49 protein-coding genes and 9 pseudogenes are annotated in these 56177 nt (G+C 65.8%); 27 read left to right on the forward strand and 31 right to left on the reverse strand.

Annotated features, from left to right (window positions below; translation table 11 throughout):
• The first annotated feature begins 310 nt into the window (after positions 1–310).
• Positions 311–544, forward strand: coding sequence for a Rho termination factor N-terminal domain-containing protein (locus ACFTWF_RS24580; RefSeq protein ID WP_378463769.1), 234 nt, complete (start codon positions 311–313; stop codon positions 542–544).
• Positions 545–655: 111 nt separating this feature from the next.
• On the opposite strand, the gene ACFTWF_RS24585 is transcribed toward ACFTWF_RS24580, so the two are convergent.
• A complete protein-coding gene (locus tag ACFTWF_RS24585; protein WP_378463825.1) occupies positions 656–1057 on the reverse strand; it encodes a Rieske 2Fe-2S domain-containing protein in 402 nt (133 codons plus the stop codon).
• A gap of 48 nt (positions 1058–1105) precedes the next feature.
• Positions 1106–1374 (reverse strand): annotated as a pseudogene (locus tag ACFTWF_RS24590) (NRDE family protein); the annotation flags it as partial.
• Between the two features lie 485 nt (positions 1375–1859).
• Between ACFTWF_RS24590 and ACFTWF_RS24595 the strand changes: the two are divergent.
• Positions 1860–2690: a pyruvate, water dikinase regulatory protein gene (locus tag ACFTWF_RS24595; RefSeq protein WP_378463826.1), complete on the forward strand. Its 831-nt coding sequence runs from the start codon at positions 1860–1862 to the stop codon at positions 2688–2690.
• Between the two features lie 11 nt (positions 2691–2701).
• Positions 2702–5083 carry a phosphoenolpyruvate synthase gene (gene ppsA / locus ACFTWF_RS24600; RefSeq protein WP_378463770.1) on the forward strand — a complete coding sequence of 794 codons (2382 nt, stop codon included), beginning with the start codon at positions 2702–2704 and terminating at the stop codon, positions 5081–5083.
• A 72-nt stretch (positions 5084–5155) separates the two neighbouring features.
• Here the strand turns inward: ppsA and ACFTWF_RS24605 are convergent, their stop codons facing one another.
• From ACFTWF_RS24605 to ACFTWF_RS24620, 4 genes are all read right to left on the reverse strand, one after another.
• The gene (locus tag ACFTWF_RS24605; protein WP_378463771.1) at positions 5156–5578 is read right to left on the reverse strand and encodes a nitroreductase family deazaflavin-dependent oxidoreductase; all 423 of its coding nucleotides are present in this window, start codon (positions 5576–5578) and stop codon (positions 5156–5158) included.
• Positions 5579–5775: 197 nt separating this feature from the next.
• A complete protein-coding gene (locus ACFTWF_RS24610) occupies positions 5776–6462 on the reverse strand; it encodes an IS6 family transposase (protein WP_378463772.1) in 687 nt (228 codons plus the stop codon).
• Positions 6463–6537: 75 nt separating this feature from the next.
• On the reverse strand, positions 6538–6891 hold the full coding sequence (locus tag ACFTWF_RS24615; RefSeq protein ID WP_378463773.1) for a hypothetical protein: 354 nt from the start codon (positions 6889–6891) through the stop codon (positions 6538–6540).
• Entirely contained in the window at positions 6888–7355 is a 468-nt protein-coding gene (locus tag ACFTWF_RS24620) for a hypothetical protein (protein ID WP_378463774.1), read from the reverse strand. Before ACFTWF_RS24620 ends, ACFTWF_RS24615 begins: the two co-directional genes overlap by 4 nt.
• 220 nt (positions 7356–7575) lie before the next feature.
• Between ACFTWF_RS24620 and ACFTWF_RS24625 the strand changes: the two are divergent.
• Together ACFTWF_RS24625 and ACFTWF_RS24630 are read left to right on the forward strand one after the other, a co-directional pair.
• A pseudogene (locus ACFTWF_RS24625) lies at positions 7576–8292 on the forward strand (helix-hairpin-helix domain-containing protein); the annotation flags it as partial.
• A 359-nt stretch (positions 8293–8651) separates the two neighbouring features.
• Positions 8652–9053 (forward strand): annotated as a pseudogene (locus ACFTWF_RS24630) (AAA family ATPase); the annotation flags it as partial.
• Here ACFTWF_RS24630 and ACFTWF_RS24635 read toward each other — a convergent pair.
• Positions 9012–9254, reverse strand: coding sequence for a hypothetical protein (locus tag ACFTWF_RS24635; protein WP_378463775.1), 243 nt, complete (start codon positions 9252–9254; stop codon positions 9012–9014). The pseudogene ACFTWF_RS24630 and the gene ACFTWF_RS24635 sit on opposite strands and share 42 nt — an antisense overlap.
• 46 nt (positions 9255–9300) lie before the next feature.
• Between ACFTWF_RS24635 and ACFTWF_RS24640 the strand changes: the two genes are divergently transcribed.
• Positions 9301–9900, forward strand: coding sequence for an ATP-dependent RecD-like DNA helicase (locus ACFTWF_RS24640; protein WP_378463776.1), 600 nt, complete (start codon positions 9301–9303; stop codon positions 9898–9900).
• A complete protein-coding gene (locus ACFTWF_RS24645) occupies positions 9897–10037 on the forward strand; it encodes a hypothetical protein (protein WP_378463829.1) in 141 nt (46 codons plus the stop codon). Before ACFTWF_RS24640 ends, ACFTWF_RS24645 begins: the two co-directional genes overlap by 4 nt.
• Before the next feature lie 39 nt (positions 10038–10076).
• Here the strand turns inward: ACFTWF_RS24645 and ACFTWF_RS24650 are convergent, their stop codons facing one another.
• The 3 genes from ACFTWF_RS24650 to ACFTWF_RS24660 all read right to left on the reverse strand — a co-directional run bounded on the left by ACFTWF_RS24650 (position 10077) and on the right by ACFTWF_RS24660 (position 12324).
• Positions 10077–10433: a type II toxin-antitoxin system PemK/MazF family toxin gene (locus ACFTWF_RS24650; RefSeq protein ID WP_378463777.1), complete on the reverse strand. Its 357-nt coding sequence runs from the start codon at positions 10431–10433 to the stop codon at positions 10077–10079.
• Entirely contained in the window at positions 10430–10642 is a 213-nt protein-coding gene (locus ACFTWF_RS24655; RefSeq protein ID WP_378463778.1) for a ribbon-helix-helix domain-containing protein, read from the reverse strand. The genes ACFTWF_RS24650 and ACFTWF_RS24655 overlap by 4 nt, the downstream gene beginning before the upstream one ends.
• A 440-nt stretch (positions 10643–11082) precedes the next feature.
• Positions 11083–12324, reverse strand: a complete 1242-nt coding sequence (locus tag ACFTWF_RS24660) for a hypothetical protein (RefSeq protein ID WP_378463779.1) — start codon at positions 12322–12324, stop codon at positions 11083–11085.
• A gap of 2371 nt (positions 12325–14695) precedes the next feature.
• Between ACFTWF_RS24660 and ACFTWF_RS24665 the strand changes: the two genes are divergently transcribed.
• From ACFTWF_RS24665 to ACFTWF_RS24675, 3 genes and pseudogenes are all read left to right on the forward strand, one after another.
• A complete protein-coding gene (locus ACFTWF_RS24665; RefSeq protein ID WP_378463780.1) occupies positions 14696–15001 on the forward strand; it encodes a hypothetical protein in 306 nt (101 codons plus the stop codon).
• Between the two features lie 47 nt (positions 15002–15048).
• Positions 15049–15444: pseudogene (locus tag ACFTWF_RS24670) on the forward strand (hypothetical protein).
• Between the two features lie 332 nt (positions 15445–15776).
• Positions 15777–17492, forward strand: a pseudogene (locus ACFTWF_RS24675) (hypothetical protein); the annotation flags it as partial.
• 746 nt (positions 17493–18238) lie between these two features.
• Here the strand turns inward: ACFTWF_RS24675 and ACFTWF_RS24680 are convergent.
• Entirely contained in the window at positions 18239–18802 is a 564-nt protein-coding gene (locus tag ACFTWF_RS24680; protein ID WP_378463781.1) for a hypothetical protein, read from the reverse strand.
• Positions 18803–19221: 419 nt separating this feature from the next.
• Positions 19222–19764: a M23 family metallopeptidase gene (locus ACFTWF_RS24685; RefSeq protein WP_378463782.1), complete on the reverse strand. Its 543-nt coding sequence runs from the start codon at positions 19762–19764 to the stop codon at positions 19222–19224.
• A gap of 1186 nt (positions 19765–20950) precedes the next feature.
• Between ACFTWF_RS24685 and ACFTWF_RS24690 the strand changes: the two genes are divergently transcribed.
• Positions 20951–21223, forward strand: a complete 273-nt coding sequence (locus ACFTWF_RS24690; RefSeq protein ID WP_378463783.1) for a hypothetical protein — start codon at positions 20951–20953, stop codon at positions 21221–21223.
• A gap of 340 nt (positions 21224–21563) precedes the next feature.
• On the opposite strand, the gene ACFTWF_RS24695 is transcribed toward ACFTWF_RS24690, so the two are convergent.
• The 4 genes from ACFTWF_RS24695 to ACFTWF_RS24710 all read right to left on the reverse strand — a co-directional run bounded on the left by ACFTWF_RS24695 (position 21564) and on the right by ACFTWF_RS24710 (position 25660).
• Positions 21564–21764, reverse strand: coding sequence for a hypothetical protein (locus ACFTWF_RS24695; protein WP_378463784.1), 201 nt, complete (start codon positions 21762–21764; stop codon positions 21564–21566).
• A gap of 1707 nt (positions 21765–23471) precedes the next feature.
• Positions 23472–24086, reverse strand: a complete 615-nt coding sequence (locus tag ACFTWF_RS24700) for a hypothetical protein (RefSeq protein ID WP_378463785.1) — start codon at positions 24084–24086, stop codon at positions 23472–23474.
• Between the two features lie 435 nt (positions 24087–24521).
• A complete protein-coding gene (locus tag ACFTWF_RS24705) occupies positions 24522–25139 on the reverse strand; it encodes an RES family NAD+ phosphorylase (protein ID WP_378463786.1) in 618 nt (205 codons plus the stop codon).
• Entirely contained in the window at positions 25136–25660 is a 525-nt protein-coding gene (locus ACFTWF_RS24710; protein WP_378463787.1) for a hypothetical protein, read from the reverse strand. Before ACFTWF_RS24710 ends, ACFTWF_RS24705 begins: the two co-directional genes overlap by 4 nt.
• A gap of 255 nt (positions 25661–25915) precedes the next feature.
• Between ACFTWF_RS24710 and ACFTWF_RS24715 the strand changes: the two genes are divergently transcribed.
• Together ACFTWF_RS24715 and ACFTWF_RS24720 are read left to right on the forward strand one after the other, a co-directional pair.
• Complete coding sequence (locus ACFTWF_RS24715) at positions 25916–26377, forward strand: MerR family transcriptional regulator (protein WP_378463788.1); 462 nt, start codon at positions 25916–25918, stop codon at positions 26375–26377.
• Between the two features lie 111 nt (positions 26378–26488).
• Positions 26489–27529: an NAD(P)-dependent alcohol dehydrogenase gene (locus tag ACFTWF_RS24720; protein ID WP_378463789.1), complete on the forward strand. Its 1041-nt coding sequence runs from the start codon at positions 26489–26491 to the stop codon at positions 27527–27529.
• A 78-nt stretch (positions 27530–27607) separates the two neighbouring features.
• Here the strand turns inward: ACFTWF_RS24720 and ACFTWF_RS24725 are convergent.
• Positions 27608–28198 (reverse strand): annotated as a pseudogene (locus tag ACFTWF_RS24725) (MFS transporter); the annotation flags it as partial.
• On the opposite strand from ACFTWF_RS24725, the gene ACFTWF_RS24730 reads away from it, so the two are divergent.
• Positions 28192–28713, forward strand: coding sequence for a zinc-binding dehydrogenase (locus tag ACFTWF_RS24730; protein WP_378463790.1), 522 nt, complete (start codon positions 28192–28194; stop codon positions 28711–28713). The pseudogene ACFTWF_RS24725 and the gene ACFTWF_RS24730 overlap by 7 nt on opposite strands.
• Here ACFTWF_RS24730 and ACFTWF_RS24735 read toward each other — a convergent pair.
• On the reverse strand, positions 28710–28844 hold the full coding sequence (locus ACFTWF_RS24735; protein WP_378463791.1) for an NmrA family NAD(P)-binding protein: 135 nt from the start codon (positions 28842–28844) through the stop codon (positions 28710–28712). The two genes, ACFTWF_RS24730 and ACFTWF_RS24735, sit on opposite strands and share 4 nt — an antisense overlap.
• A gap of 998 nt (positions 28845–29842) precedes the next feature.
• On the opposite strand from ACFTWF_RS24735, the gene ACFTWF_RS24740 reads away from it, so the two are divergent.
• From ACFTWF_RS24740 to ACFTWF_RS24760, 5 genes are all read left to right on the forward strand, one after another.
• A complete protein-coding gene (locus ACFTWF_RS24740) occupies positions 29843–30406 on the forward strand; it encodes an STAS domain-containing protein (protein WP_378463792.1) in 564 nt (187 codons plus the stop codon).
• 513 nt (positions 30407–30919) lie between these two features.
• Entirely contained in the window at positions 30920–31315 is a 396-nt protein-coding gene (locus tag ACFTWF_RS24745) for a WhiB family transcriptional regulator (RefSeq protein ID WP_378463793.1), read from the forward strand.
• 505 nt (positions 31316–31820) lie between these two features.
• Positions 31821–32021, forward strand: coding sequence for a hypothetical protein (locus ACFTWF_RS24750; protein ID WP_378463794.1), 201 nt, complete (start codon positions 31821–31823; stop codon positions 32019–32021).
• A gap of 324 nt (positions 32022–32345) precedes the next feature.
• Positions 32346–32747: a hypothetical protein gene (locus ACFTWF_RS24755; RefSeq protein WP_378463795.1), complete on the forward strand. Its 402-nt coding sequence runs from the start codon at positions 32346–32348 to the stop codon at positions 32745–32747.
• A gap of 169 nt (positions 32748–32916) precedes the next feature.
• Positions 32917–33546 carry a hypothetical protein gene (locus ACFTWF_RS24760; protein WP_378463796.1) on the forward strand — a complete coding sequence of 210 codons (630 nt, stop codon included), beginning with the start codon at positions 32917–32919 and terminating at the stop codon, positions 33544–33546.
• A gap of 573 nt (positions 33547–34119) precedes the next feature.
• On the opposite strand, the gene ACFTWF_RS24765 is transcribed toward ACFTWF_RS24760, so the two are convergent.
• Entirely contained in the window at positions 34120–34767 is a 648-nt protein-coding gene (locus tag ACFTWF_RS24765) for a hypothetical protein (protein WP_378463797.1), read from the reverse strand.
• A gap of 258 nt (positions 34768–35025) precedes the next feature.
• Here ACFTWF_RS24765 and ACFTWF_RS24770 point away from each other — a divergent pair, with 258 nt between their 5' ends.
• The 6 genes and pseudogenes from ACFTWF_RS24770 (at position 35026) to ACFTWF_RS24795 (ending at position 40426) form a co-directional block, all read left to right on the forward strand.
• The gene (locus ACFTWF_RS24770) at positions 35026–36855 is read left to right on the forward strand and encodes an amino acid permease (RefSeq protein ID WP_378463798.1); all 1830 of its coding nucleotides are present in this window, start codon (positions 35026–35028) and stop codon (positions 36853–36855) included.
• 103 nt (positions 36856–36958) lie between these two features.
• Positions 36959–37294, forward strand: a complete 336-nt coding sequence (locus ACFTWF_RS24775) for an IS3 family transposase (protein ID WP_378463799.1) — start codon at positions 36959–36961, stop codon at positions 37292–37294.
• A gap of 452 nt (positions 37295–37746) precedes the next feature.
• Positions 37747–37875 (forward strand): annotated as a pseudogene (locus ACFTWF_RS24780) (IS110 family transposase); the annotation flags it as partial.
• A 73-nt stretch (positions 37876–37948) separates the two neighbouring features.
• Positions 37949–38710: a transposase gene (locus tag ACFTWF_RS24785; RefSeq protein WP_378463800.1), complete on the forward strand. Its 762-nt coding sequence runs from the start codon at positions 37949–37951 to the stop codon at positions 38708–38710.
• A 22-nt stretch (positions 38711–38732) separates the two neighbouring features.
• A pseudogene (locus ACFTWF_RS24790) lies at positions 38733–39247 on the forward strand (DDE-type integrase/transposase/recombinase); the annotation flags it as partial.
• A gap of 156 nt (positions 39248–39403) precedes the next feature.
• On the forward strand, positions 39404–40426 hold the full coding sequence (locus ACFTWF_RS24795) for a glutamate ABC transporter substrate-binding protein (RefSeq protein ID WP_378463801.1): 1023 nt from the start codon (positions 39404–39406) through the stop codon (positions 40424–40426).
• A 133-nt stretch (positions 40427–40559) separates the two neighbouring features.
• On the opposite strand, the gene ACFTWF_RS24800 is transcribed toward ACFTWF_RS24795, so the two are convergent.
• The 6 genes from ACFTWF_RS24800 to moaA form a co-directional block, all read right to left on the reverse strand.
• The gene (locus ACFTWF_RS24800) at positions 40560–41498 is read right to left on the reverse strand and encodes a universal stress protein (RefSeq protein ID WP_378463802.1); all 939 of its coding nucleotides are present in this window, start codon (positions 41496–41498) and stop codon (positions 40560–40562) included.
• The gene (locus ACFTWF_RS24805; protein ID WP_378463803.1) at positions 41498–43345 is read right to left on the reverse strand and encodes an amino acid permease; all 1848 of its coding nucleotides are present in this window, start codon (positions 43343–43345) and stop codon (positions 41498–41500) included. Before ACFTWF_RS24805 ends, ACFTWF_RS24800 begins: the two co-directional genes overlap by 1 nt.
• Positions 43346–44384: 1039 nt before the next feature.
• Positions 44385–46643 carry a catalase/peroxidase HPI gene (gene katG, locus ACFTWF_RS24810; protein ID WP_378463804.1) on the reverse strand — a complete coding sequence of 753 codons (2259 nt, stop codon included), beginning with the start codon at positions 46641–46643 and terminating at the stop codon, positions 44385–44387.
• A gap of 47 nt (positions 46644–46690) precedes the next feature.
• Positions 46691–47122 carry a Fur family transcriptional regulator gene (locus tag ACFTWF_RS24815; protein WP_378463827.1) on the reverse strand — a complete coding sequence of 144 codons (432 nt, stop codon included), beginning with the start codon at positions 47120–47122 and terminating at the stop codon, positions 46691–46693.
• 169 nt (positions 47123–47291) lie between these two features.
• Positions 47292–47564, reverse strand: a complete 273-nt coding sequence (locus tag ACFTWF_RS24820; protein WP_378463805.1) for a MoaD/ThiS family protein — start codon at positions 47562–47564, stop codon at positions 47292–47294.
• Positions 47557–48612: a GTP 3',8-cyclase MoaA gene (gene moaA / locus ACFTWF_RS24825; protein ID WP_378463806.1), complete on the reverse strand. Its 1056-nt coding sequence runs from the start codon at positions 48610–48612 to the stop codon at positions 47557–47559. The genes ACFTWF_RS24820 and moaA overlap by 8 nt, the downstream gene beginning before the upstream one ends.
• A gap of 327 nt (positions 48613–48939) precedes the next feature.
• Between moaA and ACFTWF_RS24830 the strand changes: the two genes are divergently transcribed.
• Complete coding sequence (locus ACFTWF_RS24830) at positions 48940–49353, forward strand: molybdenum cofactor biosynthesis protein MoaE (protein ID WP_378463807.1); 414 nt, start codon at positions 48940–48942, stop codon at positions 49351–49353.
• A gap of 298 nt (positions 49354–49651) precedes the next feature.
• Here ACFTWF_RS24830 and ACFTWF_RS24835 read toward each other — a convergent pair whose 3' ends face one another.
• The 3 genes from ACFTWF_RS24835 to ACFTWF_RS24845 all read right to left on the reverse strand — a co-directional run bounded on the left by ACFTWF_RS24835 (position 49652) and on the right by ACFTWF_RS24845 (position 52361).
• Positions 49652–50773 carry an aromatic ring-hydroxylating dioxygenase subunit alpha gene (locus ACFTWF_RS24835; RefSeq protein WP_378463808.1) on the reverse strand — a complete coding sequence of 374 codons (1122 nt, stop codon included), beginning with the start codon at positions 50771–50773 and terminating at the stop codon, positions 49652–49654.
• Between the two features lie 65 nt (positions 50774–50838).
• Complete coding sequence (locus ACFTWF_RS24840) at positions 50839–52002, reverse strand: NAD(P)/FAD-dependent oxidoreductase (RefSeq protein WP_378463809.1); 1164 nt, start codon at positions 52000–52002, stop codon at positions 50839–50841.
• Positions 51999–52361 (reverse strand): bifunctional 3-phenylpropionate/cinnamic acid dioxygenase ferredoxin subunit, encoded by a 363-nt coding sequence (locus ACFTWF_RS24845; RefSeq protein ID WP_378463828.1) that lies wholly within the window; start codon positions 52359–52361, stop codon positions 51999–52001. Before ACFTWF_RS24845 ends, ACFTWF_RS24840 begins: the two co-directional genes overlap by 4 nt.
• 638 nt (positions 52362–52999) lie before the next feature.
• Between ACFTWF_RS24845 and ACFTWF_RS24850 the strand changes: the two genes are divergently transcribed.
• On the forward strand, positions 53000–53857 hold the full coding sequence (locus tag ACFTWF_RS24850; RefSeq protein WP_378463810.1) for a bifunctional methylenetetrahydrofolate dehydrogenase/methenyltetrahydrofolate cyclohydrolase: 858 nt from the start codon (positions 53000–53002) through the stop codon (positions 53855–53857).
• Positions 53858–53975: 118 nt separating this feature from the next.
• Here ACFTWF_RS24850 and ACFTWF_RS24855 read toward each other — a convergent pair whose 3' ends face one another.
• The 3 genes and pseudogenes from ACFTWF_RS24855 to ACFTWF_RS24865 form a co-directional block, all read right to left on the reverse strand.
• The gene (locus tag ACFTWF_RS24855; RefSeq protein ID WP_378463811.1) at positions 53976–54776 is read right to left on the reverse strand and encodes an IclR family transcriptional regulator; all 801 of its coding nucleotides are present in this window, start codon (positions 54774–54776) and stop codon (positions 53976–53978) included.
• A gap of 100 nt (positions 54777–54876) precedes the next feature.
• Positions 54877–55698 carry a formate dehydrogenase accessory sulfurtransferase FdhD gene (gene fdhD / locus ACFTWF_RS24860; protein WP_378463812.1) on the reverse strand — a complete coding sequence of 274 codons (822 nt, stop codon included), beginning with the start codon at positions 55696–55698 and terminating at the stop codon, positions 54877–54879.
• Positions 55698–56177: pseudogene (locus ACFTWF_RS24865) on the reverse strand (hypothetical protein); the annotation flags it as partial. The gene fdhD and the pseudogene ACFTWF_RS24865, both read right to left, overlap by 1 nt.

Below are 56177 nucleotides of genomic sequence, written 5' to 3' on the forward strand. Positions count from 1 at the left end.
AACTGCACCTCGCCGACGCGACCTCGAGGTTCGGTCTGCGGATCTCTTCGCGAAACGGGCCGTCGCCCAGGCTTACTCTGCGTCGGTCAATCTCCTCGCTGACACCGGACCGTTCTAGCAAGGCCTCTCGCGTGGCGTGTGATGCCGTGCGCACCATGACAGTCCGGACGAGTCCGGGAAGCTCGAGTGCCATTCGCAGGAGACCACATCGTCGTCGTCGGAAAGATGTAGTCCCAGCTCGGACGCGAACGGGAGAGCGGAGTCGCACGGGTCGATATGAAACACCCGGGGAGCGGTGAACATACCCGTGATGAGGAGAGCAACCACGATTGCCCCACATGGCGCGTCGAAAGAGAAGGCGGCGCGGATCGCGAACTCCGCCGCCAACCGTGGCCGATCCGGCACCGGCCGTAAAGGCGGCAAGTCGTCGTCCTACGAGGACTGGACCGTGGACGAGCTGAAGAAGAAGGCGAAAGAGGTCGGTTTGTCGGGGTATTCGTCGAAACGGAAGAGTGAATTGATCGACGCGCTACGCAACCATTGATGCCCTCCACCCGTACGGACGCACCCGATCAAATTTGGTCCAGGGTCTACCGCAGCGCACGGTCACGACGCGTCGAATAGTGGCGCCTGGAGCGGCCTTCCGGTGGATCTGTCAGTCGGCGTAGCCGATTCGTCCGCGCTGCGGAGTCCAGACCGCCGACTTCGCACCGTCACTCGTTGCCACTGGCAACAGGGTTGGTGCGGAGCGTCCGCTGTTCGTCGGTTTGCCGGACTTGGATCCGTCCGTCACGCACTCGGGTGTCGTACACCTGTTGCGGCCGGGTCGCTGGCCCTCTCCAACCCGACCGTCCGCGACACCTAATCGGCTGCCGTGCCACGGGCATTCGAGGCACCCATCCTGAAGGGAACCCTCGCCCAACGGAGCACCCCGATGGGTGCATCGGTTGCTCAGCGCGACGACGCCGGCCGGGCGGTTCACCAAGAGCACCGATACGGTGCCGACCAGCACGGAAACCATACCCCTGCCGACGCAGGGCACTTTCCGGGGCCGCATCGGTCCAGTCCGACGGGAGGGTGGAGAACGCGGTGGTGTCGACCCCGACCGGCCGCGGAGGTAGTCGACGGCCAGGGCCCGGCGGGACCGGGCCCCGGTCGCGGGGGCACCGTCGCGGACGTTGGTGACGGCCGCGAACCGCAGCGTGTCGGCGATGCCCATCCACGTCCCCCTGCCAGCAGATCGCGGCCCGCGACGACGCCGTCGTCTCAACGGTGCAGCGGTTCGGTGGGGCGGGCGTAGAACTCGTCGCGGTTGGCCGCGACGACAAGGGGGAGGTCGGGGCGGGTATGCCAGGCGAACAGGACCAGGCACATGCGGACGTCTTTTCGTCACCCTCGGCTGAACGGTTGCAGGCCCGAGCGTAGCCGTGCGCCCCCTGTGCCGGCCGAGGACATACCGCTGGCAGGGGGCGGCGGAACGGACCTTCGCGCCGACTTCGACCGGGTAGCCCGCGGCGCCGGTCGACCCGACGTGATCGTCGCCCTGACCGACGGACAGACACCGTGGCCGGCGACGAGGCCGGGGTGTCGGACCGTGGTCGGGCTGTTCCCCCGGCCGAGCTCGTGGAACGAGTGCCGTCCTCACCACGTCTCCGACCGGCCGCCCGAGCGGGCGAAGGTCGTCGAGATCGCTGCGTCGCGGTGAAGGTGCAGCGTCCGCGACGTGGAGATGCTCCGCGACCTCCGTGAACACCTCATCAACGGCCCGTTACGCGACCTGCCTGACAGCTCGAAAAGCGTCTAGGAAAAGATGGAGCCCACCGTGTGACGGCGACGATAGGAATGGACCGGTGACTGAGATGTATGCCGGTGACACGATCCCGGTTTTCTTCCTCTCGGACAGCACCGGGATCAGCGCGGAGACCATGGGCAACGCCCTGCTCCTGCACTTTCCCGACCACCGGTTCGAGCGGACACTGATCCCGTTCATCACCACGCCCGACGACGCCCGCGAGGTCGTGCGCAGGATCGACGCCACGATGGACCGCGGCATGACACCCCTGGTGTTCGTCACGGCCGCGCTCGATGACGTTCGTCACGAGTTGCAGCGGACCCGCGCACCTGTGATCGACTTCTTCGACATGCACATGCAGCAGGTCGAGTCCATCCTCGGCACCCGGGGCGCCCGGACCCCCGCGCGCCTGCACGGCGTGGGCGATGTCAAGCGCTACAACGCGCGTATGCAGGCCGTCGAGTACGCGATCGAACACGACGACGGCCAAAGCGTCCGCACGCTGGACAAGGCCGAGGTGATCCTGGTTGCGCCGTCGCGCTGCGGCAAGACCCCGACGACCATGTACCTCGCACTGCAACACGGACTTCGTGTCGCGAACTACCCTCTGGTCGACGAGGATCTGGTGAGCACCGATCTGCCACGCCCCATCCTGCATCTGCAGGACCGCTGCTTCGGGATAATCACCACCGCGGCTCGTCTCAGCGCGGTCCGGACGGAACGTCGCCCAGACTCGACGTACGCGTCGCTGCGCCAGTGCGCTTACGAACTCAAGCGTGCGGAGGAGCTGTACCGTACGCACGACCTGCCCGTCATCGACTCGTCGGCCAAATCCGTCGAAGAAATGTCCACACTCATCCTGCAAGTGCTCGCACGCAGGGCCCACCGTCACGATTGAGGAGCCCGTCCATGAACAGCAACGTCCGATGGTTCGCCGACCTCGGCCTCGCCGATCTCGAGCAGGTCGGCGGCAAGAACGCGTCTCTGGGCGAGATGGTCCGCAACCTGACCAACGTCGGGGTCCGGGTCCCCAACGGCTTCGCGACGACCGCCGACGCGTTCCGCCGATTCGTGAATCAACCGAGCGCTGCGGGCACCGTCCTGGCCGAGAAGATCAGCGCGCGGCTCGCCGCCCTCGACACCGACGACGTGCAGGCGCTGGCCGAGGCGGGCCGTGAGATCCGTGCGGCGGTCATGGAGCAGCCGTTCCCGACCGATCTCGAGGCCGACATCCGGACGGCGTACGCGGAGCTGTCGGGCGGATCGGACGACGCGTCGTTCGCCGTGCGGTCCAGTGCGACCGCCGAGGACCTTCCGGACGCGTCCTTCGCCGGGCAGCAGGAGACCTTCCTCAATGTGCGTGGCATCGACGCGATCCTGCAGGCGATGCACGAGGTGTTCGCGTCGCTGTACAACGATCGCGCCATCGCGTACCGGGTGCACCACAAGTTCGACCACGACGCCGTCGCTCTGTCCGCGGGCGTGCAGAAGATGGTGCGCTCCGACATCGGCACGTCCGGGGTCATGTTCACCATCGACACAGAGTCGGGCTTCGCCGACGCTGTGTTCGTGACTTCCTCGTACGGCCTGGGTGAGGCCGTCGTCCAGGGTGCGGTGAACCCCGACGAGTTCTACGTGTACAAGCCTGCCCTGCGCGCGGGCCGTCCTGCGGTTCTCAAGCGCGGCGTCGGATCGAAAGCGACCAAGATGGTCTACACCGCCGACCGCTCGGTCGGCCGGACGACGGAGTTCGTCGACGTCGAGCCCGTGGATCGGCGACTGCTGAGCCTCACCGACGCGGAGGTCGAGGCGCTCGCCCGCCAGGCGCTGCTGATCGAGGAGCACTATGGGCGTCCGATGGACATCGAGTGGGGCAAGGACGGCGTCGACGGCGAGCTGTACATCCTGCAGGCGCGTCCGGAGACCGTGCAGTCGCGGGCCGCGGTGACCGGCCAGCAGCGGTTCCGGCTCAACGAGACCGGCACGGTCCTCGTCGAAGGCCGGGCGATCGGCGCCCGCATCGGAGCCGGCGCCGTCCGGGTGCTCGAATCGGTGGAACAGATGCACGAGTTCCAGGCCGGTGAGGTGCTCGTCGCGGACATGACCGACCCCGACTGGGAGCCGATCATGAAGCGTGCCAGCGCCATCGTCACCAACCGCGGTGGCCGCACCTGTCACGCCGCGATCATCGCGCGCGAACTGGGCATTCCCGCCGTCGTCGGTACCGGTGGGGCCACGCGGTCGCTCACCGCCGGTCGCGAGGTGACGGTCTCGTGCGCGGAGGGCGACACCGGTTACGTGTACGAAGGGCTGCTCGACTTCGACGTCACCGAGTCCTCGATCGAGGCGATGCCCGAGATCAGCACCAAGATCATGATGAACGTCGGTACCCCTGAACAGGCGTTCGCATTCTCCCGCCTGCCGAACAGTGGTGTCGGACTCGCGCGCCTCGAGTTCATCATCAACCGCCAAATCGGTATCCACCCGAAGGCCCTGCTCGACTTCGACACCCTCGACGGGCCGCTGAAGGAACAGATCGGTGAGGCGATCGCCGCCTATCCGGGCGCCCGCGAGTTCTTCGTGGACCGGGTCGCCGAGGGCGTCGCGACGATCGCGGCAGCCTTCGCGCCGCATCCGGTGATCGTCCGCATGTCGGACTTCAAGTCCAACGAGTACGCGAAGCTCGTCGGCGGCGAACTCTACGAGCCCGAGGAGGAGAACCCGATGATCGGCTACCGCGGCGCGTCGCGGTACCTGTCGAAGGACTTCGCCGACTGTTTCGCCATGGAATGCGCCGCACTGAACTACGTCCGCGACGAGATGGGCCTGACCAACGTCAAGATCATGATCCCGTTCGTCCGAACCCTCACCGAGGCCGAAGGTGTCATCTCGCTGCTGGCCTCGCACGGCCTTCGCCGCGGCGAGAACGGACTCGAGGTCATCATGATGTGCGAGGTGCCTTCGAACGCGGTCATCGCCGACGCGTTCCTGGACCACTTCGACGGGTTCTCCATCGGATCGAACGACATGACGCAGTTGACGCTCGGGCTCGACCGCGATTCCGCGCTCGTCGCAGACTCCTTCGACGAACGTGACCCCGCTGTGAAGCACATGCTCGCAGCGGCGATCTCGGCGTGCAAGGCGCGCGGCAAGTACGTGGGTATCTGCGGGCAGGGGCCCAGCGACCATGTCGATCTCGCCGAATGGTTGCTCGAACAGGGCATCGAGTCCATGTCGCTGAACCCGGACACCGTCGTCGACACCTGGACACGCTTGGCCGCACTCGGCTGAACCGACCGCTCCCAACGCACTTCGCGCCGCGGAGTGCGTTGGAAGTGACGGTCCTTCAGCCGCGACGGCAGGTCACTCGAGCACGAAGACCGGGATCCGTCGTTCGGTCTCGGTCTGGTACTCCGCATACGGCGGAAAAGCGGCTACCGCCAGCTCCCACCAGTGCTCGCGCTCGACGCCGTCGATCTCACGCGCGGTGAGGTCGCGAACCGTCGCCCCGTCCTGCACCGAGATCTGCGGGTGCGCCTTCACATTGAAGTACCACGACGGGTGGCCGGGTGCGCCGCCCTTGGACGCAACCATCGCGTACCTGCCGTTCTCCTCGACCCGCATCAACGGGACGTAGCGCTTCTTGCCGGACTTCGCCCCGGTGGTGGTAAACAGGACGATCGGACGGTCCAACACCTGGACGCCGTCGGTCGTACCCTGTTCCAGGATCTTCTCGGTCTGGTCACGTACCCACCCCTCGGGGCTGAGTTCTGGCTGATCGCTCATACTCATCGCCAACGCCTCCGAGGCGCTCGCCATTCCATGGCCAGGCCGGAACGGGCGTCGTCGCGCGGGTGCGCCAAAACCCTCGACGAACCCGTGCCGGCGTCAATCGGGTTGGTGGTGGGCACTGTCAAGTTGATTGAAAGGGACAGCGGCGCAGTTGGTTTCGGAGTTGCGGAAGTCTGTCGGATTGTTATCTTTCAGGCGGCGACCTCGGTCGCGGTGACCTCCCGCCAGACCGCGAAGCGGTCGGCCATCTCGGTACGCCATTCGGGTGCCGAGAGCCGGTGGAAATGCGGTGAGATGCCGCTGAACGCGGACAGGAACCGTTGCGCATGCCTGGGTGATGTGAACCGTTTCATCGCCCGCTCGCGTTGCCGGGTCGGTTGGTGCGAGTGCTCGGCCCGATTGTTCAGATACTTCGAGCGGCGATGCTCGACCGAGCCCAGCAGCTCGCAGTGCGCGACGGCGTAGCTGCCCAGTTTGTCGGTGACCAGTACCCGCGGCACATACTCCAGTCCTTTGAGCAGGCGGCGGAAGAACTTTCTGGCTGCCACCGCGTTTCGGCGCGACTGGATCAGCACGTCGAGCACGTTGCCGTCCTGGTCGACCGCCCGCCACAGATAGTGCTGGGTGCCGTTGATACGGAGGAAGACCTCGTCGAGGTGCCACTTGTCACCGGGCCGCACTCGCCGTCGGCGCAGTTGGTTGGCGTAGGTCTGCCCGAACTTGGCGCACCACCGCCGGATCGTCTCGTAGCTGACCACCACACCGCGTTCGAGCATCGTCTCCGCGACTTCACGGAAGCTGAGCGGGAACCGGAAGTACAACCACACGCAGTGGTTGATGATCTCGCCCGGGTAGCGGTGGCCTTTGTACGATGGCATTGGGGTGGTCCCGCCGCATTCTCCCAGTTTGCCGCGTTCACCAACGTGACAGTGCCATTCAGCACAATGGCAACACTATTCGGTCCGTTTGGGGTGCCCTGTGCCCGCATGCTTCAGCCACAACATACGGTGCTCGATGGCCATCACGTACCAGATGCGGCCGCCGGCGGTGACCTCGTACTGCCACTGTTCCATCTCGACGCCGTCGTGCACCCCGGTCGCGAGCTTGCCCTTCAACCGGAGATGGCGCGTCGTCGACTCCCCCGCGACCGTGCGGCGTCGCATCTCCTCGTACGCCACCAGTGTGTTCGCCGGCACCTGCCGGCACAGCTCGTCCCATCCCTTCGCCGCCTCACTGGTCGCGAACCTCAGCTCCCACAGCTCCCCCGCGGCCGGCGGCGCGACCCGCTCACCCCGCTTCGGGCTCACAGCTCCGGCACCGGCACGGCCCCGACATCACCCTCGGACGGCGTCGACAGGATCCGGGCGAGCTCCGGATCTGCGTACACCTCCGCCGTGTGGCGCCACGTCTCGATCGTGCGGGCCGGTGGAGCCGGATTATCGAGCGAGGAACCCGCCCGTAGCGACGCGATCAGTTCGTCGACGAAGTCAACGAGCTCCTCGGACGACAGGTAGCTCACCCACGGGAACGCCGCTGCGACCACTTTGCGGACCAGAACGCCGTCATCGGAGTGCAGCAGGGCGTCGACCATCGCCGTCGCCGCCGCGAACACCTCCCGCTCCTGATCCGCCCGTACCGCCGTCATCAACACCAGATCCTCGTCGTCGCGCCGCGTCACCCGCAACGGCCGCGCCCCCGACCGCTGCCACTCCGACAACGTCGCCTTCCCCTTGTTCTGGATATCCGAGAACGGCACCTCACCCACAGACATACTTTCAATCTACTTTCAAAGTACCCGGTCGGCAAGGCAGCAGCGCGACAGCGTGGGCTGCCCCACCGCGGCTGCAGCACACCCCCACACCCGTCCCCGCCGGCAATAGTCAAAGGACCACCCACTCCCCGGTTTCGGTTCCGGCACCGTCAGGACGGGACCCCTCGCGGGCCACGCACCACGGCTGACCACGTCGGTCACACCCGGCACAATGATGACCATGCCCGCTGCGCGATCTTCGCCCGATACCGCACACCAGGCGGTGGTGGAGGGGGTGCTAGAGCGGATCACCTACGCCAACGAAGACACCGGCTACGCCATCGCCCGCCTGGCCACCGAGCGGTCCGGCCCGGATCTGGTGACCGTGGTCGGACCGCTGCTCGGTGCCCAGATCGGTGAGAGCGTGCGGCTGACCGGTCAGTGGAGCCACCACGCCAAGTACGGCAAGCAGTTCCAGGTGCGCTCCTACACCACCGTGCTGCCCGCCACCATCGCGGGCATTCGCCGGTACCTCGGCTCCGGGCTGATCAAGGGGATCGGCCCGATGATGGCCGAACGCATGGTCACCCACTTCGGTCTCGACATCCTGACCATCATCGAACACCAACCGCAGCGGCTGATCGAGGTGCACGGGCTCGGCCCCAAACGCACCCAGAAAATCGCCGCTGCGTGGGAGGAGCAGAAGGCGATCAAAGAGGTGACGGTGTTCCTGCAGGGGGTGGAGGTGTCCACATCGCTGGCGGTACGGATCTACAAGAACTACGGCGACGCCTCCATCGGTGTCGTCCGCGCACAGCCGTACCGGCTCGCCTCCGACGTGTGGGGCATCGGGTTCAAGACCGCCGACACCATCGCCCACGCGGTCGGGATACCGCACGAGAGCCCCGACCGGATCAAGGCCGGGCTGCAGTACACCCTCTCGCAGGCCACCGACAACGGGTACTGCTACCTGCCCGAACCCAACCTGATCACCGAGGCCGCCAAGATCCTCGAGGTAGACCGGGACCTGATCGGCCCCTGCCTGGACCAGCTCGCCGCAGACCAAGGCGTGATCCGCGAACCGGTCCCTGCCGGTGACGGCAGCGTCCCCGCGGTCTATCTCGTGCCCTTCCACCGCGCCGAGAGCTCCCTCGCCGGCGGCCTGCTCGACCTGCTCAACTCCCCGCCGACAGGCTCGCCGCGTTCACTCGGGTCGACTGGGACACGGCGTTCACGTGGCTGCGGGGCCGGACCGGTCAGGACCTGGCCGACGAGCAGAAGGGCGCGGTCACACTCGCGCTCACCCGCAAGGTCGCGGTGCTCACCGGCGGGCCCGGCTGCGGCAAAAGCTTCACCGTCCGCTCCATCGTCGAGCTGGCCACCGCGAAGAAAGCCACAGTGGTGCTGGTTGCGCCGACCGGGCGGGCCGCCAAACGGCTGGCCGAGCTGACCGGCCACGAGGCCTCCACCGTCCACCGCCTGCTTCAGCTGCAACCCGGCGGCGACCCGAAACACGACCGCGACAACCCCCTCGACGCCGACCTTGTCGAGGTGGACGAGTCGTCGATGATGGACGTCATCCTGGCCAACAAACTCATCAAAGCCATCCCGGACGGGGCGCATCTGCTGCTGGTCGGTGACGTCGACCAGCTCCCCTCCGTCGGTGCCGGAGAAGTACTACGCGACCTGCTGGCCGCCGACACGATTCCACGGGTCAGGTTGACGACGATCTTCCGGCAGGCCCAACAGTCCGGGATCGTGATCAACGCCCACCGGATCAACGCCGCAACCGGCCCGCAGCTCACCGGGTTCGACGACTTCTTCTGGTTCGCCTGCGAACCAGAAGAACACTCGGATCGGCACCCGGCCGAGGAGACCGCCAAGCTGGTGGTCGACATCGTCGCCCGCCGCATCCCCCACAAGTTTCGGGCTGAACCCGCGCCAGGACGTGCAGGTCCTGACACCGATGCACCGCGGCCCCGCCGGTGCCGGCAACCTCAACACGTTGTTGCAGCAAGCGCTCACCCCGCCGAAGGACGGACAACCCGAACGCCGCTACGGCGGCCGGGTGTTCCGGATCGGCGACAAGGTCACCCAACTGCGCAACAACTACGACAAAGGCAAAGCCGGGGTGTTCAACGGCACCGTCGGCGTCGTCACCGCCATCACCACCGAGGACCAGACCCTGACCGTGCTCACCGACGAGGACGAATCCATCGACTACGACTTCTCCGAACTCGACGAACTCGCCCACGCCTACGCCGTCACCATCCACCGCTCCCAAGGCAGCGAATACCCGGCCGTCGTCATCCCCCTCACCACCTCGTCCTGGATGATGCTGCAACGCAACCTGCTCTACACCGGGATCACCCGCGCCAAACAACTCGTCGTCCTGGTCGGCTCCCGCAAAGCCCTCGCCGCGGCGGTCCGCACCCCGGGCGCGGGCCGCCGCCACACCGCCCTCACCCACCGGCTCTACACCAACCGACACCCCAACAACACCCCACCGGACCGCCCTGCACCCCGACCACCCGACCGGCGTCAGCCGATCCACTCGAACAGATGACAATGCCCCAGATCCTCGACGCCGGCGCGAGCGCCTCGTCCACCAGCACCACCGGGCTGGTGGGATACGCAACCCGCGCCACGAACCGTGGCGACCCCATCGGCGGTCAGGATCTCCCCGAGCGGCCGTTCACGTGACCATGCCCGACGAAATCGTCCGGCCACCTCCTAGCCCCGTCAGCGCAGATCGAGATGCAGTCGTAGTGCTTCCTCGAGCGCTGCGAGTGTTCTCGCCCCGAGCCTTCCGACAGGTTCGGCGTCCAGGCTGCGCACGGACACCGAACGTAGTTGTTCCGCTTGAGCTTTCGATGCTCTGGTCAGACCTGATTCGTCGGGTTCCACGAGTACCTGGAACGGAAAGATGTGCGCGGTATTGGTGGTCAGCGGAACAACGGTGACCACACCTCGGCCGAGGTTTTCGGCGGTCGCGTTGGCACGATCGTTGCTCACGACCACCGCCGGCCGGCGCTTGGCCGCTTCGCTCCCCTGCACCGGGTCCAGATCGACCCAATGAATCTGTGCGCGGCGGATCATTCGGCGTCGGCCGTGGTGACGTCCCACGCGTCATCGGTGTCGCCTTCGGTGAAGGCGGCGGCGTAGTCACGTTCGAGTCCAGCCGCCGCGAGCAGGCGGACAGCGGCTTGGATTCCCGCCGACCGACCCTGGAGACCGTGATCACGGACGTACTCGTCGAGGACGTGGGCATCCTCGTCCGGGAGGCTGATCGTGAACTTTACGGTCATACTCAAAGCATACCGGAGTATGACTCGCCGGGAGACAATCCGGGGTCATGGGGCACCACACGCCACGCCTGCTCGCGCTCGCGCTCGCTTCCCGATGGCGGAGTGCTCGACAGGTATTCCACACCCGGCTTCGGCCGCCGCCGGCAGTGTTGTCGTCGACGTGTCGTCGACTTGGCTGGGCGTCCAGCGGGACCGGAGGGCACCCTCGGATTCCACGGCACCGATGACCGGTCCGCCGCCGAACTCGCACGACGACACGATGATTGAGCGGGTCGGTCCGGTGCCTCGGCCTGGATCCGCTGCTCACCGTTCCTGCGACAGTCTCACGAGAGCACGCCTTCCGGGCTGGAACCTTGTGCTCCGCGGCGGGTTCATACCGGGGTCGAGCACCTTGGGCGACCATCGGGCACCGTCACAGGTGGCACGGGGCGAGCCGACCCTCAGCCCACGCGGATGCCCGCGTCGGCGAGGAACTCGCGGGCACGACCGAGCTGGCGGTCCGTGGAAAAGGCATACCACTGGTCAGCGAGGCTCTCCTGATGAACGAGGTCGCGGAACCGGCCAAACGCACCCCTGCCCTCGATCGCCCGCTCCAGCCGCTCCCGCAGCGCCGCATCGTGGCACCGCTCCGCGAAGGCCGCCATGTCGCGCCAGCCGTCCCGGGAGCCGGCGCGGTCGAACCGGAGCCACCGGTCCGGCTCGACCTCCACGTCGACGGCGGCGTCCTCCCCGACCATCCTCGGGTCGGTGCTGCACTCGTCGTACACCTGTCCGGTGCGCAGGTCGACGTAGCCGCCGGTCGACATGCACGGATCCCCCTCCAGTTCGGCACCGAGCATCTCGAGGTCGACCGGCACCACCCGCCCTGCCAGGGGCTCGCTGCGCAGACATGCGAGCAGGTCCTGCGCCAGCACCTCGTCACCCGCGCCGGCGCGCCAGGTCAGCCGGTTGATGACCGACACCGTCACCGGCTCGGCCTGTTTCCGCCGCTGCGCCAGCGCCATCGGTATCCCCGCCCCGACCTGTTGCAGCGCGTCGTCGACGTCCCGGCCGTGCACCGCGGCGAGGAAACGGACGGCATCGGCTGCTGCGATCGCTGCGCGCAGCTCCGACACGTCGAGCGCAGGCACCTGCCCCCGTCCGGGCCACACGTGCAACAGCATCGGATGAGGCTGGGTGGGTCGGCGCGGTGCTCGGCTGTCCCCGTCGTCGCCGGCCCATCGGCGCCCGTACTGGTCCGGGATGGCGCCCCAGCCCCAGTACGGCAACGGGGCGTCGGGACGGATTCCCAGCACCTGCACGGGGTCAACCTTCTCCTCCCCGACCACACACCGGTGGGTCCAGTCATCACCCAGGTCGAAGGTGAACTGGAACTCCGCACCGGGTCCCAACAGCCGGGCGACCTCGGCCGACTCGATATCCACCGATTCGGTGATCGGTCCACCGACCGACGACACCATCTCGGCCCCGGTCTCCGCGTCGGTGACCACTCGACCGTCGGCCAAGGTGAACATCGACAGGTGCGACCGGTCCCAGCGGGCGAAGGCGTCATTGACCGCATTCGCGAGGTCCATGAAGGTGTGCGACGGCCCGACCGCGAAAACCCGACCGGGCCACGGCCACAATTCCTCCCCGCGCCCACCCAACAGCTCCACCGTCACCGACAACCACGTTCGTGCCATACCCCGACAATGGCACGCGAGCCGCGGCACCGCCGCCCACAGCCCGCGAACAGCGCACAGCGACCGCTCAATCAATCGGCAGCCGTAGCCGTGACCGAGCTCGGCGAACACGTCCCCGGGGCCCGGCCGAGTCGTAACCCGCGGCCTGCGTGCGCACATGCGGCGGGAGCGGCCCGACCCTGTCCGACACACCAGCGCCAGCACGAGACCCGGTCGCGCCCTGCTCGGCACGTGTGGAACCCCCCGCCCTGCTCCGGATCGGGTGTTCTTCGTCTGTTGCCACGCCGAGACCGGACCGTGTGCACACGCGCCCTCCGGGGTGATCCGCAGCTCGTCGAGCTGGTCCCGCCACGCGGCCGGTGCGATCTTGTGCGCGCCGGTCCTGTGCGCGTGCGCACAGATCACCGCGACCGACAGTCGACCGGCGCGGGCCCCGACTTCCCGGCGCACGGAGTGCACCCGCTCCGCCGACGATTCCCGTCGCGAGACGGGTGACCAGTGCGTGGCGGTTCGCCGCGACCGAGGTGCCCGACCCCGACGATCGGCGTCACGGGCCCTGGACCCGTCCGCCATGGCGGATACGGGCAGAGCGGAAGCTCCCCGCCGCTGTCGCCACCGCCGAGTTGGCTGATCCCGGCCGCCGTTCCGGCTATGAGCAGTCCTGCGGCGCCGAGGGCGGCGACGGTCTTCTTCCCCGGTCCACGCCGACCGGAGGGCGATGGTGCCGGCGGCGTGAGCCGCGGTGGGGTGGGCGGGGGCTCGCCGGGCGCCCCATCGCCGGTGCCCGGCGGGATACCGGCGGTGGGTGCGCCGTCGAGGAGGTCGATCACGGCGGGGCGCCGTGCCGGTGTGAGGCTGAGGGTCGGTTTCTTCATTGGTGTTACCAGAGCGACCGCGGCGGCGGCGAGCAACACGGTAGCCGTGCAGCTTCGTCAGCACGTCAACGACCGTCTCGTTACCGGCGGCCGCCGAGGTGAGGCGCTGGGAGTACACAGCGACGGCTGCGGCGACGACGGCGATCGGCGAGCGCGGAGTAAAACGGCGGATGCGGGTCGGCTGGCCGTCCTCGCCGACCTGACTGCCGCGACCGTCGCCGGAATCGCCGAAGATGTCGCGCCACGTCGCGACCAACCAGTCCTCAAGTGGGTCGTGATTTCCGCTCACCGCCTGTGCCTTTCGCTCGTCTCGACCTCTCCTGAACATCGGCGGGGGAGGTGTCTTTCAGCACAGTGACAGAAGCCCGCGATTTTCCTCAACGGGGTGTCCCCCTCGGTCGACACACCCCAGGGGGTGACGAACACCGCTCTCACGCAGGACCCTCAGGCCGGATCGACGAACCCTCAACGTGCTCGACTCGCGCCCGTGAAGGGCGCCCTGTTCATGCTGTGTGAGCGTTGGTTGCGTCCGCCCGTCAACCCGCTGTGCCGGGTGCTGATCGGCACGCTCGTGCGAGCGCTCACGGGCGTTCACCGAGTGCTCTGTAGGGGCCGGTGCGCCGCACTGTTTTCGGCGCTCGTGCGAGTGCGTGTTCGAGTGCCGTTTCGAGCGCTTCGCCGCGCGCCTCTGCGGGCGGTTGTGCCCGCTCGACCGAGCGGTGCTGTGAGCACTACGGAAACCGTAGGCATGCGTCGGCGACGAGTGCGCGCCGCGGCACTGGTCCGAGCACTGCGCATAGCGTTCCACATGGGCGTTCCGAATAGCATTGGCGCTGAGCGCAATTCTGGATTACACTCCCCCCAAGGAACGCCGGGGGGAGTGACCCCCGGAGGGGGTGGGCCCGGGAGGCGCTTTTTCGGGCGCTCGAATCCACCGCCGAAATCCACCGCCGAAATCCATCGCCGAATCCGGCGCCCGTTCTCACCGCACATCTGAGCGCTCCTCCACGCACCGGCGCCACCGGTGCTCGATCCACTCGCTGCGGATCTGCCGCGGCAGCCCGTCTGGGCGCGGCCTCCGACGCCGCCGTTAGCACCGTATGCTCAACCCGCCGACCTCGCGCTTGCAGAGCAAGTGTGTGTACCCATCGCTCGACTTTCCATGGCACGCCTCTACGCCACGCTCTAACCCCTACGCCCCATAGCGTCCTGACGGCCGCAACGACACCCGGGCCGCCCCACCGTGCGAGTCAATCGCGGGGAACCCCCTCACGCGCAGCGTGATTACCGGATGTCCATCGAGGTCACGTGGGCCCCGCCGCGCCGCAACTGCGCACCCGTCGCTGGAAACGACACTCCCGATACCCCACCGCCCCGTTGGCCTGCGCCGATGACCGATCCCGGCGCGGACACCCATTGAGATGAAATGCGAGATCGACTTACGGTCGTGCCCATCCACATTCAGGTGCACCGAATCTCAGCGATGGAGAGTGCTCATGCCCCTGTCGTCCGCAGTCGTCGACCTCGCGATCGCCCCCACCCCGGGCATCGACGTGCACGCCCAGGACACCGAAGCCTCCACCGGCGGCCTGCGCGCGTGGATCGGCGACAACATCATCTTCACGATCCTCGCCCTGATCGCTTGCGTCGTCGGTGGCCTGCGCGGCAACCTGTCGAAGGTCTTCACCGTCGGTGGCCTGTCCCTCGTCGGTATCGCGTTCTTCTCCCTCGCGAGCAGTGAGAGCGCCGCGACCGGCATCGGCAACTGGCTACTCGGCCTGTTCGGCATCCGAGTGGTCTGACCTGCCGTGCCCGATCACCCACCGTCGACCGAAGGGAGCCGACCGAGATCGACAACGACGACCTGCGGCACCGGGTGGATCAGCACTACCTCGGCCCGACCGGGTTCACGCTGCCGTTCCGGATTCGCTACGCGGCGCTCGGGGTCGGGGCCGCGTTCATGGTCACCGTCTTCGTCATCGCCCGCGCCGTCGTGCACGTGCCGCTGGGTTTCAAGTCCCTCGTCGTGATGGTGATCATCACCATCACGCTCACCGCACGGGTGACGAACGTTCGTCAACGCCGACCCCCCGGTCCGGTCGGTGATCCGAGCCGCGTGGAACGACCTGAACGCACCGCGCCCGCCGAAGCCCGGCCAGACCGTCGTGCTCCGCATTCCCGCCATTCCCGCGCTGCCGGCAGCGCGCATGCCATCACACCGATCGAAGGCGAGTCCTCCCGATGACTGCGAGCCCGACAACGAGATCGCCGCACTGTTCGATCCGAACCTCGACGAGCCCGAGCCGGCCATCGTTCCGCCCAGTGCGTTGCTGCCGTCGTGGACAGCGGCGATGGCGGAGAACCGATCGGCCGCCGCACCGGCCCCGACCCCGGGATTGGCATGGTCACAGGCTCCGAACAGCAACATCACAGCTCCCGCACCGGTCGTACTGCCCTCCCCCGCACCTGATGCGGAGCCAGAAACCACAACGAAAGACAGACGGCGCGAAAAGAAACGCGACCGCGGTCGCGACCCGGAGGCGGAGTTCACCAGGCAGGCCGCGGCGGCGAAGAAGGGACCTCTCGGGTCTGTCGGTGCGCACCGAGGGCTGGTACCTCGTCGTCGGCGCGTCGCCGGAGGAAGCGAAGGAGAATGTCGCGCTGGTGCAGGAGATAAACGCGCCGCGGATTCGCCTGGAACAGGAACACGGCCAGTACCAGCTGCTGCGCGAGTTCATCCCGGGTGAGCCGCTGGCGAACATCGCGCACTGCCGGCGGATGAACGTCGAGGCGCTGTCGGCCGGGATGGCGGCGGTCGGTGACCGGATCGGTGACCGCACCGGCGTGGTGGTCGGACAGACCGCGTCGATCGCTCCGCGGCCCGCGGTGTGGGATCTGTTCGCCGCGCACGAGAAGAAGCACAAGTCCGGTTCGACACCGACCGTCGCGGTGCCCGGCTCGGGTAAGACGTTCCTCGGCTGGATGCTCGTTTACCAGGCGGTGCGCGCAGGTGCCTACGGTGTGGTGCTCGACCCGTCGGGGCCGCTGACGAAGCTTGCGCAGCCACCCGAGTTCCGGGGTGTCGCCGAGGTGCAGGCGCTGACCGGTCGCACCTCACGTCCAGGATCGCTCAACCCGTACCGCGTGATCGTCGACCCGCGCCGCGACGACCCGGAGTACGACCCGTCCAATCCCGACGACGCCGATCCGGTCGCTGCGGCGCAGTCGCAGTCGCAGTACAAGGCGGATCTGCGAGCCTCGGAGGCCGAACGGATCTCGGTGTCGGTGTCGGTGTCGGTGTCGGTGTCGGTGTCGGTGTCGGTGCTGAAGATGATGCTCACCCCGTCACGGCTCGAACACCAGTGGACCGAGACGGTCCTACAGACCGCGGCGCACATGGTCGGCGGTCGGCGCAACCACAACACGAGCGAAGTGCTTACTGCCATCGCCACGATCGGCGAAGGCAAGGACGAGAACAACGTCGACCTGATCTCCTGCGCACGGTCCATCCACCAGGACCTGGCGATGATGTCCCAGCTCGCCGAGGCCCGAGTTCTCTTCCCCGATGAGGGACCCCTCGGGGACGGCGAGGACATCGACCGCAACGTGCGCCTGACCGTGCTGACAATGCCGGGCCTGCAACAGCCCCCGGAGAGCACCGACCCGGCACAGTGGACCCCGCAGCAACGGATGGCCGGCCCGCTGAGGCACATGGCGGCGTGGATGGCGAACCGGCTCGTCTACGAGCTGCCGCGTTACGAACGCAAGGTGCTCTTCCTCGACGAGAACAAGTATCTCGAGCAGACCGGCGCCGAACGCACCTTGAATCTGCGGATCGCCTGCGACAGCCGCAAGTGCAAGGTTCGCGCGCTGGTGTGCTCGCAGCTGCCCGACGACTATCTCGGCGTCGACGGCACCGACAACAAGTCCGCGCTGACGTACGAGGTGATCATCGGTGATCTCGGCGCCAACGCCCGCGCGATCGAAGGTGCACTCAAACTGCTGAACCTTCCGCTCGGCGAGGGCTATGAGTCGCTACTGGCCAGCCTCGGCGGCGGCGAGGACACCCTCGACGAGGACACCGACACCGAGCACCTGGACCAGGCCCGCCGGTTCATCGCGCAGAGGGCCGACGACATCGAGCTGATCCGTTCGGACTGGACACACTCTGTGCACCCGGCCCACGTGTTCGACGCCCTCGACTCGCGGGCGACCCGCGCCGCGATCGGGGGGTGCGGCATGAGCCTGCTGCGGCCCGGAGCCGCACGGATCGGCCTTTCTCCCCTTTCCTGAGCCGTTTCGGGTGGCGTACGGGGCTCGTAGGGCGTGTTCCGGTGGTGCTGATGCCGGCCGCGGTGGCGCTGATCGGACTCGGTGGCGCTGTCGCGTCGGCCGGCGGATTCGACGCCAAGACGTCCCGTCGCCGCAATTCCCGAACGACGTTGTCGAGACCACCGTCGACTCGACCAGCGCCGACCGGCCGACCACCGGCGGCACCGGCTATCAGACCTATGGACGGGCCGGGCTCACGTGCAATCCGATCGCCAACCGTCGCGTTCGACAAGGCGGGCCACACATCCCGCTACCGTGTGCGCATTCTACCGGCCGAGCCCGGGGCCACACATCGCAGCCGCTCTCCGGGCGAAAGACGCCGGAATGCGGTGATCGCCGACCCCCTGCCACGGCGCGCCAGGCAACACGGTGTTCGCGACAATTCCGTTGCACGCAGCCGCATCGCCGGGAGGTGCAACAACGTGCGGGAGCCAGGAGCGACGCCGACGCACACGTCGTGGCCGACAGGTGCGCACCGATTCTCATCGACTGCAGACCGTTGCCTGCCGACAGCCCCGAAGCTGAGGCGCTCGACGTTGCTGCTCGGACACACGAGACTCCGATCCGGGGCTCAGCCCTCGACCGCCCACTCGGACGCCAGAAGGTGCGTCACCGAAAGGAGGTGGATACCTCGGGTCGCACCTCAGTCGACGAGGCACCCGACCCGATTCAGATGCTGTGTTGCCGATCATCTGTCGAGGACCGCGTTACCGAAAGATCAGCCCATGAGCATCGATGGGGTACGCGTTCACATCGAAGTCGTAGTCGCCGTGCACACCACGGATATATCCACCCCAACCGGCGCCGCTGTTGCAGATGTGGTCACCGCCGCCGAGCCACCCGTTGCATACCTGGAGCGCGGGCAACCCACCGTAGTCGTCGTTCGCACCGCCGAGTGCCGGCACCCACCCCAGATCGGTAGCCGCGAATCCCCGGCCGCCACCGGGGTCGGCAGGCCGCTTGGGATCACCGATCAACACGATGCTGGCCTTGCCACGGAATTCCCTGCCGTTCTCGGTTGCCCACAGATGCACCACCGCCGCACCACCCGAGAAGCCCACCGGGTGGATGAAGTCTCGAGGACATGCCCGCGCATGCGCACGGATGAGCCGGTCGAGTTCCCTCACGCCGGAGCGGGTATCGAACGAGTTGTACCGGACGCGCTGGTCCTCGTTGAGGAATCCCACAGACTCGTTGTTGGTCAACCCGCCGACGACGACGTCCCAGGTGCCACCACACGGGTCTGCAGCCGAGGCCACTGTCGGGGCCACGACAGCAACACCCGCAGCAATGCCTAACGCCGCGAGTGCTGTTCCTACTGCCATTGCGGACCTGCGAATCATCTGCCTGCCTTACTGTTGGGCCACATGGGTACGGGCGGGATCATTTGGATGAAAGGACGATTGGGTGCGGAGGGCGCACCGGCGAACGGTTCGCTCGCTCCACCGATCCCGGGCCAACCCGTATGCTTCAAGTCGACAGGACCGGGCCCGGATCGTGGAGACGAACGTGACCGCTCACGCGTGTCTCGGACCGTCGGTCGAGACCCCGCCGGATGGCCCGTCGTCGACCGGGCCGGGCACGGCACCTCACTGTGTCCATTCCTGAGTCCTGTAACGACATTCGCCGCCGAGCCCGGCACCGGACTCGGCTGGACAGGGAATCGTCCACGGGTGCCGGGGAAGCCGGATCAGGATCGGATGTCGCTCGAACCTGTGTCGCACGCACCGACCGCACGCAAGAAGGTCACGGGATCGACGGCACCACTGCTGTGGATGCGCAGGTGCAGATGTGGACCCGTCGAGCTACCTGTGTTGCCCGTGGCGCCGATCTCCTCACCGACACGGACATGATCCCCCACGCCGACCCACGTCTGGGACAGGTGACCCATCTGAATCCGCTCGCCGGTATCGGATTCCAGCTGGATGTAGGTTCCGTATCCGCCAGGATCATTCGGTCCGGCAACCGAGATCGTGCCCGACGTCGGCGCATGGAGTACGGTACCCACGGTGACGGCGAAGTCAGTGCCGTCGTGGCCGACGTGGAACCCCTGCGACACCGGACCATTGACCGGCCACTCCCAGTCGCACCCCCGGGGTGTCTCGGACGCGTCGTGCGCGCTGGCCGTACCCGAATGAAGTACTCCGCCCAGTGTTGCGAGAGCACTCGCTCCCGCAACAATGGCGATCACACGCCGTGCGGTAGAGACACTCTCCGCCCTCTGTTTGCCCATGATTCTTCCTACGTCGGTCGAGATGGTCAGGAACATCTCGACCGCGACCGCACCTCTGTGTGCGTCGCCGCGTACGGTATGCAGTGACAGCTTCCGTCAGACGAGACCTCTATAACATCTCGGTCACGAACCCGACGAGCAACGTCCGAATTACCCGTGCACATACCTATTTTCGGAATAGTCAGATGGTTCCGCCGTCGTACCGACCAGTTGGTGCCGACACCCGATGGAGGCACCCCGCGGGCGACTTCCCGAGAAGTGAGGCCGGTGGGCACGCACACCCGTCGGCACCGTTTGCCACCACTCGACCGATCTCAGCGACACCAGAAGAACCCATATGGCATGGATCACATCACCGCGATATGTGGGAGGCGGATGCCCTACCATTTCCCTCACGCCGGAACACACCCATCGCAGGGTGGATCGACTGGCCAAACCCACACGGGCTAGCGGAGATTGGCACACGCCGTCATACCTCAGCCTCCGACCGGGCAAGAATTTCACACGCAGTCAACGCCCGAGGAGACACCGTCGAGGTCAACCACCCCAGTACACCGACACGTAACCGTGCCACCCCACCGAGAGTGCCCTTCGCCCTACCACGCAGCTGACGGCAAGCGAAGTCAGGGCTCACGCTCGACGGCGTCCTGTTGCACATCCCGACGAGGCCCGGCCGGAACGGACTACCGCTCCGACCGGGCCGCATCGGCTCACCCAGCGGACACCACCTTCCCCGCACCATCCGACCATCTCGTAAATCACTGCCGCCGAGCTGGTTTCAACTTCCGGCAACCTTCACGACTCGGTCTGTCAGCCGGCCGCTGACCGTCTCGCCCGTGGCACTGTCAGCCCGGTATCGAGCGGACCGTGGCCTCACAGACTCTCCAGGACGGGATCGGAAGGATGAGCACGCTCGGAGGGACGTTCGGATGATTGCCTCGGACCGTCGGTCGATCGGAACGGGCGTTGAGTCGGGCAGCCCTCGTGATCTCATGTGTGCGCGAATTGGGTGGGGCGGGTGGACTCGGGGATCGTCGCGGAAGCGGCGCCATCGGGCCGGGCCGTCGTCGATGAAGACCGGGTGGGCATCGAGCCGGGAGGCGGCATCGGGGTCCGAGCAGGGGTGGCCGGTGGTCGATCCGCGACGCACCTGTGACCGTGCTCGTGCGGTGTGGAAGGAGCGGGAATGGCCGATGCGATCGTGGATTCGATGGTGGCCGTGGTCGTTGTTGCGCAACTCGTGATCCCCGTCGCGTTCGGCGTGGCGGTACGGGCAGACGCGAAGGCCCGTCGCTTCTCGAACGCTCGGGCGTCCGATACGAACGGTGGGCGATCGGTCGCCGACGCGGGTGGGAGGTGCCAGCGGTGGCGGCACTTCGCAACGTGGGCGTGGCTGACCTGCGGCGGCGCATCGCTGGTCACGGTGGTGGTCGTGAGCATCCTGATCTGTATCGGGTGAGGACGGCGTGGACCGGACCCGCACGACTGGTCGGGCAATTGTCGGTGCGGTCGGGCCGAGATGGCTGACGTGGACCCCAGTTAGTTAGGCCCGCCTCGACCGGATCGACATCCGCCCGGACATCGCCCCCGGCGACCGCCGAGCCACCAGCTCCGCATGGGTCGCATTGCATCGATCGCGGCCATCATCGCGCGAATGTCAGGTGGTGCCGGGCACCATGCCACCGTCCCCCGCGAACGCACATGGGAATCTTCCGAAAGCCTCGAGCATCGACGATGCCCGCTCGGGGTGATCGTCCCGACTCCCGGCATGGGATCACTCGAGATACCCCACTGAGCGATCACGCGGCATCAGCCACACGCACCGCCGAAACCTCACTGCCACCGCCACCGCCGACGCCATCGCTCACACAGACGCCGAACACCGGAAGCCTGTCCCCGCGGTCCTTTCGGCGCAGGGCCACCCGGCCGTGCCGCATCGGCGCTTCGCCGACGATCCAGGCATACAACCACGGCCCGACATCGAGGGCGACGATCGCCACGATCGCAGAAACCGTCCTCGTCGCTCGACCCACCCGGTTCGAGCTCCACGGCTCTCCACGAGACAACCGTCCCGAAGCCATCCGCAGCCGTGATGGCGCTTGCCGGGTGTAGCAAAGGCAGCGCGGACTCCGGGGCGAACTCGGCGCACTGAAGCAGCCGGCCGACACCCGGTCCGGCGCAATAGAGATGACATCGCACGCGCGGTCCTCGGTGCGAGGGCAGGCAAGCTGAACCCACCCACACCTGATCACCACCGGACTCCGAACAACGCTTGCGGGGAGGGACTTTCAGTAACCCCACAGCCACAATAGGACCCGGAGAGTGCGACGCTCGAGCATGCGCCGCCACCGCTTGCCGGCCCTCGCGCCGCCCACCGTCGGAGGAATCGACGTGGCGACTCCCTTGTTTTCCATTACTCGGCGACACGCATAATTTTGATCTCGCGTTTCGAGTTACCGAATCGAGATAGGTCGGCGTTCGAACCAGAAAATGATCTTGAAACGCATTGCCCATTCGCAGCGAATTACATCCATGGGATACCCGCGAGGGAATCGACGCGGCGGAGACAAGGATGAGCAGTTCCAGTGCAGCGGAAGGGGCCCGCACACTGAAACACGGACCCCTCCTGCCACGAAAGGGCCGGTTACGCTACTGGCCAGCTGCTACTAGCCGCTGAGCGACCCAGCAGAACCCGAGAAGAAGTCGAGGGCGCCGAGAAGGGTGGAGACGTGCGAGAAGAAGTCGGCGAGAGATGCGAGGTCCATTTGTAACTCCAGTTCGATTTGTTCAGAGAATCGTGACGCACAGCACACGATGTGAATCTTTATACCGGTCCGATAACAATTCCGCAATACGATTAGGTCAGGCAAACAAGCAACGACCGAGTTCCGGCCCAACCCGAGAAGGGGGCAGATCATCGGCGAACCCGACACCTCGGCGAGTCGTAGCGAACCGGGCGCTGAGGAACACGACAAGCTCCTCGGGGTCGATGGCGTCAGGGTCGAGCAACTCGATCGGCCGACCACGCTGCCCCGGTGCGCACTCGGTTCGATGCCGCCGAATATCGATGGAACATGCTGGATTGCAGGACTATTCGAGACACTACGGCGACAAAGCCTCGTGCCGGAACGCGAATCAATGATGGATTTCGCCCCGCCATTTCCGAAACCCCATCAGTTTCCGCCGGGGCTGAAGGAATGCCCTATTCCGCTGAACGCAGACCGCACTTGCCTCACCTGGCCGGGCGGCGAGGCGTGTCATCAATCGTTCCCGGACCCTGGTCGGCCGACGCGAGTTCTCGGCACGGTTGTACCGCAGGCCCGAAAAGATGGCGTGTGCTGCGTCACAGTATCCGAATTCCCCTGCCCCAGTTCCTACACTCGTCGTCGCATCGGCTCTCCCCCACATTCGAGCCGGTGCCGCGACCCCGCCAGCCGACCCCCAGTGGTTGGCGGGGTTCGCGCACCGTCAATCCCGACGCACGATCGCCGGCGTATGTTCGGTGTGACGCGCGCTCGGTCGGGTCTCGAAGGTTCGCCCGCATCGCGCACCGACAGTCGCCACGCTTGGCCTTCTGGTGATGTGACGGCACGACCCCCGGCGCATGAGCACGCGCCCGGGGTCGACCACACCCCTACCTTCGCGGGAGTCCGCGCCTCACCGGCTGTCGGTCAGGCGCGATTGTCAGCCGGTGAGGCGCCCAGCGATCAACGCCTCGATGCCGCGTGAACTGGGGAGGTCATCGTCGGGAAGTGCTCGAACAACGTCCCGTTCTTCCCACCCCACACTCGCTTGCGGAAGATCGCCCCGTCGGTGGCCCGGTCGAACAGTGCGGGTGAGAGCAGCAGGTAGTTGATCTTGTTGCCCGCGGTGCCGTTGGCGTAGGTGCCGGGCCGTCCGCCGTCATCGAACCCGGCAACCTCCGCAACATCGCGAAGGTCGGTGTCGGCGGGCAACGGGGCACGGGGTTCGCTGTCGGGGGTGTCGTTGAGGTCACCGGCGGCAGCGATGAACTCCACCCCGCCGGAGCGGAGGTGCTGATAGATCTCGGCGATCCGCCCGGCCTGCCGGCGGCGCAGCGCATTGTTGTCCGCCGGCCGACCGTAACCCTTGCTCTCGAGGTGATTGACCAGCACCGTCAACGACTCTCCCGCCAGGGCGCTGTCGTCGGGGAAGGCGAAGGTGCACTCGGGGCAGTCGCGGCTGAAGATCGGGCGTCCCGTCGGTGCCAGATCGTCGACATGTGAGCGGATCCCCCGCAACGGATACGCCGCCACATGCCGGGACAAGACCCGGGCAAGCGCCGCCATCACCGCGCTCACCGACGATCCGGGCCGCCCAGTCTGAACGACGACCTCATGCTGCCGCCGCCGGCCCCCGTCTCCTCCCCACCGCACTCGCCCGCACACTGATCCACCGAAACCGTTTGCGGCACTGGACACACGAATGGAAGCAACTCGACAACCCACCGCGATAACCACACGCAGTCAGGTACCCCACCTGGTGACGGCGGCGGGGCGGGGCGCACCGACCCCACACCTCATCGCCGTATGCAAGCGAGAGCCGCGCGATATCGCACTGAACGTCGCTCAACTTCCGCTTAGTTTGGGTGGGGCGGGTTCGATGCCACCATCGTCAGCGAAGACCACACGCCCGTCGTCGGCCGCGACCGCCCACGCCCGCACCGGAGCCCAACTCATGACCATCGGCATCCGCTTCCGTGGCGTCATCTCGTACTGAGGGCGGCTCCGTCTGTGTCAGGTCGGCGGACCGACAACCCGGACCGACCGCGGAAGCGGTTGTACCGCAATACCGCAACGTTTCGCTGCCGCCGCGAACGTCTCCGGACGAGGATCCGCAGGCCAGGACGCCTCCCCGGCAGGACCGAAGACGGCGGCCGCATTCGCCGCCGGACCTGTGGTGAACCGGGTCTGGTACCGGATGCCGTCGAACCCGGCATCGAACGCCGCCGCCCACGCCCGGGGCACGTCGTACGGGGTCATCGAACACAACTCCCGGGTGAGCCCGAACCCGGCAGCCGCGACGGCGCAGGTGTCCGCGAGGTCATAGGTGCCCGGTACCCGCAGCGTCGACAGTGCCCGCTCGGCGGCGAAGTCGTGGGCGATCACCCCGAGCGAGGCCAATGCCTCCCCCACCGTCTCCCGGATCGCCGTCGTCTCGTCGAACGCGACGTAACACGTGCCCCGTGGCGCGGCCAGATCGAATCGTCCACCCCCGGACGAGGAGAACCACCACGGCCCGTTCGACACCCGGTGGCCCCGGTGGACCTGCCGGCGCCCGGTCAGCCGCCAGCCGGGAAACCCGGTCAGGGTGCGCGTTCCGGGCGCCTGCAGCGCAACGTCCTCCCGGGTCACGCAGCCCACCGTCGCACGTCCGCGCGGGCCGCCGCCAGGACCGGGTCGACCCAGCCGCCCTCGGCCAACCAGGCCACGGCGGTCTTACCGCCGAACCCGTCCTGCGGTGCCCGCAGCCACAGCGCACACGTCCACGGGTCCGCCCCCGCCCGCAACACACGCCACACCTGCACCAGCGCCGGGTCCACGGTGCCGCTGCTGGTGAACTGCCACACCGGGTAGACCCACTGCCCCTCCTCGAGTTGGCAGGCGATCACCGCATTGGTCGCGACCTTCTTGCTGACGGCCTGCCGGCTGACCTTCCACCACCGGGTCAGGCCGGCCGTGTCGTAGAACGGGCCCACGACCTGGTCGTAGACATGATGGGTGGGAAGCGCGGCCGACATCGCATCGGCGATCGCCTGCACGTCCGCGAACGCGTCGGCGGGCACCCCTGCCTCAGCGGCCGCCGCGAACGTGCGGTGCACCCGCTGCGACAGCTCCTCCATCAACTGCTTTTCCTGCTCCACCAGCGACGTCATCACCAACCCCACTATCGTGCGTCAACTCTGTCAACCACAAGCTTGACTCAAAGGGTCAACCACGTCAACCGGAGGAAGGTCGGTCGAACGCTTCCCCAATGCGATCGACGTCGACAGCCGCCGTGGCTGTCCGTCACCCGGCGCCGGTGGCAAGACCACCCGCTTGCGGGCCGCTGCGCTGCCGCGGTCCGAGACCCCGGGTGTGACTCACCCAACCTTTGACTTCAAGTACTTGAAGTTCTTAGCGTCGATGACGTGACCGCACGAACCACCCCACGCGTCTACACGATCAAGGACGCGGCCGCTCTGACCGGACTCCCGGCCAGCACGCTGCGCTACTACGAGACGGTCGGGGTGATCGCGCCGATCAGCCGCGGGGAGAGCAGCAAACACCGGGTCTACGACGAGGACGACCTGAGCCAACTGTTGGCGATCGCCTGCCTGGCGGCCACCGGGATGCCGGTCAACGACATGAAGGAATACGTCGCCAACGGACAACTCGGGGCCGCGGCCGCCGCCGCGCAGATCGAATTGCTCACCGAGCGCCGGCAGCAACTAGAGATCGAGGCCCGGCAGGTCGCACTGCGTCAACGCTACGTCGACATCAAGATCGACTACTGGCGGGCGATCGATGCCGGCGACGAACCCCGCGCTGCGCTCCTCGCAGCCGAGGCGAGCGCACTCGCCGACGAACTCCACCACACCAAGAAGCGATAACCCCACCCACCACACGCTGGTGCGCGCCCATCCACTGATGCGCCACCGGTCACTCGACCCTGCCCCGCTCACCACCACTGTGACCCAGCACAGAAGTTAGGAAGATCCGCCATGCGTGTTCACGCGTACGCCGCACCCGCCGCCGGCCGGCCGCTCGCCCCCACCACCATCGAGCGCCGCGACGTCGGCCCCCACGACGTCCTCATCGAAATCCAGTACGCCGGCATCTGCCACTCCGACATCCACACCGTCAACGGCGACTGGGGCCCGCAACCCTTCCCGGTCGTACCCGGCCACGAAATCGTCGGCATCGTCGCCGAGACCGGCGCCGACGTCACCCGCCATACGGTTGGTGACCGCGTCGGCGTCGGCTGTCTGGTCAACTCCTGCGGCGACTGCACCCACTGCCGCCGCGGCGACGAGCAGTACTGCGCCCGCGGCATGATCCCCACCTACGCCGGCATCGACCGGGACGGCACCACCACCCAGGGCGGTTACTCCACCCACGTCGTCGTCGACGCCGACTACGTCCTGTCCGTCCCGCAGGGCCTGGACGCGGCCGCCGCGGCCCCGCTGTTGTGCGCCGGAATCACCACGTACGCCCCGCTGCGCCGCTGGGGTGCCGGCCCCGGCAAGAAGGTCGCCATCGTCGGCCTCGGCGGGCTCGGGCACATGGCCGTCAAGATCGCCCACGCTCTGGGCGCCGAGGTCACCGTGCTGTCCCAGACCCTGAAGAAGCAGGAGGACGGCCTGCGCCTCGGCGCCGACGCCTACTACGCCACGTCCGATCCCATCACGTTCGACCAGCTCGCCGGCCGGTTCGACCTCATCGTCAACACCGTCAGCGCCGGCATCGACCTCAACTCCTATCTGGGCCTGCTCGCCGTCGACGGCACCCTGGTCAACGTCGGCGCCCCCGCCGAGCCGCTCAGCCTGAATGTGATGTCGCTGATCGGCGGCCGCCGCAACTTCGCCGGATCGATGATCGGCGGCATCGCCCTGACCCAGGAGATGCTCGATTTCTGCGCCGAACACGGCATCGGATCCGACGTCGAGGTGATCCCCGCCGACCGGATCAACCAGGCGTACGAGCGGGTCCTCGCCTCAGACGTCCGATACCGGTTCGTCATCGACACCGCCACCCTGCACTGACCCCGAACGTGAACGCCCGCCACACACACAATGTGCGGCGGGCGTTTCACGACCACAACCCATCCTGCCCGCCCCCGCCTATGAATCCGTTTTTACCGGATACACGATTGGCCGCGGACGTGACGTCACATTATTGATGAGCAATGCGGCGAAGACGATCGCGCATCCGATCGATCCGATGGCGAGTGCGTGCGCGATCCCGGTTTCGGTGGGAAGTAGGTCCGGTGCCAGGTTCGCGGCGAGTACCGCGCCCGCGACGGCGCTGCCGAACGAGCCGCCGACGGTACGCAGCACCTGGTTGAAGCTGACGGCGCTGCCGAGTTCGGTGTCGGCGACGCTGCGTGCGATCAGGGAAGGCATCGCCGCGTACATCATGCCCATTCCGGCGCCGAACCCCAGCATGCCGATCAGGATTTCCCACAGTGCGTCGTGGGCGCCCCAGAGGAGCACGCTCGAGGCCGTCACCAGGCCCGCGCCGAGGAGCAGCAGCGTTCTCATGCGGATCCGGTGCGAGACCACGCGGACGAGTCGGTTCGCGCCGAAACTTGCCACCGACAGGGGAAGCATCACGAATCCGGCCCAGAACAGGGGCATTGCGATGCCGTAGCCGGTGGAGGCGGGCGACTGGGCGATGAGGCTGCCGATCGAAAGTCCGAAGTACAATGGCGCTCGGTGCACACATCGCCGTCACCTCCGGTTCGGACGACAAACTCGAGGCCTGTCGAACCCTCGGCGCGGACATCCTCGTCAACTACACCGACACCGACTTCGTGGCCGCCGTCAACGACGGCACCGCAGGCGCGGGCGCCCACGTCATCCTCGACAACATGGGGGCCGCGTACCTCGAACGCAACATCGCCACCCTCGCCGAGGGCGGCCGACTGGTCGTGATCGGCCTCCAAGGCGGCTGGAACAGCACCGTCAATCTCGCAAGAATCATGAGCAAACGCGCAAGCGTGCACTCCACCTGCCTGCGCACCCGCCCCTCCGACGGACCCGGCAGCAAAGGACAGATCACGCAGGACGTGATCACGCACGTATGGCCGATGATCTCCGAGTCCCTCGTGCGCCCGGTCGTGCACGCCGTCGTCCCCATCGAACACGCACCGAACGCACACCGCATGCTCGATGAGCCCGGAACCATCGGCAAGGTTCTTCTGAGCGTGGCTGGGAATCACAACTAGCAGGACCCGCGTCGAGTGCATTCCTCGACTATTCCGCGAAAGAGCGCGACGGTGTCGTGTCCGGCACCGGCCATCTTCCGGACCACCCGCGGACCGATCAACCCGGTACCGCCGATGACAGCGAGTTTCATAGTTTTCACCTCTTCACCGGGTGCCCCGGGATCCGCCGGGGTCCGCCGGGGTCCGCCGGGGTCCGTCGACGACGGCACACCCCACTCGAAAGGTCCTACGCAGCCTTCGTTCCCGACGCCCGATGATCCGCAACGGCCGGATGAGCAAGATTTGAGGCTTCGAAACCCCGCCCCTCGGCGCAGACATCGTTGCGCCCCAAAAAATATGAGCGCACGGGACAGGCGTCCGCCTGGCCGCTCGAAGCACAGCTGGTGGCCGAATACGACCGAACGCACCTTCCGAGGAATGCCCCTGTCAACCACCCGGCTCCCTGCGGCAACGGGACGGATCGGAGACAGTCCTCGCCGCGGCGAGCGTGCATTATCGTTGAGGCACAATGCCGTTGCGGCAACGAACAGTTTCTGGTGCCTGAAGTGGTTACACGCGACGGACGGAATAGCAGTTCTTCCTTCGCCTTGGGGATGTCTGCTGCTACACCGCTCACGTGACCACGCACGTGCGCGGTCAGACCTCACCGGTTGAGACCACGGCCGGTGCTGGCCGCCTGTTGCTCATCCGCCGCCGACCGCGAGAGTGTCATCGCCGTCAGCGGTGGTGGGTGACGGGTTCGCCATCCGGGTAGTGCGTTCTGACGGGATCGTCGGCGGCCGGTCGACCACTCCACACGAACCCGACACCTCTTTGGTGGTTCATCCGTCGAGGGTGCGCCGGAAGCGACGGCAACGGTGCGCATCAGCCCCGTCCGTGTGCGCGAGGTCCACACCGATCGGAGGTGTCAGATCATCGAGTAGTCCATCCGCCCGAGGCCCTGGATGGAGGAACCGGGACCGGAGGTGGGGTTTCCTTCCACCGAAAGGGGCGTTATCGTTCTCAAGCGCAGGTTGAGAGCACAGCCCGGCAGACATTTCGTCCGTCACCCGCCAGGCAGTTACGGCACTCACACCGAACTGCAACCTCCCACGGTTGGTGTCCGGCCGGTCACCCCCGGAGGAATCCCATGGCCCATGTTCGCTCCGCCTTCGACGCCCGAGCGCGGATGCGGTCCACACTGCCCGATGCCGTGCAGTGGAACAACGTCGCTGCCGGGGACGGCGGATTCCGCATCGACATCGACGACGACCCCGCCGTCGGCCCCGTAGTGATCGAAGTATCCGGGGACCTCGACGCCGTTACCGCACCGGTGCTCACGGCCTGCCTCGACCAGGCACTGCGTACCGGCCACCAGGTCGTCGTCGACCTGCTCGATGTCCCCTTCCTCGGCTGCGCCGGCGTCGCAGCACTGCACCACGCCGCCACCGGTTTGCTCGCCCAGCGATGCCGGATGACCGTGGCCGCACCCCCGGGCATGCACACACTCCTGGACAGGATCGGCACAACGGCGGCGGTGCCCTGCTACGACACTCTCGCCGACGCCTTCCACGCCGCATCCTCGCCGCATCCCACGGCTCCCGACAGCGTGGATCCCTCGTTCCCGATCCCCGGCCGCCCGCACTCGCTGACCTGTTCCCTCGCGGCCCTGCCCGCCGGTGACAGTCTCGACGAACGGGGCACACCCCGATGACCATCCGCCCCTCGGCCCCGCCCGCCGGATGGTCGACCGCCTGGATCAAAGACCACCTCGACCGCATGACCGGCGACGCCGGTAGTACCACGGAAACCAGGCAGGACAGTCCGGCGGAACCGCGATCAGCCCCCCGCGATGCCCAAACACGATCATGACAGTCCAGGAACGGGGACGACCAGATCGACGGTGGAATCGAGTCGAATTGGGCTTCGACATGCGGTGGTGCAGCCCCACGGCGAACCCGCCGAGACTCTCATGGTCGACGTCCGGATGGGCGCCGCGGAATTCTTCCTAGAACTCTCGACACCCGCACTCCTCGCGATCGCAGCGGTTGCGGCGGACACGAGCGTTCGCAGCGGCGGCGTCCCGGCCGCACCGCCCGACCACCAAACAGACCGAAAGGTATCGTTCGGGAGGGATGCGGGCCCTTCCGATCCTCCACAGAGAACCGATCCGCACCGCACCGCACCGCACCGAATTCAACACCCCGAAATGAGTGACACCCACCCCATGACCTCCCTACCGGCCGAGACCGCGAGCACCGCCCCGGTCCCCCGCGAAAACACGCCGTGGACCGTCACCACCGCCAACGACGCCGGAGACTGGCGCACGCAGGCATCGTGCCGGAAGGTCGACTCGTCGGTCTTCTTCTCTCCCGATGGCGAGCGCGGCCACCACCGAGCACGGCGGGAGGCCCACGCCAAACGCATCTGCCACGACTGCCCCGTGCTCGAACACTGCCGCGACTACGTCCTGTCCGTCGCGGAACCGTACGGAACCTGGGGCGGACTGTCCGAGGCCGACCGCACACGCCGCGCCCGGCACCGGCGACGCGAAACACGCACCCCCGACACATCACCTTCACGGATCGGGTACTTCGGTGAGATCGGACCACATCTACTGTAGCCGTACAGAATTCGTACTATTACACGCGACACGCGGAACCACCCATCACACAGGATGGGCGATGAAGTCGTCACATCAACCGCCACCAGCGACCACCTCCTCCAGCGGACCGGCATCCGTCGATCGACACGAACGACCCATCCGTACCGCACACAGGGGCGGCTCTCACCGCCCAGCACTGGCACTCCGCGACGCGCACGAAAAGGAAACACCGACTCCGAACTGCACGCTGGAACTCGAGCGCATTTCGCGAAACAGTGTTCCCTGCCCAGAAATATCGGGACAAACAATCCAACACCTGGCATCAGCGGCCGTTATTCCTCGATCGATGACCCGGTTCACCGATCGGACTTCCGAGATGCCCACACTGCCAAGTCGTCCGCTCACAATTCTTCGGCCACGAGCACATCCACGCACACGTCAGGGTTCCCCTACGCATCGCACCGGCGACCAACAACGGACTGCGCCACGGAGCCGCCCGCCAGCACCGTCCTACCGCGCCCACATGCGGCATCCTCGTCCCGGGCAGGCGGGCCGAATTGCCCGGCTCTACATCCATCACGGCACCGACTTCAGCGTCGGAATTCTCAAACCCACCCACCGCAACCCCCACACCCGCCGGCGCCCCTGGGAGTTCTCGTCGGTACTGATCGGACCGTCCGCCACCGTCGAGGTCCCTATCAGCGATGCCCCCGCCACCCACTGAGACGACGACGCCGATCACCCCAGCCATACCGTGGTCATGACCGCGGTGCCTGGCCTTCGCCGGGGATCGACTGCGTGTTTGCAGCGCGGGACACGCTGAGCCGGCGGCACCCAGGGCACCCACCTCGCCGAATACTCTCTCGGCGAGATCGGACGCCTCGCCCCGGGGCGCACCACCCGACAGCGCACCCGGTGTCGACGACGAACCCCACTCGAGTAATACCGCAAACCAGTGCGCCCATCCGATTCGGCTCCGGCGCCGAATCCCTTCACGGCAACGCCGGCCGGTGATGCCGTAAGTGTGCGGTGAGAGTGAGCAGCCGAAATGCGCGAATTCCCGCACCCCACACCCGAGGAACACACACCAGGAGTCACGACGATGCACATCCACCATCCTCGGCAACGGAGTCTTTCCATCCTGATCGGAGCATGCGCCGTCGCCGACGGAGCAGTCCTGCTCGCCCCCACCGCCGTCGGCGCACCGGTAGCCGAATGCCGCGCGCCAGGCGCCGCCAGCGCGGCACTATCCATGGACACCTCACAGTGTTCGGCCGACAGCGTCAACGGCAGCGCGACCGCCGCCTACGGAATCGACGGGACCGCCGCCTCGACCGCCGGACCACAAGCCCTCTCGCTGGCGATCGCCGACGGCGGCAGCAGCGCCACCTCATCAGCCCAGAATCTGTCCGGACCCGCGGCCATCGCCTCGGCCCCGGCGCCACTGTAGATGCCCAGGGAATCCGGCAGCCCGCTGTCGCGAACGCGGCGAGATCACCGTAAAGACTGCACCGCGCGACACCCGGATGCACCGTCGCCATCGGCGCAGGCACCCACGCGCCGATGGACCATGCCGGTCGCTCGGCGACACAAAAGAGCATCGATGCAAGGAGACAAACATGAACACCCAGGCACCCCGAGCGGAACCGGGCCACCCCCGGCCCCTACGGAGGCGGGCGCTGGCGGTAGCAGCGACCACGATTGCCCTCCTCGGCGCCGCCGCCCCTGCGGCGGCGCACACCCCCGTCCTCCTCGGCCCCGACGACACTGCCCAACACCTCGACACCAGCCCCCTGGCCCCCACCGGAACCATCTCGTTCGCCTTCTACACCCGCACCGGATCGGCCGGCGACACCCGCGCCGTCCGCATCCAACTCACCGAGGGCCAACCGTTCCACGCGCAACTGCTCATCCCCGACCTCGCACCCGAGACCGGGCTCCCCGCCCCGCAACTGCCCCACCTGACGATCCTGGACCCCGGCGGGCATGCCACCACCCCCGACAACGCCGGGCGCACCCCCTTCTTCGAACCGGTAACTCAAACGTCCTACCTCACTCTCACCGACACCATCGCCCCCGCCCAGACCGGCACCTACACCCTTATCGCCACCGGCACCGCCCCCGCCCGGTTCGTCATCGCCACCGGCGACACCGAACAATTCGACGCACCACTGGTGGGCGCCACCGCCGCCACCCCTCTCGACGTTCAAACCTGGTACCGCACTCCCCCGCTGCCCGGGACCGGGTGATCACACCCCGCCACGACCCCGGAAGTCCCGTCGCAAGTCTCAGGTGATCGTCCTGCCAGGTGTTCCGGCCACGGAGGCGAACGGGCTAGGCTTCCCCGGGACGCCAGTCGTGAACAAAGCCAGGGAAGTGCTCCGTGTCCGCGAAGGTGGACCTGCACGAGGTTCTGATCACCGAAACCGCCCCTCTTCGAGCAACTCGCCGACACCTCCCCCGAATCCGGCAACTCACCTGACCCGACGGCCGGCAAATACACAGGGCGATTACCTCGTAAGACGACATGTTCAATCGACCTTGTCGATGGTTGGGGGCGGACAATCCGTTCGCCAACCTATAAATCTGGGACTATCAGAACTTCGGTGGGGTCTGTCCAGATAACGGTGTAACTGGTTGATTTCTAGCTACTTTCGTCCGGCGGACAGGCGTCCGTCGAAGGTGATCTCGAAGGCGTTCAGTGCTGCCTTCCAGCGGTTGGACCAGCGTTGGCGTGCGGCGCCTTTGGGGTCGAGCCTCATGATGGCCAGGAACACGCATTTCAGGGCCGCCGCCTCGGTCGTTCTGTGGAATCAGGATCGTCAAGTTCGTGCTGGTCGGCCCTTGTTGACAGCGACGATCGGCAACGGCGTGGCGGTCAGTTGGCGTGGTGTTGTTCCGGCCGGGGTCGGAACGTCGGCGAGGCGTTGCAGTAGCTGGTCGAGTGCGGCCTGACCGTCTTCGACGGCTGCTTGTTCATCGTCGGTGAGCGGGATGCTGACGAGCATCCGCTGAAGGTTCGACTTCGCCTGCAGGAGTTGGCTTTTGCTGGACTCTTTGGGAAGGTAGAAGTCGCAGCGGGCGCAGGCCATGCGGTGCGGGCATTGCTCGAAGAAGGTGTAGCTGCAGAACCCGTGGCCGAGGTCGTAGTGCTGCCAAGGCTCACCGGCGGCGGCGCCGGAGGTGGCCGCGTCGCGGTCAACGAGGACTTCGATGGTGCGGACGTTGCGGGCGAAGTAGCCGGCGTCGTCGTATGCCTTGGCCAGGTTGTTCGGGGTGATTTTGGCGTAGTGCTGGGTCGATTCCGGGCTGCGGTGCCCGAGCCAAGCCTGCAGCTCAAACAGCGTCATTGGTTCCTTGGCGTTGTAGAGCTGTGTCGCGATGATGGAGCGAGCGCGGTGGCTAACCCCGTCCAGGCCGGGATGTGCGATATGTGCACCAGGTAGGTCGGGACGGCCGGTCGCGATCACTGAGATCTTATTCACGGGTGGCCCAACGTCCCTCGAATTCCCGAATGGACATTCCCTATCCGGCAAACCGGACAAGCTTCGCGCATGTGCTAGATCCCTTGACCTGCGAATGTGATCAGCCTTACAGTTATAGTCGACAACTGATGTATCAGGTGAATTTCAGTGCGACGCCGATGTCGCGGCACTGCTCGGAGCTGCCTGTTCTGCGCCGAGGAACGCCGAATGCACGCTCGGGTTCGACGATGGAGGAATTGCTCTATGGGTGCAGCACCCGCGTTGAAGAAGGGGCTCAGCGAACGGCAGCTGAGAATGATCGCCATCGGGGGTGTGATCGGCGCAGGTCTGTTCGTTGGCTCGGGCGTGGTCATCCACGCGACCGGACCGGCCGCGTTCATCCCGTACGCCCTCTGCGGCTTTCTCGTCATTATGGTTATGCGCATGCTGGCCGAGATGGCGGTGGCCAACCCGTCGACCGGATCGTTCGCCGACTACGCGCGAAACGCCCTCGGCGGCTGGGCGGGCTTCTCCGTCGGCTGGCTCTACTGGTACTTCTGGGTGATCATCGTCGGATTCGAGGCGATCGCCGGGGCCAAGATCGTCCAGTACTGGATACCCGGTATCCCGCTGTGGCTGTGCTCGCTCGTCCTCCTGGTGGCGATGACGATGACCAACCTGTTCTCCGTCTCGTCGTTCGGTGAGTTCGAATTCTGGTTCGCCGGTATCAAGGTCACCGCGATCATCCTGTTCCTCGGCATCGGCGCCGCCTACGTCTTCGGCTTGTGGCCGGGCAAGTCGGGGGACTTCTCCAACCTGACCTCCCACGGCGGCTTCTTCCCGAACGGGGCGTGGGCGATCACGGCCGCCATCGTCACCGTCATCTTCTCGATGACCGGGGCCGAGGTCGCCACGATCGCCGCGGCCGAATCCAAGGATCCCGAACGCGCGGTCGCCAAGGCCGCGAACTCGGTCATCCTGCGCATCGCGCTGTTCTACGTCGGGTCCATCTTCCTGCTCGTGACGATCGTGCCGTGGAACGACAACACCGTCGCCGCGTCACCCTTCGTTGCCGCGTTCACCGAGATGGGCCTGCCGTATGCGGATCACATCATGAATGCCGTGGTGCTGACCGCGGTGCTGAGTTGCCTCAACTCCGGCATGTACACCGCCTCGCGCATGCTCTTCGTACTCGCCGCCCGCCGCGAGGCACCGCAGCAGTTGGTCAAGGTGACCCGCCGCGGCGTACCCGCCGTCGCGATCCTGACCTCGTCGATCGTCGGGTTCCTCTGTGTCATCGCCGCCGCGGTCTCGCCGGACACCGTCTTCTCCTTCCTGCTCAACTCCAGCGGCGCCATCATCTTGTTCGTGTACTGCCTGATCGGCATCTCGCAGGTAGTCCTGCGGTACCGCAACGGGTCCGAACGCCTGCGGGTGAAGATGTGGATGTTCCCGGTACTGTCGATCTTCACCGTCGTTGCGATCATGGCGATCCTGGCACAGATGGGCATCGAGAAGGACTCGCGTTCGCAGCTGGTGCTGAGCCTGCTCTCGTGGGCGGTCGTGATCGTGCTGTACCTCGCGAACAAGTGGTTCATCGCCCGCCGCCCGGAGGTCGAGGGAGCCGTCGCGAAGACCACACCGCGCCGAGTGCTGGTGCTGGCCAATGAAACCGCCGATTCCGCCGAGCTGCTCGCCGAGCTGCACACGATCGGCGCCGACCACGCCACAAGCTACTTCGTCGTGGTGCCGGACAGCCCGATCGAGACAGGTGCAGCCGCGACCCACGGGCCCGTCGACGTGTGGGATGCCACCCAGCGGGCCGCGCAATCGAGGCTGGACCACACTGTGGCGACATTGCGGTCGAACAACCTCGACGTCGACGGCGCGCGCGGTGACTTCCGGCCGCTTCGGGCACTCGCAAACGCCGTCGACACCTTCCGCCCGGATCTGATCGTCATCGCGACGCTGCCGCCGGAGATGTCGGTCTGGCATCGGTTCGACGTGGTCGACCGGGCCCGTCACGACTACCCCCAGATCCCGGTGACCCACGTGGTCGCGACCCCGGTGGCTGTCGAGGAGTTCGTCCCATAACGATCACCGCCGGGTTCAGCGCGAACTGGCAGGGCAGCGCACCGCTGATCTCGCGGCACAGTTCGCCGGCACCACCGGCGACAGGATCCTCGCCGCCGCAGTCGTGGAACACTCGCTGCCGGCCGGAGCCGACCCGCTCGAAGACCAGTACCACGGCCTGCTCGCCGCCCAGGCGAAGCGATCGCTCGACCAGGTCGCCGATTACGGGGTCGAGCCGATCTGCCGAGTTCTCACTCGGGCCGGTGTGCAGATCGCCCCGTCGACGTACTGCGCGGCCAAGTCCCGCTCACCGTCGGCGAGAACCGTCCGCGACGTGGAATTGGTCGAGCAGATCCACCGTGTCCACGGCGAGAACTACGCCGTCTACGGTGCCCGAAAGGTCTACGCGGAACTGAATCGGCAGGACATCCGGGTGCTCGGTGCACGGTTGAGCGACTGATGCGCGCCGAAGGTTTACGCGGCATCTCCCGGTCGAAAACCCACGGACCACGATCGCCGCGACGGACACCGAGAGGCCCACTGACCTGGTCAATCGAGGGTTCACCGCGTCGGTTCCGGACCAACTGCGGGTCGCCGACATCACCTCATGCCGACATCACCTCATGGGAGTGTCGGACCTGATCCGACACGGAGAAGCGACTGGCGGGTGGTCACTGAGATATTACCGATCCGGGCGCAGTCTGAAGCGGTGAGCTGCTGGAAAGGTGATCACTGCCGATGATGTCACCGGACTGTGTGTGAGGTCTGAAGATAGACGGTGGCCCTGCCAGTCGCCCGGGTTACGTGATCGGCTTGTGAGATGCCGCGCCGACGAGCGCTGTACATGAGGTCGCCACACCGCCTCGAGCTCACCGAAATGGGTTCACCGCCTACCCGATCAACCCACGGGCAGTGGCACGTTATCGCGAACTACATGGTCAGGCCGGTGGCAAATCAGACCCCGGGGATGCCGCGATCCTGGCGAACATCGTGCGCACCGATCCCGACCGGGTGCTGCCGGCGATCAGCGAGCATGGGCGAGCGGTCAAGGCCCTCGCTCGCCAACACCAGGAGGCGATCTGGGCGCTGCACCAGACCAAGCCGTCTCCGATCCGTGCTGCTCGAAGTCTATCCGCAAGCGCTGCAGGCGTTTCCGAACCTCAAACACCGAGCCGCGCTGACGATCTTGTCCGCGGTGCCAACTCCGGGCGCCGGGCAGAAGCTGACCAGGCGCCGGTTGATGTCGTTGCTGCATCGTTGTGGCCGCCGCAACGATCCGGGCCTGGTCGAGCAGATCCTCACCGATCTGAAGACCCTGGCACTGCGTCAGCCGCCACAGGTCGAAGCGGCCCTGGGCGCGGCGGCAACCGGTCTGCTGGACATTATCGCTTCGATGCACCGTGCCGTCGACGCGCTGGAGAAGGAGCTGGGACCAACATTCGACACGCACCCCGCGGCGCCGATCCTACGATCGGTTCCCGGTCTCGGCCCGATCCTCGCCGCCCGCACACTCGCTGAAATAGGAGACGATCCAACACGATTCGCGACCGCGAACGGCTTGAGAGCGTTCGCTGGCACCGCGTCGATCACACGCGCCTCAGGACGATCGCACAACGTCAAGGCACGCAAGGTCCGTAACAAGCGGCTCGGCGACGCGTGTCATTGGTGGGCGTTCGCGGCGATCACCAAATCGCCAGGAGCCCGTGCGCACTACGACAAACGGCGGGCGGCCGGCGACCACCACAACGCGGCGTTGCGGAACCTCGCCAACAGACTCCTCGGGCGGCTGTGGTGGTGCCTGCAGCACGATGAACCCTGGGACGAGCACGGCGCCTGGCCCGACCTCGATACAGGAGCGCAACCGGCGGCCGCTTGACAGCTGACCCGCGTGGGATGTCTATGTCCGCACGTTCGCCGACTGGGCGTACGCCGCATTCGTGATCGACGTCTTCTCGCGCCGCATCGTGGGATGGCAGCTGTCGACGAGCCTGCGCACCGACCTCGCGCTCGATGCGTTGGAGATGGGCATCTGACCCGCGAACATGCAGTTCAATAGCTGTCGCAGTTGATTCACCACTCCGACCGCGGAGTGCAATATCGAGCCGTTCGCTGTACCCAACGCCTTGTCGATGCCGGCGCAGTCGCCTCGGTGGGCAGCCGTGGCGGTTCCTACGACAACGCCCTCGCCGAGACATTCAACTCGCTGTTCAAGGCCGAACTGGTCCGCAACAGGGGTCCGTGGCGCTCGATCGACGACCTCGAGATCGCGGTGGCCGAGTACATCGACTGGTTCAATCACCGCCGACTGCACGGCGAGATCGGGATGATCCCACCCGTCGAAGCCGAACAGGCCTACTACCATTCACACAACCCCACCGGAACAACCGAGCGGGTCATCGAGAGCCTCCACTGAACTCGGGGCGCAACATACCGGGGACATCGAGACCGACGCCATGACGGAGGTCTACCGATCGATGTCGACGCTGGCCATCGGTAGCATGGTTATCGACGTATCCTGCGGATTCGCCGTAGGCGGGGGAATCTGGCCGCGACTGAACGAGTACCACTGATGACACACGTGAAGCTTCCGAGACCGCGGGAGAGACCACGTGCCCGGCACCTCGTCGGCATTCTCGCGGTCACCGTCCTCGCCGCATGCGCCGCACCCGACCCCCTCACCCCGACCGTTGCGGGCACCTACACCACCCGGCCGATGACAAACGGCGCCCAGATCATTCCGCCCACGAACAATCCGCCGCCCGAACCACCACCGCCCGAGTCGTGCGGGGCACTCGCGAGCCTGCGACCCGGCCCGCAGCCCCCGCCGGGGCAGATGCCGCCCGGTGGGGCACTCGCCGAGATCGCCGCCCGCGGCCGGTTGATCGTCGGGACCGACCAGGACACGAACCTGTTCAGCTTCCGCGACCCGACCACCGACACCCTGCAGGGCTTCGAGATCGACATGGCGAGGGAGATCGCCCGGGACATCTTCGGCGATCCGACCAGGATCGAGTTCCGGCTGCTCAGCTCCGCCGGCCGGTTCACCGCACTCGAGCACAACGACGTCGACGTCGTCGCCCATGGCTTCTCGATCAACTGCGAACGCGCCCAACGCGTCGGTTTCTCTACCGAGTACGTCCGCGCCTTCCAGCGCATTCTGGTCCCGCTGGGTTCCGACATCACCGGACCGGCGGACCTGGCCGGAAAACGGGTCTGCACATTCATCGACACCACCTCGCTCGGCACCGTCCAGCGGGTCGCGCCGGAGGCCACGATCATCGCCGTCCCCGAATGGGACGACTGCCTCGTCACCATGCAGAAACGGCAGGCCGACGCGACCAGCACCTCCGACTCACTCCTGGCCGGGCTCGTGTCCCAGGACCCCAATTTTCAGATCGTGGGGCCACGACTAGAGGGAGAAGAGCACTGGGCAATCGGTGTCAACAAGAACAAGGACGACCTGATTCGGTTCGTCAACGGCACCCTCGACCGCATCCGCGCGGACGGCACCTGGATGCGCATCTACGACCGGTGGCTGGCCGGACCGCTCGGACCCGTCGCGGGCCCACCCCCCGCAACCTATCGCGATTGAGCGGCAACGAATCTTCGCCCACCGAGACCGGCAAATGCGGAAGTTTCCAGGCAATGGAATCCGCGCCCTCCCCGGAAATGCCAGCGGGGGGCAGAACTGCGCTGTCTCGGCGGCGGTCGTACGCGCAAACACATCATTGTCCCGGGTCATCCCAATCAGGACCGAGACTTCGGTTTCCACTACGACGAGTTGAGGTGCGTTTCGGCACGATCATGACCGGAACTGACATGTGTCGCAGTATCTTTGCCGCCGCGGACCCGAGGAATACGTGAGCCCTCGGCCCAGCGGCGCCGGATCCGAGAAGGAGCATGTCGCCAGATCGCCAGGAAACAGTGTCGATGGCTTCTCTCCAGTCGTTTCCTGCTCCGACCTCGAGATCCAGATTGGGTACCGAAGCCTGAGCTCCCGCTTCGCTGAGCTGCTTCATGACCCGGTCCGCAGTTCTTCGCCTCCATTGTCGGATAATCAGATCTTCAGCCGAGCGATCTATCGACCCGCCGAACATGGAGTACGGGCGGACGGTGAAAGCCGCGATCCGGAGACGCGCATTCCAGCGTTCCGCCAGCTCTACGCTGGTAGTGATCAGTCCCACCGAATCAGCGGCTCCACCATAAGCCGCGGTTAACCGTTGTATCGGCGTTGAACTCGGACAATAGCCGCGCGGCGCGATTGCCACAGGCACGGCCGCGGTGTGAACAAGCCGTTCGGTCACGCTACCGAGGGCGACCCTGCCGAGGAGACCTGCGGACGACGAACCCACGACAACCGAGGTGGCGTCGTGCTTGTCCACGAGTTCCATCAATCCTCGCGGTATCGAGGTCGAATGATGGATCACCATGGAGATGTCTCGATCACCGCGGACCGCGTCTATCGTACGTTCCAGCGACGTCGCCGCCTCACCTGCGATGTGCCTTTGGAACTGGTCCTCGATCGTGTCCACACCCGGCGGGAGCCCTCGTTCGACTATCGCCGCGGCGACGATCTTCTCACCTGTCGTCCGCGCCAGTTGGGTCGCCAGATGCAGCGGGGCGCTACTCTGTCTGCTGGCGCTGAATCCGGCGATGATCGTCACTAGGCATTCTCTTCCTGTCTCACCGGCTCTTCCTGTCTCACCGGCGTGGCCACCACATGCGTCACAGGGACTGTCGGGTGTTCGGCGCGTGCACGGTCCACGACATCGAAACGATGCCAGACCGACTCGTCGGGCGGCAGCGTCGCAATGACGATCCGATCGGGATGGAAGGAGTTCACGGTCTCGGACAGCGCGCGCAGCGGACGATAGTCACCCAATGCGCCGTCTACGTCGAGGTGGTCCGCACGAAATGTGGCGAGAGTGTAGTCCAACCGCTCCTGTGCGGCCGCTTCGGTTGCCGCTCGTACGTCAAGTGGACCATGCGTTGCGGCGGCTCCCGTCTCGATAGGGCTCGCAGGCACGATGACGAAGTAGCTGGCAGCACGATCGGCCTCGATCCGACGCAACTCGTTCAGCAGTTCGGCGGAGTTCGCAGTCTCGTTGGCCATGACCAGTACCCGATGCGGCCGCGCTGTTCCGAATGATTCTTCGACTGCGGGCTGGCGAGAGACATACCACTTGTTGAGGAAGTAGAACCCGACGACGACCGCCCACGACAGGATGCTCAGTATGAGCTGCGACCGCGATTCCTTCTGGAGGTACATCTGGAGTAGAACACCCAGGATTGCCAGGACGGTGGCTATCGACAGGACTGGGAACAGCCACATCCGAACCCGTAGGTGAGACGATCCGGACCGGAGCCTCAGGATGATCTGCGAGATGCCGATCAGGGCGTACACGAACAGAATGACTGCGCCGCTCGAGTTCAGCAGGAAAGCGAAGACCGTATCGGGCGATACTGCTGCGGCGATGACACACAGGAAGCCGATAGCCGAAGATGCCAGGATGGCGGCGGCTGGTACACCTCGACGGGTGACGTTGACCAACTGGGGCGGCGCCTCACGTCGGGCCGCGAGCACGAAGAGCATGCGTGATGCGGTGTACATTCCGGAATTGAGGCAGCTCAACACGGCCGTCAGCACCACTGCGTTCATGATGTGGTCGGCGTACGGAATTCCCATTTCGGTGAATGCCGCGACAAACGGTGAGGCGGAGACGCTTTTGTCGTTCCACGGCAGAATCGTCGCCAGCAAGAAGATTGAGGTAACGAAGAAGATAGCGATGCGGATGATGACCGAGTTGGCAGCCCGGGCAACCGCCTTCTCCGGGTCTTTCGACTCGGCGGCGGCGATGGTTGCGACTTCCGCGCCCGTCATCGAGAAGACGACCGTCACGATGCCGGCAGTGATTGCCGCGCTTCCGTATGGCAGGAAGCCACCATGGCTGGTCAAGTTGGAAAAGTCCATCGACTTGTTCGGCCATATCCCCAGTACGAAGGCGCTGCCGATCACGAGAAATATGATGATTGCCGCGACTTTGATACCGGCGAACCAGAATTCGAACTCACCGAAGGACGCTACGGAGACCAGGTTGGTCGCTGTCATCGCGACCAACAGCAGCAACGCGCACAACCAGAGGGGCATGCCTGGCAGCCAGTACTGAACGATCTTGGCGCCTGCAATCGCCTCGAATCCGACGATGATCACCCAGAAGTACCAATAGAGCCATCCGACAGAGAATCCTGCCCAATTCCCGAGAGCCTTGCGGGAATAGTCCGCGAACGATCCCGTCGACGGATTGGCGACAGCCATCTCGGCCAGCATGCGCATCACCATGATGACCAGTGCACCGCTCATCAGATATGCGATGAAGGCTGCCGGTCCGGTGTCACGGATAACCACGCCTGAGCCGACGAACAGGCCCGCACCGATGACCCCTCCGACGGCGATCATCCTCAACTGCCGCTCACTGAGACCCTTTTCCAGCCCGCCGGGCACTCCACTCATCGCAAACCTCCCGCACTACATTGAGGGTCGCTGCGGAATGTTGCGCGTGCGATCCCCTCCGGACCGTCCTTGTCTGGTGCGCATGGTCTCCGGAACATGGTGAACCTCCGTTAGCGGTACAACACCGGCAGAATGCCGACTCCTGATATATTACTGATCTAACACTCACATGCCAGGTGCATGTCAATAGCTGAGGCAGTCACGCCGATGGCGCCGGGACCCTCCCAATCAACATAATGTGTTCTCTACCTGCAGTTACCGGATGCAGATCACGATTGATGAAACTTCCGAACCCATCCCACCGCACGGCAATACCTCCCGACAATGCCCGCCCCGCGGTGCGACGGCTGACCAGATCGTGCCAGTTTGCACAACAGATGCTCACAATGCGGGACACTGACCCGTGATCGATTGGGCAGATGCGTTGATCCGGGCCGGACGCAGCGAGTAGCCGGCGCGCACCTGGTACTCCCTAGTTACGACGCGCACCCGGTACTCCCTCGTTACGAACGGCATTCTGCAGCCGCTCGCTCGCGACGGGCGGACACAGGATCTCGGCAGATCCTCGCTATACCAGGATCGAGAGAGCCGACCCATGTCGAGTGTGAGGTGCAGATCAGCAGTCGCGCAGCTTCGTTCTCAGTCACATTTCTCGCAACGGCTTTCGGGCGAACCGTCCACGGCCGAGGGGGCAGGCAGCACCCACTGTCGATCGTCGGCCTAGTCGGCATTGCCAGCGCACTCCACATGCTCCCACCCACACGGCGCCCCGCGCGGGCCACGACAGGAGGGCGCCTGGCGGGCATACGGCGCCAAATCGTGCTTTCGAGTCCATCGCGGAGCAACTCATGTAGCAGACCGGGGTCGAGATTCCCCGACGGTGACGCGGGGTGAGGCAACATCACAGCGCTCGACGCGGTGTCCGCCCGTGCGGCAAGGATGCGCCGCGAACGTCCGGGCCACCGATACGGTGTCCACGACGAAAAGCGCGGCACCCGCGGGGGTGAGCTCCCGCAGGTGCCGCGCGGATTCGGAAGGATTAGGCGAGCTCGAACCGGTCGAGGTTCATCACCTTGTCCCATGCGGAGACGAAGTCCCGCACGAACTTCTGCTTCGCGTCGTCGGATGCGTAGACCTCGGCGAGGGCGCGCAGTTCGGAGTTCGACCCGAATACCAGGTCGACGCGAGTTCCGGTCCACTTCACCTCACCGGTGACGCGGTCGCGGCCCTCGTAGATCTCCGAGTCCGTGGACCTCGGCGCCCAGGTGGTGCCCAGGTCGATCAGGTTCGCGAAGAAGTCGTTGGTCAGCGCCCCCGGGTTCGAGGTGAAGACACCCTCTTCCGACCTGGTGTTGTAGTTCGCACCCAGCACACGCAGGCCGCCGACGAGAACCGTCAACTCCGGGGCGGTCAGGGTCAGCAGGTTCGCCTTGTCGACCAGCAGGAACTCCGCCGGCAGACGGTTGCCGTCACTGAGGTAGTTGCGGAAACCATCGGCAGCCGGCTCGAGTGCGGCGAACGACTCGGCGTCGGTCTGCTCCTGCGTGGCGTCCGTGCGGCCAGCCGTGAAGGGCACCTCGATCGCGTGTCCGGCATTCTTGGCGGCCTGCTCGACAGCAGCGGCACCGCCGAGCACGACGAGGTCGGCGAAGGAGACCCGCTTGTTCCCGGTCTGGGCGGAGTTGAAGGACTCCTGGATCCCTTCGAGGGTTCGCACCACCTGGGCGAGCTCGGCCGGGTTGTTGACCTCCCAGCTCGCCTGCGGCTCGAGGCGGATCCGTCCGCCGTTGGCACCGCCGCGCTTGTCGCTGCCGCGGAACGACGAGGCCGACGCCCACGCGGTCGAAACCAGCTCTGCGACAGTGAGTCCAGACTCGAGGATCTGGCTCTTCAGCGACGCGATATCACGGGCGTCGATGAGCTCGTGAGTGAGCGCGGGGATGGGGTCCTGCCACAGCAGGGTCTCGTCCGGCACGAACGGGCCGAGGTAGCGGCCGATCGGGCCCATGTCGCGGTGGGTCAGCTTGTACCAGGCCTTGGCGAAGTCGTCGGCGAGCTGGTCGGGGTTCTCGAGCCAGTTGCGGGTGATCTTCTCGTACGCGGGGTCGATTCGCAGCGCCAGGTCGGTGGTCAGCATCACCGGCACGTGGGTCTTCGCCGAGTCGTGCGCGTCGGGCACGGTGCCCACACCGGCGCCGTCCTTCGGAATCCACTGGTGTGCACCGGCGGGGCTCTTGGACAGCTCCCACTCGTAGCCGTACAGGGTTTCGAGGAAGCTGTTGTCCCACGTCCGAGGGGTGGGGGTCCAGGCGCCTTCGAGGCCGCTGGTGATGGTGTCGCCGCCCTTGCCGGTGCCGAAGGAGCTCTTCCAGCCCAGTCCCTGCTCCTCGAGCGGGGCGGCTTCGGGCTCGGGTCCGACGTGGTCGGCCGGTCCGGCGCCGTGGGTCTTGCCGAAGGTGTGGCCGCCGACGATCAGGGCAGCGGTTTCGACGTCGTTCATCGCCATCCGGGCGAACGTCTCACGGATGTCGCGGGACGCGGCGACGGGATCCGGGTTGCCGTTCGGGCCTTCGGGGTTGACGTAGATCAGGCCCATCTGGACCGCACCGAGCGGCTTGTCGAGGGCGCGGTCACCGGTGTAGCGCTCGTCGCCGAGCCAGGTGAGTTCCGGTCCCCAGTAGACGTCCTCTTCGGGCTCCCACTGGTCGACGCGTCCGGCGCCGAAGCCGAAGGTCTCGAAGCCCATCGATTCGAGGGCGCAGTTGCCGGCGAAGACGATCAGGTCGGCCCACGAGATAGTCTTGCCGTACTTCTTCTTGACCGGCCACAGCAGGTGGCGGGCCTTGTCGAGGTTGGCGTTGTCGGGCCAGCTGTTCAGCGGCGCGAAGCGCTGCATCCCGGCGCCGGCGCCGCCGCGACCGTCGGTGACGCGGTAGGTGCCCGCGGCGTGCCATGCCATGCGGATGAACAGCGGACCGTAGTGGCCGTAGTCGGCGGGCCACCAGTCCTGTGAGGTCGTCATGACCTCCTCGACGTCCCGCTTCAGGGCCTCGAAGTCGAGGTTCTCGAGTTCCTGGGTGTAGTCGAAGTCCTCGTCCATGGGGTTACGCACGGCGGGGTTCTTCTGCAAGATCTTGAGGTTGAGCTGGTTCGGCCACCAGTCACGGTTGCCGCCGCCCTGTGTGGGGTGCTTGAGCTGACCGTGTGCAACGGGGCAACCACCATTCTGAGCGGGTTCCGTTTGGGCCTCGGCGATGGGCGGGTGCTCTTCTGCGAGAGTCCGGGTGGTTTCAGACACGGCTTTCCTTCCAAAGGGGTGATTCGGGCTGTTGTTTTAGATGCGTGCTATCGGGTGAGCGATGTCGAGCAGTTGGAGCATCGGCCCCAGAAGATGACCTCCGCCTCATCGACGTGGAATCCGTTGTCGTAGTTCGCGGTCAGGCACGGTGACTCACCGGCTGCGCAATCGACGTCTGCAATGGCTGCGCAGGACCGGCAGACCACGTGGTGGTGGTTGTCACCGACCCGTGACTCGTAGCGAGCCACCAAGCCTGCCGGCTGAATTCGGCGAACCAATCCAGCCGCAGTCATCGCGTGGAGTATTCCGTATACCGCCTGCTGAGAAACCCCGGGAAGTACTGCGCGTACCTCACCGAGGATCGTCTCTGTGTCGGCGTGCGGATGCGCGTGCACCGCCTCCAACACTGCCACCCGAGGACGCGTCACACGCAACTCAACCGCACGCAATTGCTCTGCGTACTTCGATGTCGAGGGCACCCGAACACTATGACCCACCAATCTGGAATGAGTCAAGTCTTCGTGAAAATCTTTGACATCCCGCGTAACTCGGATGGCACGCTGGGCAACGGCGGGCGCCGTAAACGGTTCGCAATGCGAATAATGTTTGATTGCATTAACTTTGGACATACCGATCGCGCTCTCTGTTCTATCCGCCGGCGAAGGGAGGCAGTACGTCCACCCGGGCTCCGACCGGTGCGGTGAGGTCACGGGTCAGCTCGGAGCCGACCAGGAACGCGGCCACTGAGAGCACGCGCTCCATGCTGGTTCCGTACTTGGCGAGTAACGCCGACTTCACTTGACCGAGGTCGGCACCGGTTGGCATGTCGAGGGTCTCCAGACCCCGGCCGGCCGCATCGGCCGCCGCGGCGAAATACCGCACGGAGATCCTCGTCGTCGCCGAGTTGTTCGTGTCAACCACCGATCGCTCCCATACTGCGTGCGGGTGGCGCGAAGTCGGCGGCGTCGATGCCGTTGCCCACCCACTTGTTCCACATGGCGGCACGCCACAACCGCGCCAATTGTTCATCGTCTGCTCCGGACCGCATCGCACCGCGCAGGTCGATCTCGGAGTCACTGAACAGGCACGAGCGGACTGTGCCCTCGGCCGTCAGGCGCGTGCGATCACAGTCGGCACAGAACGACCGGGTGACCGAGGCGATGACGCCCACTGTCGCCGGGCCACCGTTCACCCGCCACAGCTCGGCCGGTGCCGCTCGGTCGTCCCGGCCGATCTCCTCGAGTTCGAAGCGCTTACCCAGCACGGACAGAAGCCGGTCTGCGGGAACCATATCCTCGCGCGCCCATTCGTGATCAGCGTCGAGTGGCATCGCTTCGATAAACCGCAATGCCACCCCCTCATTCAGGCACCACTGCAATAGGTCAGCCGCTCCGCTCAGCGTCTCGGGCATGAGAACGGCATTGATCTTCACCGGGGTCAGACCGCTGGCGACCGCAGCACGGATACCGGCGAGGACCGATGGCAGTCGGTCCCGCCGCGTCAGCGTCGTGAAGTGCCGGCGGTCGACGGTGTCGAGGGAGACGTTGATCCTGCTCAGTCCGGCGTCAGCGAGCCTGCGCACCCGGTGCTCGAGCCCGACCGCGTTGGTGGTCATCGCGAGCGGAGTACCCGGCACCTTCTCCGCGCACCCGGCGATGATCCACTCGAGGTCAGCGCGCATGAGCGGCTCACCACCGGTGAACCGCACTTCACGGATTCCAAGGCGGTTGACGGCGAGTTCGACGAGTCGGACGATTTCGTCGGCGGTGAGCAGCCGCTCGGCCGGGATGGTAGGCAGGCCTTCCTCGGGCATGCAGTACGTGCAGCGCAGCGAGCACTTCTCGGTGATCGACACGCGTAGGTCTCTGGCCACCCGGCCGAAGCGGTCGACCAGGTGCCCGACGTCTGGGCGTCCCGCCAGTGAGGCCGATGGCCGCATGATGGGAATGCCCATCTCCACCGCCGTCATCGTGTCGCTCCTTCGGAGATCACTTTGCCACCGACACCGCGGGCACCTTTGAGGTGAGGACGACCGGCGGCGCAACCGGTGTTGCGCTGGGGGTGCCTGTCGGCGGCGCGTTCACAGAAGCGGACCACCACGACGTGCTGAAGGCTGTCGCTGCGGCCTCGATCCAGGTCGGGTTCGGTATTCCCGAGACGGTAGGCAGCACACCCGACCACTGGACCCGTCAGCAGTAGCGGTGCGAAAATTTCCCTACGCCGATACGAACGGCCGACGCCGTGCTCATCTCGGAGAAGCATGGCTTCACCGCCCCCCTCGTCGGAAGACTGCACGATGCCTGAACTACTCACTGCCATCTCGGACCAACCCCTCGACCCCACCGTTGTCGATGCAGCCGTCGCTCGTCCGCAGCACGGCGCGGTCGTGACGTTCATCGGCGTTGTCCGCAATCACGATGAGGGGCACTTCGTTTCTGCCCTCGAGTACAGTGCCCATCCGGCTGCGGATCGCTTCCTCCGCACCTGCTGCGAGGAGGTTTCGGCCGCAACCGGACTCCCCGTGGCGGCCGTGCATCGGATCGGTACATTGGCCGTCGGCGACCTGGCGGTCGTTGCCGCTGTTTCGGCGCCGCACCGTGCCGAGGCGTTCGGTGCGTGCGCCGAACTCGTCGAGCGCATCAAGCACGAAGTGCCCATCTGGAAACGGCAACGCTTCGCCGACGGCGCCTCCGAGTGGGTCGGTCTGTAACGGTGTCTCGGTCGGGTCCCCGTAGAGGAAGTGTCCCCGGCACCGAACACCCGAAGACAGTCTGTCGTCGAATAGGACGGACTTCGTCATTTCGAAATCCCTACCGCGTTCTGCATCCACCCCGCCAGTGACGCCCATTCGACGACGGTGGCGGGGTACCCGATGGACAACACGGGCCGTTTTGGGCCGCTGCCATTGGACAGCGGGCTGCGGCATCTGAAGTGCGATATCGCAGCCCGCGTGTTCCATCAGCGGGTCAGTGCTCATCGATCCGTGACCGGTCAGTGTCGCGAGGACATCAGTGGGCGATCTTGTCCTTCAACCAGTCGTGGAACTCACCGATGTGATGCTCGCTCGGAACGAGCACACCGCCTTCTCGGTAACGCCGCGATTCCATCGCGGGCTGGCAGCGCTCGCAAGCGTCGAAGTCCTGCTGATTGACCCGATGGAACAGTTCCACGGAGCGGTCGAGGTCCTTTCCGCTGGCCACCACGTCGGGCAGGTAGAGCCAGTCGCACTCGACGATGGTGTGGTCAGCCGCCAGCGGGAACATCCGATGGACGATCACGTGATCGGGGACGAGATTGACGAACACCGTCGGCCGCACGGTGATCGCGTAGTAGCGACGATCCTGCTCCGGGGCGATACCGGGGATCAGGTCGTGACCTTCGGAACCGTCGATGGTGAACCCTTGGACATCCTCGCCGAACTCGGCGCCGTGGCCGACGTAGTACTGGGCGGCATAGCCGTCGGCAAACTCCGGCAGTACCTCGGTCAGTTCCGGGTGGATCGTCGCGCAGTGGTAGCACTCCATGAAGTTTTCGATGATGAGCTTCCAGTTGGCCTTGACGTCGTAAACAATTCGACGGCCGAGATCCAAGTCAGCGACCTTGTATCGATCGATCGACTCTACGTCGCCGAGGCGGTCGCGAATGTCCTGCACGACTGTCTCGTCGAAGGACTCGGGCTCGTCGGCCAGGTTGAGCCAGACGTAGCCGAGCCATTCTTGGACTGCCACCTTCTGCAGTCCGTACTCGACACGATCGATGTCGGGCATCTTGGTCAGGTTCGGCGCCGCGACAAGCTTGCCCTCGAGATCATAGGTCCAGGCGTGGTACGGGCACTGGAAAGACCGCTTGACCTCTCCGCTCTCCTCCATGCACAGCCGTGCTCCGCGGTGGGCGCAGATGTTGAGGAAGGCACGGATCTCGCCGGTCCGGGATCGGGTCACGATGACACTTTCACGACCGATCTGGACAGTCTTGAAAGCACCTGGCTTGTCGAGGTCGCCCGAACGCACAGCGCAGAACCACATTTGCTCGAAGACCTTCTCCTGCTCGAGCTTAAAGATGTCGCTGTCGGTGTAATAGGTTCCCGGGAGCGTGGAGATGAGGCTCTCGGGCAGGTGCGTGGTTGTCACTGTGGGGTCTCCCTGAGTGGTTGAGCTCAACGATCGGTGGGCTGAGAAAGGTCTAGAAAGTTTGTTCAGAGTGATGTCGGCTGCGCGGAAAGTTGCCGGCGCCAGCGGGTGAAAAGTCGGACCTGGTTGACACCGAGGACCGCAACCGGGTGGTCCTCCCTGCGGTAGACGGCGAGGAAACTACCGTCCTCCAAACTTCCCTCTTCAATGGTGAATTCGGCGTCGGGGCCGGCTATTCCGGCGAACTGGATGCGCGAACCATACTGGTCGGACCAGAAGTACGGCGGCTTGACGTGCTGACCCTGATATTGACCCGAGAGGAGCGTCGACACCGCGATCGCCGGTCGCTCCGAGGCGCCGGTCCAATGCTCGACGCGGCGGTGGACGCCGGCGATGTCCATCCACGCCGCGCAGTCACCGACCGCAACGACGTGTGGGATCGATGTGGCTCCCCCTCGATCGCACAACACACCGTTGCCGAGCTCGATACCACTGCCGTCGAGCCATTCGATGTTCGGGATGCCACCGATGCCGACGACTACGACGTCGGCAGGCAGGTGGCGCCCGTCCGCAAGGTCCACACCGGTCACGCGGTCGTCCCCGGTCAGGCCGGCGACTCCCACGCCACAGTGCAGTGTGGTGCCATTGCCCCCGTGGAGGCTGGCGATCGCGGTTCCCAGTTGCGGGCCGAGCGGGCCGATCAACGGCGAAGGCGCTGCCTCTACCACCGTGACATCCAGGCCCAGCTTGCGCGCTGTAGACGCGACCTCGGCGCCGATGAAACCGGCACCGATGACTACCAGTCGGGCGCCGGGAACGAGGTCCGCGCGGAGCCGGTCGGCATCGGCGATCGTTCGAAGGACATGCACGCCGCTCAAATGTTCGGTTCCTGGCAACGTCCGGGCACGCGAACCAGTCGCGAGAACAAAGCCGTCCGCGCTCAGCTGGGAGCCGTCACTGAGTGTGACGCTACGGGTGCCTGGATCGAGGTTTGTCGCGGAGAGTCCGAGCAGCCAGTTCGCCCGAAGGTCTTCCCCCTCGGGTTCCAAGGTCAGGGATGCTTCATCGATGTCTCCCGCCAGATACTCCTTCGACAACGGCGGGCGGTCGTAGGGGCGGTTGGGCTCCGCTCCAACGATGTTCAACTCACCGTCGAACCCCTGCGCACGCAGGGCGCGCGCAGCGCAGAGACCAGACAATGAAGCGCCGATGATCGCAATGCTTTTCATGCATTCCCCTCCGCATTCAGGCGGCTACGGATATCCGGCGGCAGGTTTGGCGCCTCTGTACTGAGTTCGACGTGGATGACACCGTCCTGGATCACGACCTCATGGGTTCGCACCGGCAGCTTCGCAGGCGGCGCATCGACCGCCCCGGTCCGGAGATTGAACTTCGACGCGTGCAGTGGGCACTCGATCTCACATCCCTCGAGCCAGCCATCTGCCAGTGATGCGTCCTGGTGTGAGCACGTGTCGTCGATGGCGAATACCTCACCGTCGTCGGTATGGAACACCGCGATCGGAGGGGAGGTATCGACGCGACGTACGTCGCCGCGAGGTAGGGAGGCTAGTGGACAGACCTCGAGCATTAGATGCCTCTCTGTAGCGCCATGCGAAACAAGTCCTGCTTTACGCAACAGTGTGACAATCGCCATAGGTTGGTGTCAAGAGGCGGCTGCGCCACCGATCGACACATGGACGCTTGCAGCGACCCGGGCAGCCAAAGAGGACCCAGAGCCGATGGGAGTTTCACTGAAACTCCTTGTCACACCATAAATAGACAGCCTCGCGCTTCGGCGGCCCAACGGTGGGCACACGATCAGCCCATGCGGTGACACACCGAGACCTACCTCACCCGTGATCGACACACTCAAACTCGGCAGATCTCCCCACGTACAAGCGTTGACCCGCCGGTACGGCCCGCCTACACTTCGTCACATCTGATATATCAATTGTCGTCATGTTCACCGAGTCGTTACGGAAGACCTCGTGGATCCGTCGACGAACCTTGCTGGTCTCCTGCGCAGTCTCGAGACCGATCACCCGATCCACCGGCGTGAGGATCCACTGTGCCCGGACCCTCACGTCAGTGGCCTAGCTGGTGTTCCTCAACCGCACGCGACTCCAGTTGGGTGCACCGATCGGATCAGGGCATCTCGGGCTGTGACCGACAACCAGCCGTAATGGTCTATTTGCACCCATTCGACCCCCAGAAAGGGCTTACTCTGTGGCAACTGCGACATTGCTCGACGGCAAGGCCGTCAGCGAGCAGATCAAGGACAACCTGGCCGACCGGATCGCCGTGCTGCAGTCGCAGGGAATCAGGCCTGGCTTGGGAACCATCCTCGTCGGGGACGACCCTGGCAGTCATGCCTACGTCGCCGCGAAGCACCGCGACTGCAGAAGCATCGGTTTGAATTCCATCCAGGTGCGCCTGCCGGCGACCGCTGCCCAGGAAGATATCGAGGCGGCCGTTCTTCGGCTGAATGCCGACAACGCATGCACCGGCTTTATTGTTCAACTTCCACTACCGAAGCACATCGATACACACCGGGTCCTCGCCCTGATCGATCCCGCGAAGGACGCCGACGGATTGCACCCGACAAATCTCGGGAGGCTGGTACTCGGAATGCCGGGACCGTTGCCGTGCACGCCCCGCGGCATCATCGAATTGCTTCGGCATCACGATGTCCCGATCACCGGTGCTCGGTTCTGCGTCATCGGGTGCGGTGTGACCGTCGGTAGGCCACTCGGTCTGATGCTGACCCGGCGCAGCGAGTATGCCACTGTCACCCTGTGCCATGAAGCGACGGTCGACACTGCCACTCACACACGGGACGCCGACGTCGTGATTGCCGCGGCAGGCGTTGCCCACCTGGTGCAACCGGACTGGATCCGAGCCGGTGCCACAGTGCTGTCGGTTGGTATTACCCGCACTGTCGAGGGGATCTTGGGCGATGTGCATCCATCCGTCGACCGAGTCGCAGGAAAGCTCAGCGGCGCAACAGGCGGCGTCGGCCCGATGACGCGGGCGATGTTGCTCACGAACATCGTCGAGATGGCAGAGGACATCGGGCGATACTGATCACCGGCCACGCGACTCCGCCCGGATCGTCTCGTCCTCACCCGGTAATCAACTGCACCCCGGCTCGCACGGCTGACTACGCAGCGCTTCGTCGAGAGCTGGGCTCGACTGAATATGCTCAGGCGCTGGGCGTGATGGGTTGCCGAAAGCCCATCCGCTCACTGATCTCGGCAGCCGCCGCGATGACGTCAGGCACGACGGCTCGCATCCGTGCCTCGGTGAAGCGGTACACAGGACCGGAGACGCTCAGCGCAGAAATCTTGCCGTCGTAGTCGCGGATCGGCGCCGCGATGGCGTTCAGCCCCTTCTCGTACTCTTCGACGACGACCGCATAGCCGAGGCTCTTGGCTGCGGCCAGTTCCTCATCGAGTGTCTCAACCGACGTGATGGTGTGCTCGGTGAACCGCTCGAGCGCCGCTGCACCTAGGACTTCATGTCGGTGCTGCACGTCCAGGTAGGCGAGAAGTATCTTTCCGCTCGCTGTCGCGTGCACAGGGGTCGGCTCGCCGATCCAGTTCTGTGTGCCCACCGATGCCGGCCCTCGTGCCTGGTCAAGGTGAATGGCAAAGTGGGAACGCAATACGGCAACATTCACGGTTTCGCCGAGTTTCGCGGCGAGTCGCTCACATACGGCGTGACCCTGCTCCGTTATCTCCAGTCGTTCGGGAACAGATGCGGCAAGGCGCAAAATACCCAGACTCAGGCGGTATTTTCCCCGTTCGTAGGTTTGCACCACCATTTCGTGCTCTTCCAGCGAACCCAGCAGACGGGACACCGTGGACTTATGCACGCCGATTTCAGTGGCGATCGCACTGACCCCGACTTCACCGTTGCGGGCAAGGACCTCCAGCACTTGAAATGCCCGGTCCACCGACTGGACACCGCCGTCAGTAGCCCTCGCTCCGTTGCTTTTGGTCATACGGCAACTATACGAAAGTTTTATTGGCGCTGACGACACCCTCGATGTAGGTAGGGGTCCGCAACCTTACGATTCGCCCACCAGGTCGATTCTGTTCATGTCAGGTGATGCGGTCGGGGTGGGTGTAGAGGTTCATGGTGGTGCCGCGGAGGAAGCCGATGAGGGTCAGTCCGGTGTCGTGGGCGAGGTCGATCGCCAACGACGACGGCGCGGACACGGCGGCGAGGATCGGGATGCCCGCCATCACCGCCTTCTGCGCCAACTCGAACGACGCCCGGCCGCTGACGAGCAGGACGGTGCCGCGCAGCGGGATGCGGCCCTGTTCGGTGGCCCACCCGATGAGTTTGTCGACCGCGTTGTGCCGGCCCACGTCCTCCTTGATGGTGAGCAGTTCCCCGGTCCGGGTGAACAACCCCGCCGCATGCAACCCGCCGGTGGTGTCGAACACCTTCTGCGCCGCCCGCAACCGGTCCGGCAACTCCGCGATCGTCGCGGCCGGCACCCGCACCGTGTCCGCGGCCGGCGAATACCGGGTGCGTTGCCGGATCGCATCCAACGACGCCTTGCCGCAGACCCCGCAGGAGGAGGTGGTGTAGAAATTGCGCTCAATGCCGGTGTCGGGCAGGAACACCCCCGCCGCCAGATCGACATCCAGGACGTTGTAGGTGTTCACCCCATTGTCGTCGACACTGTTGCAGTACCGGATCGACGCGATCTCGCCGCGGCCGGCGATGATGCCCTCGGTCAGCAGAAACCCCTGCGCCAATTCCACATCCGAACCCGGGGTGCGCATCGTCACCGCCAACGGGGTCCCGTTCACCCGGATCTCCAACGGTTCCTCCACCACCACGGTGTCCGGGCGGGTGGAGTGCCTCGTGTCGGTGATCCGGGTGACCGGAGTCCGGGTCGTCACCCGCCCCATCACGGCCGCCGTTTTTCGAGGCGGATGCGGATGGCCTTCGACACCGGGGTGTTCGACTTCTTCGCCACGTGATCGAGCGGGATCAGCGGGTTCGTCTCCGGATAGTAGGCCGCCACATTCCCCTGCGGCGTCGGATACGGCACCAACCGGAAATCCTCCGCCCGCCGTTCCTCCACGCTGCCGTCCGGCAGGGTCCATTCGGAGACCAGGTCCACCCGATCCCCCGCCGCATACCCGAACGCGGCGATGTCGAGTTCGTTGACGAACAGCACGCGGCGTCCGCCCTTGACGCCGCGGTAGCGGTCGTCGAGACCGTAGATGGTGGTGTTGTACTGATCATGGCTCCGCATGGTCTGCAAAATCAGTTTCCCGGCCGGCACCGGCACCCACGACAGGTCGTTGACGACGAAATTCGCCTTCCCCGTCCCGGTGACGAAGCGGCGCTCGTCGCGGGGTGGGTGCGGCAACCCGAACCCGTC

The organism is Rhodococcus sp. NPDC056960 (assembly GCF_042674125.1).
Lineage (GTDB): Bacteria > Actinomycetota > Actinomycetes > Mycobacteriales > Mycobacteriaceae > Rhodococcus_F.

Excerpts from the sequence above, each read along its gene's own strand:
- ACFTWF_RS24580 (WP_378463769.1), top strand. The coding sequence starts at position 311 with ATGAGGAGAGCAACCACGATTGCCCCACATGGCGCGTCGAAAGAGAAG.
- ACFTWF_RS24585 (WP_378463825.1), bottom strand. The coding sequence starts at position 1,057 with ATGCGGCCCCGGAAAGTGCCCTGCGTCGGCAGGGGTATGGTTTCCGTG.
- ACFTWF_RS24595 (WP_378463826.1), top strand. The coding sequence starts at position 1,860 with ATGTATGCCGGTGACACGATCCCGGTTTTCTTCCTCTCGGACAGCACC.
- ppsA (WP_378463770.1), top strand. The coding sequence starts at position 2,702 with ATGAACAGCAACGTCCGATGGTTCGCCGACCTCGGCCTCGCCGATCTC.
- ACFTWF_RS24605 (WP_378463771.1), bottom strand. The coding sequence starts at position 5,578 with ATGAGCGATCAGCCAGAACTCAGCCCCGAGGGGTGGGTACGTGACCAG.
- ACFTWF_RS24610 (WP_378463772.1), bottom strand. The coding sequence starts at position 6,462 with ATGCCATCGTACAAAGGCCACCGCTACCCGGGCGAGATCATCAACCAC.
- ACFTWF_RS24620 (WP_378463774.1), bottom strand. The coding sequence starts at position 7,355 with ATGTCTGTGGGTGAGGTGCCGTTCTCGGATATCCAGAACAAGGGGAAG.
- ACFTWF_RS24640 (WP_378463776.1), top strand. The coding sequence starts at position 9,301 with ATGCACCGCGGCCCCGCCGGTGCCGGCAACCTCAACACGTTGTTGCAG.
- ACFTWF_RS24645 (WP_378463829.1), top strand. The coding sequence starts at position 9,897 with ATGACAATGCCCCAGATCCTCGACGCCGGCGCGAGCGCCTCGTCCACC.
- ACFTWF_RS24650 (WP_378463777.1), bottom strand. The coding sequence starts at position 10,433 with ATGATCCGCCGCGCACAGATTCATTGGGTCGATCTGGACCCGGTGCAG.
- ACFTWF_RS24655 (WP_378463778.1), bottom strand. The coding sequence starts at position 10,642 with ATGACCGTAAAGTTCACGATCAGCCTCCCGGACGAGGATGCCCACGTC.
- ACFTWF_RS24660 (WP_378463779.1), bottom strand. The coding sequence starts at position 12,324 with ATGGCACGAACGTGGTTGTCGGTGACGGTGGAGCTGTTGGGTGGGCGC.
- ACFTWF_RS24665 (WP_378463780.1), top strand. The coding sequence starts at position 14,696 with ATGCCCCTGTCGTCCGCAGTCGTCGACCTCGCGATCGCCCCCACCCCG.
- ACFTWF_RS24685 (WP_378463782.1), bottom strand. The coding sequence starts at position 19,764 with ATGGGCAAACAGAGGGCGGAGAGTGTCTCTACCGCACGGCGTGTGATC.
- ACFTWF_RS24690 (WP_378463783.1), top strand. The coding sequence starts at position 20,951 with ATGGCCGATGCGATCGTGGATTCGATGGTGGCCGTGGTCGTTGTTGCG.
- ACFTWF_RS24710 (WP_378463787.1), bottom strand. The coding sequence starts at position 25,660 with ATGACGTCGCTGGTGGAGCAGGAAAAGCAGTTGATGGAGGAGCTGTCG.
- ACFTWF_RS24720 (WP_378463789.1), top strand. The coding sequence starts at position 26,489 with ATGCGTGTTCACGCGTACGCCGCACCCGCCGCCGGCCGGCCGCTCGCC.
- ACFTWF_RS24730 (WP_378463790.1), top strand. The coding sequence starts at position 28,192 with ATGGCGCTCGGTGCACACATCGCCGTCACCTCCGGTTCGGACGACAAA.
- ACFTWF_RS24735 (WP_378463791.1), bottom strand. The coding sequence starts at position 28,844 with ATGAAACTCGCTGTCATCGGCGGTACCGGGTTGATCGGTCCGCGGGTG.
- ACFTWF_RS24740 (WP_378463792.1), top strand. The coding sequence starts at position 29,843 with ATGGCCCATGTTCGCTCCGCCTTCGACGCCCGAGCGCGGATGCGGTCC.
- ACFTWF_RS24745 (WP_378463793.1), top strand. The coding sequence starts at position 30,920 with ATGACCTCCCTACCGGCCGAGACCGCGAGCACCGCCCCGGTCCCCCGC.
- ACFTWF_RS24750 (WP_378463794.1), top strand. The coding sequence starts at position 31,821 with ATGCGGCATCCTCGTCCCGGGCAGGCGGGCCGAATTGCCCGGCTCTAC.
- ACFTWF_RS24755 (WP_378463795.1), top strand. The coding sequence starts at position 32,346 with ATGCGCGAATTCCCGCACCCCACACCCGAGGAACACACACCAGGAGTC.
- ACFTWF_RS24760 (WP_378463796.1), top strand. The coding sequence starts at position 32,917 with ATGAACACCCAGGCACCCCGAGCGGAACCGGGCCACCCCCGGCCCCTA.
- ACFTWF_RS24770 (WP_378463798.1), top strand. The coding sequence starts at position 35,026 with ATGGGTGCAGCACCCGCGTTGAAGAAGGGGCTCAGCGAACGGCAGCTG.
- ACFTWF_RS24795 (WP_378463801.1), top strand. The coding sequence starts at position 39,404 with ATGACACACGTGAAGCTTCCGAGACCGCGGGAGAGACCACGTGCCCGG.
- ACFTWF_RS24805 (WP_378463803.1), bottom strand. The coding sequence starts at position 43,345 with ATGAGTGGAGTGCCCGGCGGGCTGGAAAAGGGTCTCAGTGAGCGGCAG.
- moaA (WP_378463806.1), bottom strand. The coding sequence starts at position 48,612 with ATGACGGCGGTGGAGATGGGCATTCCCATCATGCGGCCATCGGCCTCA.
- ACFTWF_RS24830 (WP_378463807.1), top strand. The coding sequence starts at position 48,940 with ATGCCTGAACTACTCACTGCCATCTCGGACCAACCCCTCGACCCCACC.
- ACFTWF_RS24840 (WP_378463809.1), bottom strand. The coding sequence starts at position 52,002 with ATGAAAAGCATTGCGATCATCGGCGCTTCATTGTCTGGTCTCTGCGCT.
- ACFTWF_RS24845 (WP_378463828.1), bottom strand. The coding sequence starts at position 52,361 with ATGCTCGAGGTCTGTCCACTAGCCTCCCTACCTCGCGGCGACGTACGT.
- ACFTWF_RS24855 (WP_378463811.1), bottom strand. The coding sequence starts at position 54,776 with ATGACCAAAAGCAACGGAGCGAGGGCTACTGACGGCGGTGTCCAGTCG.
- fdhD (WP_378463812.1), bottom strand. The coding sequence starts at position 55,698 with ATGGGGCGGGTGACGACCCGGACTCCGGTCACCCGGATCACCGACACG.